We start from the raw sequence: 57,671 nt of genomic DNA, 5'->3' as shown, positions 1-57,671 counted from the left end.
ACGGCGGGCTGGTCAACCCGGCGGAGGCGATCGGCCGTCGCGCCAGGTCGGCGGGCGTGCCCTTCCTGCTCGATGCGTGCCAGTCGGTGGGGCAGATGCCGATCGACGTCGACGCGATCGGCTGCGACTTCCTGTCGGCGACGGGGCGCAAGTACCTGCGCGGCCCGCGCGGCACCGGCTTCCTCTATGTCCGGCGCGCGATGCTCGACCGGCTGGAGCCGCCGTTTCTCGACCTGCACGCGGCCCGCTGGACCGCGCCGGACCGGTACGCGCTGCGGCCCGACGCGCGGCGGTTCGAGTGCTGGGAGAGCTATGTCGCCGGCCGGCTCGGGCTCGGCGCGGCCGCCGACTACGCGCTCCGGCTGGGTCTGCCCGCGATCCGCGACCGGATCTGCGCGCTGGCCGAGCGCCTGCGCGCGCGGCTGGCCGAGCTCCCGGGGGTCGCGGTGCGCGACCTCGGTGAGCAGCGCTGCGGCATCGTGACCTTCACGAAGGCCGGCGAGGACGCCACGGCCGTCAAGACGCGGCTCGGCGCCCAGGCGATCCATGTCAGCGTGTCGACCGCCGCGGGGGCGCTGCTCGACTTCGAGGTCCGCGGGATCCCCGATCTGGTGCGCGCCTCCGTGCATTACTACAACGACGAGGCCGAGATTGACCGCTTCGTCGCCGCGCTCGCCGCGGCCTGATGCAGGCACGTCGGCGCGGCGTCTCCGCGGGCCACACGTCCGTTTCTTGCTGGGCGGCCTCGGCGCATGAGGGCCGGGATAGCCTCGCGCCATGCGAGCGCTCATGAATCGGTCGGGCAAGGCGTTGCTGGTGGGTGCGATGGGCTTCCTCGCCGGGTGCGGATCGGAGGAGGCGGCGCGGTCGACCCGCCGTGCGGGTGCGCGTCCACGTGTCACGGCAAGCGGTACGAGACGCAGTGCGAGACGCCCGCCGGCGGCGGGACGAGGTGCGCGTGCCTCGTCGACGGCGTCGAGGTCGGGACGTGTGAAGGCGAGCGCGCCGGCGAGTGCGGGGTGAAGGAGAGCTGCTGTCAGGCGGCGTAGTTCGACGTTCCCCGATCCCGCTCCCGGCCCTGCGCGGCGCCGGGACAGCCGGCCTGTCGGCGCGTCGAGCAGCGCAGGATCGAGGATCTGGCGGCCGTACTCCACATGTACCGGGCGGCGCAGGTCGGGCGCATACCCGCCGCGGCGGGGGCGAAGCCTGCGCCCCGCGCGCGTTCGCACGAGCGCGCCGCGTCTTCGCCCGACGAGCGGCGTGCCCTCGTACGTTGCGCCGCGGGGGGCCGCATCGCCGGGATGCCAGGCCATCGCGCCGCCGGCGTCCCTGAGGTAGCGTACGACCGGTGTGCCTACGCCGGGGCCATGGGGGGCAGACGCCCGGACGAAGGAGCGGGAAGCCGGAGGAGGAGAGGGGAAGCATGATCAGCGTCGCGATGAAGGTCCACACGGAGTGCGGCACCTGCCGGCTGCCGATGCCGGTGAACACGCTGGCCCGCGAGGTGAGCTGCACGAGCTGCGGCAGGCCCGCGACCGTTGCCGTCGATCTCTGGCAGGCGCTGCTCCGCCACCCGACCTACGACGGGCCGAAGATGTTGCCGAATGAGGGGCGGTCCACGTCCACGGGCAAGCTCTCGGTCACCTACACGCGGCGCGCGGCCACCTGCCACGGCTGTGAGAAAGAGATCCCCGTCGAGAGCATCCGGGAGGTCCGCGATCAAGCGACGCTCACGTGCGACCGATGCGCCAAGCGAACCTGGGTGCGAAAGGTGCCCGTGGAGCTCGCCGAGGCGCTCCCGAACATCACACACCTGGTCGGCGAGGACCCCGACCCGGCCGTTACGGCGTCTGCAGGCGCGGCGGAGGCGGCGACCTTCCCGTGCCCGCAGTGCGGATCGCCGGTGCCGTTCGACGGCGTGAACCGAGCGTGCACCTGCCGGTTCTGCAGCGCGAGCGTGCACGTGCCCGACGAGTTCGTGTACCGGGGGCGGAGGAAGGTGGCGGCGAGCTGGTTCCTCTGCTTCGACCCGTCGATCGCCGGTCGTGCTCCCGCCGCGCAGGCCGTGGCGGCGGGCCTCTTTGACTGGGAAGACGAGCCGCCGGAGGTGGCCGTCGACGCGGATGGCAACCTGTACTGCGCAACCAAGCAGGGGCGCTGGTTCTCGGGCAAGAACTTCGAGCCGAAGTTTCGGTTCGATCACGTGCTCTGGTCCGTCGATCCCTTGTTGCGCGTCCGCTGGATCCAGCGCGGTCGCCCGCGGGCCAAGCGCCTCGTGCTCTCTCCCAAGGGCGCGCTCCTCGTGACAGTCCAGAACAAGTCACCGCAACCCTGGCTGTCTTCCGAGACCGGCATGCCCGAGGATGGTATAGAGTGCGCGCCGCCGGGAATTGTCGAGCAACTTGGTGGTGGCGACGACTTGACCTGTTGCGTCGATGGTTCGCTGCTGATCCTGGAAGGGAATAAGTTGCGGCGGATTGCTTCGAACGGCGTGGAGATACCCGTCTGGCCTCCCAGCGCTTCAGGGGGGCACGCGGACAATGGTCTGAGAGGACCGTGTGAGCTTGCCGACCATCCTGTGCAAATGCGCGGCGGGGGTGCGCGCGTCCATTGTGGTCCGGACGGGTCGGTCTACTTGATAAGCTGGGATGAGATAGCCCGATTCGACGCCAGCGGACGAAAAATGTACGGCGTGGCGATCTCGTCGGACTCGCCGGTGCCAATATATTGCAACCTGGGTGCTGATGTTCACGGTAATGTCTATCTTCTCCGCCACGAGCAACTGGTGCGCATCAGCGCGAGAGGTGAGCAGAGCGTCGTCCTGGAATCGAAGCGCGACGGGTTGCCCCGATACAACATGACCCTTGCCGTATGCCCCGATGGCGCGTTCTGGCTCTTCGGCAAGGACGGGCTCGCATGGAAGTTCGGCCCGGGGGGCACGCTGCTCTTCGACAGTGGTAAGGAGCCCAGGCCCAGGAAGTCGAGCCGAGAGGATCTCGGTTTCCCGTCCGATTCAGAATTCATGGCCTCCTTCAAGAAGGCCTGCGCTCAGCAGGCGGAGCAGCGGCGGCGGGAGGAGGAGGAGAGAATAAAAATAGACCGGCGATACCTGGCCATCTTTGTGCCCTGCATCGTGATCTTGTTGGTGGCCCCGTTCGTGCTTGTCGTCTGGCTAATGATTCGCTGAGCGCTAGCCGAGGTCAATGCGATTTCCGTTCACGGTTACCTTCGACGACGAGCATTGAACGCTGTTGTTTCCCTTCGCCAGCCTGGCAACGCCAGCAGTGACGGTGCACTTGCAGGCTCCCTTCCGGATCTCGGTCATGCTACTGGTGACCTCGACGCCATCGGAGCCGTTGCCCACCGTGACTTTGTTGGACGCTGCGACCATCCCCCAGTTGCCGCCCTTGACTTCCACGGATCCCCCGCCTTTGATCTCTGCGTCGGTGCTTGCGTGGATGCGAATCTTGGACGCCATTTCGTCGAGGTCTGTAGAGGATTTTATCGTCGTGGTTCCGGTGGACTGGATGTCGATCTTGCCGTTGGATTCGAGCTGAATGTTGTTTGCGCTCGCGTTGAGGGCGGAAGATGATTTGAGTCGCATGGTTCCGCCGCTTTGGATTTGGGTCGATTCCTTTGAGACCGATGCGTAATATTTAGAGTGGAGGCTGAGCCTCGAGCCGGCATTGATGAGCGTGACGGCGCCCGATCCGATCGAGACAGTGCGCGGCGACTTCAGCAGCGCCGCTGCGCCCCCGGAGACGATCGCCTGTCCGCCGGAGGACAGCGCGGCGCAGGTGGTTCCGCCGACGAACGCGTCGGCCATGCCGATCAGCACCGCGGAGTTGACCGCGCCGCCCAGGAAATGGGGGGATCCCATGCCGGGGATCACGCCCGCGACGCGGCCCACGCCGGCGAATGCGGTGCCGGCAGCGGCCATGCTCTTCGCGGTGATCACGGATGCGACGTCCGCGGTCTTCCCGGCTCTCTGTGCCAGGTTGTTGATGAGGTCTTTGCTTGATTTGTAGCCATCGACGAGTCCTTTTGCGAGCCCGCTGACGCCCGAGGCCACGTCCACCCCCATGGCGACTTTTCGTAGTGCCTGGCCCTCTTCGTCGATCTTCTTTGCCAGATCGTCTGCGCGTTGCTTCGCGTCGTTGAAGTTCTTGGTGGCTTCGGTCGCCTGCGCGTATGCGGGTCTCTCCGATTCCCATTCCTCTTTCGTCATCGCCCTGGGTACACCGTAACGGTCGAACCTCATGGGCGGATCGAGCTCCGGATAGGGATCCTTCTTCTGGGCCTCTGCGAGCACTCTCTTCATGTGCTCCTCTTTGATGACGACCTCCTCCTTCGCCTTCGCCTGCTGGTAGGCGTCCCATTTCTTTGGGATATCGAGCGCGCTCTTTGCGACTTTCGGGAGTGCGTCGAGGGCTTTCAGGGTTTTCTGGCTGAACAGCGCGTCTTTGAGCGTCGATCCGCCGGTTGCGAATTGCGTGATGCTGGATGAGGCCAGGACGGATGCGATGTCGGTGATCGCGGTGCTCGCCGAGGTCAGCGTGTTGACGCCGGCCGTGGCGACCGCCGTGAACGCCTCCGTCGTGGTGAGCGCGGCCCCTGCCTCGGGCGTGTTCGGCGAGCCGAGCTGGAACGATGCTCCCCCGAACGGCGTCGACAGCTTGATGCGCTCCTCGCCCTCGGTGTCATCGAGGTTGATCTCGTTGTTCCCGCCGGTTCGGATCACGTTGCGCCGGGAGTTCTTGGCGTCGACCGTGCTCGGCGTGTGCGGGTTCGGGACCGCCCCGGTGATGATCGGCCGGTCCGGATCGCCATCGATGCACGTGAGGATGACCTCCACGCCGCTCCGGAGCGGGAAGTGGAACCCGTAACCCGCCCCCGCGTGCGGCTGGGCCATGCGGACGAGCCGCGAGGCCTTGCCGTCCTCGGCGCTGCTCGTGTCGAACAGGAAGCGCACGCGGTAGCGGCCCGCCTCGTCGACCTCCGCGTACTGGCCCTTGGCGGCCGCGTCGATGACCCCCGTGATGGCGCCGTGCACCCGGGGCTTGGGCGTGACGCGCGGCGGCCGGTAGGTCGTCGCGAACGGGATCGCCCGGAACTCGTTGGCATAAGCGTGCTCCTCGCCCCGGCCCGTGTTGAGCGTCGCCTGCTGCAACCGGTGGCGCACCTCGACGAGCAGCAGCTCGACGTCACCGCGCGGGTGGCCCTCCAGCATGAACCGCGCCCCTGCGCCGAGGGCCTGCACGTCGCTCGCCCCCTCGAACACCTTGCGCCCGGCGCGCAGCTCCTCGGCGCGGATGACCGCGATCCGCTCGCCCTCGTCGGGCGTCTTGAAGTGCGCGCCGTACTCGACGATATCGCCGCCGGCCGCGTCCGAGACCGTCGCGGCGGCCATCAAGGGCACGTGCGGTGTCCGGTAGTTGTAGTCCTTGACCACGTAGCGGCTCGGGATCGTGCGGGTCGTGCCCTCCAGCCGGTGGACGCCCACCTGCTCGCCCCGGGGGTAGAACTGCGCGCGCCCGCCGCCTTCGATCGGCTGAAAGCCGCTGTTGGCGTCGGAGAAGACGAGGACGTCGCGGCCGTCCCGGTGCTCGAAGAAGAAGGAGATGCCGAGGTGCTCGGCCAGGCGCGAGGCGAACTGGAGATCCGTCTCCTTGTACTGCACCACGTACTCGCGCGGCGGATACGACGCGAACAGGCGCAGCTCGAAGTCGTCGCCCTCGTGGAGCCCCGCGCGCTCGAGCTTCTTCTTGAGGATCTCCGGGACCGAGAGGTCCATGAAGATCTCCGACGTCTCGGTGAGCGTCATCCGGAAGGCGCGCGGCACGAACGTGAGCGTGTAGGCCATGTGCAGCGTCTCGGTGTGGAGCGCGTCGCGCACGACGGAGACGACCCCGAAGAGCCGCCGCACCTCGCGGTCGCCCCGGTAAAACACGAGCGCGGCGGGCTCGGCGAGGAGCGCCTCCTCGTGGAGGCCTTCAGGGCTCTTGCACACGACGTGGAGCTGGAACTCGAAGAGCTGCGAGATGACCTCGCGCCCTTCGAGCGCGTACAGCGCGACCGCGTCGGCGGGGAAGGCGCGTGACTCCAGGCGAGCAGACAGGATGTCTTTCATGGGCGTCCCTCGGGTGAGAAGCCGCAACTATCGCCCGAGGGCACGGCCTGGTTCCACGGGTTTTCCCAGGGGCCGCTCCCGGTGAGCTGCGTCGCGCGGGGCCACCTCGTCCGACGCGAGGCCATGGCGACGATACGCACCACGCGAGGAGGCGGTCGCCAGAACGGATGCCTGCGGCGACGAGGGGCCCTCGACCGCGGCGCTCGAGAGCGCCCGAGCCCGAGCTCGCGCGAGCGCAGCGGCGAGCGGCCCACGAGGGGTCCCGAGCCCGCGCGAACGCAGTGGAGAGCGGTCGGGGAGGGGTCCCGAGCCCGCGCGAACGCAGTGGATTGCGGTCCGGAGGGGTCCGGACCCCCCCCTCTGGCACAGAATCGAGCGCCTCGAAGGGGTAAATGGCACAGAATTTCGCGAATTCTGGCGCTGTTTGGCGCAAAAATACCCCCAATGAACGCTCCGCAGAGCGTTGGAGGGGGTTCTGGCACGCGGTGTGTCGCAATGCATTGCGGTTGTGCCTGTGCCGGACCCCCCTCCCTTGGCACACCCGACGCTGCCCTGGCACAACGCGACGGCCGAGCGGTGGCCGTGGACCATGACCGTCCACGTCGACATCCATGGCCCCGGCGGGGAAGTGCGGCGGGATCTCCTCGCGCGGGGGCCGCGCACCGTCAGCGACCCCTCCGCAGATCCTCGATCAGCTCCTCCACCACCCCCTCCTCGTGCACCGCGCGCCCCTCCTCGCGCATCGCCGCGCCGAGCTCCTCGTCCCAGCTCGCCGCCACCTCCGCCCCCACGAGCGCCGCCCCCTTCGGCGCCGCGCGGTACTCCGCCGCCCCGTACCGCCACGGCACCGCCCCGAGCCGCCCGATCACCACGTTGCCGATGCGCACGCCGCCCCAGTCGAAATCGCCGTGGTACCGCAGTGTCGCCCCGGCCTCGCGGAGCCGCTCCAGCAGCAGCCGCGCCGCGGTCCGGACCTGCCCCTCCACGCACACGAGTGGCGCCCCGCGCGGCCCCAGGCGATCGGCCGCCGCCGCCAGGATGGCCGGGTTCTCGCAGACGAACACCTCGCCCCCCGAGCCGCCCGAGCCGCCTGAGCCGCCTGAGCCGCCCGAGCCGCCTGAGCCGCCCGAGCCCCCCGCCACCTCGAACCGCGGCGGCGCCCGCCGGAGCTGCCGGACCGAGAGCCGGCACGGCTCCCCCGCCGCCGCGTGCAGCGACAGCACCCGCCCGGCCAGGGTGTCCGGCGCCGCGCCCAGGTTGAGCACCAGCACCGGGGCGCTGAGCTCGTCGAGCAGCACGCCCACCCCGTCCCACGCCTCCCGCCGCCCCGCCGCGCGCTCCCAGTCCGTCACCCCGGAGCTTGCCGCCGCGAACCGCAGCACCAGCGCGCCCAGCGGCGCGCCCGCGTCGAGCGCGTGGCTGTCCCCGGTCACCGCCGCCGCGAGCTCCGCCAGCGGAACCCCCTCCGCCGGCAGGCGGCGCACCACCTCCACCGCCTGCCCGAGCAGCCGCCGCGCCGCCCCGACCTCGCCGCCCGACAGCCGCCGCACGAGCCCCGACGCGCGCAGATCGTCGAGCCACGCGCCGACCTCCGGCCGGCCGTCGCCCGACGCCGCGGCCTCCTCGAAGACCGCCTGGAAGGCCGCCTCGGCCCGGGCCGCCTCGGCGCGGAGATCCCGCACGGGCCCCGTCAGCGCCTCCACCGCCGCCTCCACGCCGTCGCAGAGCTCCGCCCCCCGCAGGAGCTGCCCCAGCTCGTCCAGCGAGACCCGCAGCCCCGCGCCGCGGCTCACCCGGCCGAGCAGGCGCTCGACCGCGGCGCGCTCCGCCGCCGTCGGATCGCGGCGCTGCACCACCGCGCCCTCGAGCGGCTCGCCGCGCTCCAGCCGCCGGCGCGCCTTCTCCATGATCCACCCGAGCTCCCGGGCGCCGAGCACCGCCCGCAGCCGGTCCCCGCTCACGCCGCCCCGTCACCGAACAGCGGCCCCGGCGCGCCCGCGCCCGCCGGCCCCGGCGCGCCCGCGCCCGCCGGCCCCGCCGCCCCGCCCGCGCGCACCCGCTCCCGCCCGTTCCACACCCACCGGGTCACCCCGACCGCGTCGATGCCGGGCCTCACCGTGAGCTGGTGGATCGCGAGCCCCGGCAGCGTCGCGTAACACCCCCACTCGCGCTCGCTCGTCATCACGAAATCCAGATCGAACGCCGCGAGCAGACCCATGCACTTCGCCCGCATGTCGGGATCGATGCCCACGAACGCCTCGTCCAGCAGGATGAGCCGCGGCGCGTGCGGGTGCGCGCTGCGGTAGTGCGCCGCCGCCGCCGCGAACTGCGGGATCGTCAGCGCCAGCGCCTTCTCGCCCCCCGAGCCGGTCCCGTACGTGCGCCGCGTCAGCCGCTTCCACGCGCCGTCCTGGTGGCGCTCCACCGCGAACGCGTGCCACGCCCGGTAGTCGAGCGCCGCCGAGAGCTGCTCCTGCCAGCTCGCCGCCTCGCCGCGCGCGCGCTCCCCCTCGATCCGATCCTTCAGGAACCGCGCGAGCAGCGCGCGATCCGCCGGCGACCACGTGCCGCCCGCCCGCAACAGCCGCTGCCGCGCCTCGAGCAGCCCGGGCGGGCCGTCGGCGAGCGGCGCCCACGAGAAGCGCAGCCGCATCCCCGTGCTCGTCGGCCGCGCCGCGAGCTCCTGGTTCATGTCGCGCACCATCGCCTCGCACCGGTGCAGCAGATCGTGCAGGTGGCTCGCCACCTCCCCGATGAGGTGGTTCTCCAGGACCTCCCGCTCGCGCGCGTCGAGCACCGTCCGGCGGTGCGCCACCTCGTCCGCCAGCATCGCCCGGAGCTCGTGCACCGCCCACGTCCGGTCCTGGAACGGCACCGTCACCGCGATGAGCCCGTCCTCGCTCGTCGTCTGCGGCCCGTAGCCGTGCGGCAAGAGCGCGTCCCGCAGCGCCTCGACGTGCCGGAAAATCCCCCGCTGCAGCCGCTCCCACGCCCGGTCGTCGTGCTCGACGTCGCCGCTCGACGCCTCGATCCGCCGCGCCACCTCCACCGCCCGCGTCGGCGACCACCCCGCCGCCCCCTCCGCCCCGGGCTCCACGTCCGCGAGATCCAGCGCCGCGAGCAGCCGCGCCCGCGCCATCACCGCGAGCGCCTCGATGTGCGCCGCCCGCTCGCGCGCCGCCCGCTCGATCCGCTCGCGGAGCGGCTCGATCCTCCCCTGCGCGCGCGCCTCCGAGACGCGCGCGTCGCCGTGCGCGCGCTGCGCCGCGCGGTGCTCCGCCTCGCGCGCCTCGCGCCGCTCCCGCGCCGCGGCGAGCTGCCGCAGGATCTCGTCGACCAGCGCCCCCGTCGTCCGCTCCAGCGTGTCCCGGTGCACCTCCGCCTCGCGCAGGCGGGCCGCGGCGCGCCGCCGCGCCTCCGCGCGATCGACGACGCGCTCCCCGGCGAGCCGCGCCTCCTCCTCGGCCCTGCGCGCGCGGCGGAGCGCCGCCTCGGCGGCGCGCGCCGTCGGCCACAGCGCCGCCGCCGCGCGGACCAGCGCCTCGAGCGCCGCGTCGTGCCGGTCGAGCGCCCCGACCCACGCCGAGAGCCGGAGATCCGCCGCGGCCCGGTCCCGCTCCGCGAGCGCCTGCGCCTCGCGCTGCCGCCGCGCGAGGGCGCGCTCCTCCTCGGCCGCGAGCGCGGCGCGCGCGTCGGCCACGGCCGCCTCCGCCGCCTGCTCCGCCGCCAGGGCGCGCCGCACCGGCGCGTCGGACGGCGCGCCGGCCGCCTCGTCGCGGGCCACGCGCTCGCGGCGGTCGACCTCGGCCCGCGCGGCCAGCGCGTCCGCGCGCGCCTGCGCCGCCCCGCGGAGCTCCGCCTCGATCGCCGCGAGCCGCCGCCGCCGCGCCGCCTCCCGCGAGGCCGCGCCGAGGTGCTCCGCCTCCGCCTTGGCCGCCGCGCCGCGCAGCGGGCCGAGCGCGAAGCTGCCCGAGACGTCGACCCACACCCGGCCCGCCCCGCGGCCCGCGCCGATGCGCGCGAGCACCTCTCGCACCACGTCCGGCGGCACCGGCGGCGCGGCGTGCGGCGCAGCGGCCGCGCCGTCCGCGCCAGCGCCCGCCGCGCCGACGCCGGCCACGTCCGGCGCCGGCGCGGCGCGCAGCCAGCGGCCGAGCTGCTGCTCGAGCGGGAGCGCCGGCAGCCCGGCGCCCGAGAGCGCCGCGTCGAGCACCCCCTCGGCGAGGAGCTGCCCGTCCGGCGTCACCCAGGCGTCGAGCAGCCCGGCCGCCTCGAGCGCCGCCTCCAGGCCCGCCCGCCCGTCCGCGTCGAGCCCGGGATCGAAGTCGCAGAGCTGCCAGAGCGGCGCCCCCGGCCGCCCCTCGCGCGCGCCCTGCGCGCGCCACGGCGGCGCCTGCGGGGCGCGGTGCGCGCCGCGCTCGAGCTCGGCCCGCTCGTCCTCCAGCGCGCGCCGCGCCGCCTCCGCCTCCGCGACCGCGCGGTCCGCCTCGGCCCGCGCCGCGGCGAGCCACCCCTGGGCGTCGGCGAGCGCGCGCTGCGCCGCCTGCGCCGCGGGGCTCGCGCCGTCGCCGTGCTCGGCCCACGCCGCGAGCGCCTCGGCCACCTCCTCGACGGCCGCGCCCCCGATCGGCAGCTCCACGAGCGCGCGCGCCCACGCGCTCCACGCGGCGACGAGCGCCTCGGCCGCCGCCTCGCGCTGCGCGAGCGCCTCGCCGGCCCGCTCCCGCGCGCGCTCCAGCCGCGCGGCCGCGCCCTCCAGCGCCGCCTCCGCGCGCTCCCGCGCGGCGCGCGCCGCCGCGAGCTCGGCCTCGAGCTTGCGCACGTGCGCCGCGCCCCGGCGGCGCTCGGCCACGCCCGCGTCGAAGCGCGCCCGCGCCCCCGGCAGCGCGCGGGAGAGGTCGGCCTCCCACCCCTCCGGCAGCGCCGGCGGGGGCAGCCCGACGACCGCGGCGGCCTCCGCGGCGGCGGCGGTCGCCTCCGAGAGCGCGTCGCGCTCGGCGCGCGCGCCCGCCTCGGCCTCCTCGCGGTCGAGCGCGCGCCGCGCGGCCTGCTCCTCGGCGCGGCGGTGCTCGAGCGCCGCCTCCTGCGCCTCGGCCGCGGCCGCCGCCGCCGCCCGGCGCGCCTCGTCGAGCGCGCGCGCCTGGTCCATCTCGGGGCGCCGGCTCAGGGTCTCGACCTCGCGCGCCGCGCCGCGCGCCGCGAGCTCGGCCTCCTGCTCGCGCGCTGCCGCCTGCTCCCCGGCGGCCCTCGCCTCGTCGAGCGCGACCTCCGCCGCGCGCAGCTCCCGCAGGACGGCCTCGTACGCGGCGTGCGCGCCCCGCACCCCCGCCGCGCGCCGCCGCGCCGCGACCTTCAGGTAGCGGCGGTACTCGTCGAGGAACGACGACGCCGCCGCGCTCGCCGCGGCGAAGCCCTCGAGCGCCGCGCGATCGGCCTCGAGGCTCCGGAACGACTCGGCCAGATCGGCCACGACCGCGGGCGGCACCGGCGGCAGCGCGCTCGAGAGCGCCCTGGAGAGCTGGGCCTCGTCGAGCTTGCGCGAGAGCTGCGGCTGCCGGAGCTGGATCAGGAGGTCGAGCAGCGCGCCGTACCGCTCGCCGAGCTGGAAGAGCCGGCGGTCGACCGCGGCGCGGTAGGCCGCGGCGCTCGTGAACACCTCGCCGCGATCGCCGAGCTCGGCCTCGAGCCGCTCCCTCCCGATGGCGGCCCCGGCGCTCTCCAGGGAGAGGTCGCGGCCGACGCGCTTCGAGGTGACGAAGAGCCACTTGCCGGTGAGCCCCCGGCCCTCGACCGCGTGCAGGCCGCAGCCGAGCGTCAGGTAGTGCTCGGCCCCGTCGTCGTCGCGCCGGCCGAGCTCGAGCCAGGTGTAGCCGCGCCGCTCCTCGTGGCGGCCGAGGAGCAGGTTCCACTCGATGCGCTTGGCCGGGTCGGCGTCCGGCTCCAGGCGGTGGGGGCTCACCTCGCCGTCGAGCAGGAACGGGAGCTGCAGCGCGAGCACGCGCGACTTGCCGCTGCCGTTGTTGCCGCGGAGCAAGAGCCGGCCGTGCTCGAAGAGGAACTCCTCGCTGTCGTAGCGGTAGAGGTTGAGCAGCCCGCTGCGGAGCGGCTGCCAGCGTCGGGTCACGGGGGATGGGAAGGTCACGGCGTCCTCCTGGGGGTCCTCCTGCGCGGCGCGGCCGCCGGGGCGGCCGGCGTGGCGGGCCGCGGCGCGCCGGCGCGGGGCGCGGCCGCCGGGGCGGGCAGCAGCGCGCCGGCGCGGGGCGTGGGGGCGGCGGGCGCGGCGACCGCGTACCGGGCGATCGCCGGCAGCGGCGCGATCCCCGCGGGCGTCCAGCGCAGCAGGCGGAGCGCGGCGAGCCGCGCGAGCGTCCTGTCGGTGAGCTCGACCTCGGCGCCGGCGCCGACCACGGCCTTCCGCCAGCGCCCGCGGTGCTCGGCGATGAGCTCGGCCACGCGCTGCTCGACCGCGGCCCGGCCGACGAGCTGGCCGTCGCGCGCGCGGCCGGCGAGCCACTCCGCGACGAGCAGCGTCAGGTGCCCCTCGGTGCCCTCCTCCGGCATGGCGAGGTCGCTGAGCTCCCCGTCCGGGTCGACCATCGCCAGCCCCTCGCGCCGCGCCTCGGCGACGAGCCCCGTGGCCCGCTCGATCTCGCCGACGATGAACGGCCGCTGGGTCGTGAGGTACGCGCGCTCGTCCGGGCCGAGATCGTCGTAGTAGACGACCGGATCGTCGAGCAGCCGCCGGAAGAGCCGGGCGCGCAGCGCCTGGTTGCGGGCGTCGTCCGTCTCCGGGGCGAGCTCCTCGACCACGCCCGCGAGGCGGGCGGCGAGGTCCGCCGCGCCGGTCGTCTCCAGCGTCGACGGCCCGCGGCGGACGTTCAGCATCGCGGCGACGGCGGGCCGGCTCACGTTGTAGAGCACGTCGCGCCGCTGATCGGCGAGGAAGCCTTGCTCCTCGCCGGCGACGCGCGCGAGCACGCGCAGCGCGAGGAGGAGGCGGACCACGTGGACGAGATCGCGCCGGTGGTCCTGCGCCGCGAGCTCGAAGGCGCCGGCGCGGGCGAGCGCCGGATCGCCGGCGAAGTGGTCCTCCATGCGGCTGGCGAGCCGGCCGAGCGTGGTCTGGCGATCCTCGCCCTCCAGCGTGAGCAGGGCGAGGCAGAGCAGCACGTACCGGCGCCGGGTGAACGGGGTGCCGTGGTGCGGATCCAGCGCGGGGCGCGTGCCGTCGGCGAGGTCGGCCGGGGTCTTGCGCAGGCGCGCCTGCTCGGGCTCGACGAGCAGCGACCAGCGGGGGTAGCGGCCCAGCCAGGCGCGGAGCGCCGCGGCGTGGCGGCGCACGAGCAGGAACGAGGCGGCGTGCGCGCCCGAGGCCGGCAGGAGGGGGTGGCGCAGGAGGGCCCGCAGCGCCTTCTGCTGCTCGTGCCGCTCCTGGGCCTCGAGGGCGTGCGTCATGCGCGCTCCGCCGGCGCCTGAGGCGACGCCGTCCCCGGGAGCGTGGGCGCGCGAGGCCGCGCCGGGGCCATGCCCTCCGGCGCGGGCGCGGGCGCGGGCGCATCCGGCGCGGGTGTATCCGGCGCGGGCGCGGGTGTATCCGGCGCGGACGCGGGCTCCGGCCCCGGCGCGGGCTCCGGCCCCGGCGCGGGCTCCAGCACCGGCACGAGCGCGCGCAGCGTGAGCAGGTGATCCGGCCCGCGGAAGGTGCCCGCCGGCGTCTCGACGGTCGCGACCCGGCCGTCGTTCGTGGGGACGAGCGAGATGGCGATCGACCCATCCGTCGAGGTCGTCTCGCCGCCGCCCGCGGCGAGCGCCTCGCCCAGCCAGTCGAGGAGCAGGTCGAAGGCGAGCGGCGCGAGCTCGCCGAGCTCCGACAGGCGCGTCGGCCGGCCCGTGGCGAGCCGGGCGCGCGCCGCGGCGAGGGCGCGCTCTTCCTCGCCCTCGTGCGCGAGGAGGAGCGCCTTCTCGCGGGAGCGGTCGATGACGTCGTTCGGCCGCCCGGGCCGCGCGTGCCGGCCGGTGGCGCGGAGTCGCGGCGAGATGCGGAGCGGCGGCGCGTCGAGCCACGAGCGGCCGGCGGGGACCGGCGCCGCCTCGCGCTCGGCGAGCGCCTCCCGGTCGACGAAGAGGTGCCGGGCCGAGGCGAGGCCGAACGCGGCGCGCCAGAGCCGGTGGGCGTCCTCGTCGGTCGGCGACTCGGCGAACCAGCGGGCGAGGATGCGGAGGTCGGCCGCCCGGTCGCTGCGGGTGAAGCGGCGGTCGTGCAGGCTCGCGATCGCGGCGAGCAGGGCGGGGATCGCGGCGCGGGCGCGGGCCCGGAGCTCCTCCGCCTGCGACGGCACGCCCGGGCGCCCGATGAACCAGCCGCGCAGCCCCTCGATCCGCGCCTCCCACCGCGCGGCGGCGGCCTCCAGGTCGGCCGCCTCGCCGTCGATCGCGTCGGCGATCTCGCGCCGGCCGGCGCTCTCGGCGAGCCGCCGGGCCGCCGCCGGGTCGACGCGGCCGAGCAGCTCCGCGATGTCCGCGGTCGCGATGACGAGCTGGCCGACGAAGCGCTCGAGGTAGTCGATGAGGCGCTGCTTGTAGGCGAGGAAGCTCGCCACGCCGGCCCCGTGCAGGTCGATGCTGCGCTGGAGGCTGCCCATGAACGCCTGGGCCTGCGAGGTGAGCTCGTCGAAGCGCGCGCGGAGCGTCGAGAGCGCGAGGTGGACCGCGCTGTCGTCGAGCTCCGGCCGCGAGAGCATCGCCGTGACGCTCTCCAGCAGCGTGCGGATGTCGTCGAGCGCCGCGGCCTGGAGCTCGCCGCGCTGCGCGAGCGCCTCGACATAGGCGCCGACGGCGCGCTCCACGGCCTCTCCCTCGGGCGTGAGCTGGTAGAGGAAGCGCGGCCGGTAGAACTCCTCGACGGTGGCGACATCCGCGGTGTCGAGGTGCGATTGCAGGTTCCCCCACGCGCAGAGCTGCTGGAGCGCGGCGTCGACGGCGGTCGCGTCGACGCCGCCGTCGCGGACCGCGCGGAGGACGTCGGCCGGCCTGAGGTGCAGCACGAAGCGCTCCCGCGCCTCGACGAACGAGCGCATGATGGCGCGATAGAGCGGCGCGTTCTCGACCGTCAGGTAGGTAAAGGCTGGAAGCCTCGCCGGCGACTCCTCCATGACTCCTGTGCGCTGACGCCGCGGTGTGCTGGCCTTCGGGACACGGCGCTGGCGCTACGTACTCCCGGCGATGCCGGACCGTCAATCGAGGGATGCGGGGCGAACACCACAAAGTCGCGGGTGGCACGCATTCCGATCAGCGCGTGGAAATTCTCATTTGTCGTGGCCACGGTGGCGGGGCGAGCTCGTGGCTGCTCGCCCGCATCTCCTCGCCCGGGGCGGGGGCTCCGGAGGCGGGGGACCTGGAGTGCAGGCGAGCCGCAGAAGAGGCCCGCCGGAACGCAAGCCCCAGAGGGGAGCACCTCAGACGCGACCACCACCCGGCGGCGCGCCACCATGCGGTGGCCGCAGGGCCCAGAACACTGTAGGATTTGCCCGTGAGCACCGACGCCGAGCTCCATGCGCTCGCAGCCAGGTACGTCTGGTGGCAACCCCCTGCGGTGACCCTCGCCCGCCCCCATCATTTTCTCTGCCAGGTGATGACGCTCGGCACGGCGGAAGACGTGCGGACCGTCCGGCGTGTGATGGGCGATCAGGCTTTGCTGGACGCACTGGAGCACGCTCCCCCCGGCGTGATGGATCCGAAGTCCTGGAACTACTGGCACCTTTTCTTCGGCCGGCGCCCGCCGCCTCTGCCGGAGCGCCCACGGCCGTGACGCGCCTGCTGCCCAGGCTCGATGTGCTCCCCGCCGCCCAGCGAGCGCTGTGGCCTGAGCTTGCTTGCGTTCCCAGGTGCTTCGTCCTCTATGGCGGCACGGCGCTCGCGTTGCGCCTGGGACATCGTGAATCCATCGACTTCGACTTCTTTGCACACGACCCGTTGAATCATCACGAGATCGAGCGCGAGATCCCGTGGCTTCGAGAGGGCGATGCCTTGCAGGAAGAGGCCAACGCGAGGACGGTGCTCGTTCGGTCTCCGGAAGGGAGCGTGAAGGTCTCATTCTTCGGCAAGATCGCGTTCGGGCGCGTGGGCGAGCCGGCGCTGACCGAGGACGGGATCCTCCGCGTGGCGTCCGTTCTGGACCTGGCGGGCACCAAGGTGAAGGCTCTCCTCCAGCGCGTCGAGTCCAAGGACTATCTCGACATTGCGGCGCTCCTCGATGCAGGTGTTTCCATCGAGCAGATTCTGGGGTCCGCACGCTCGCTCTTCGGTCCCGCGTTCAATCCGCTCATCGCGCAGAAGACCCTGGCGTACTTCGAGGGCGGTGATCTCGCGAGTTTGCCGGATACCGTGAAACGGCTCCTTGTGATGCACGCGACGCGTGATGTCGAGGTTCTACCGCTGCCCAAGCTGTCCGAGCGGCTCGATTGATCCAGAGCTCCGTCGTGCGTTGTGATGAGCCAGCACCGGGATGATCCCCGTCGGTGGTGGTGATACGCTCGCCTCCCTGGCGCTGCGCCGGGCAAGGAGGGGCATCGGAATGTCATCGGTCAAGGGGTTCACGGTCGAGCTGTCGCACCTCGGGCGCGTCGGCCACGACCTCGTCCGGCCGGAGTGCGTGGTCGCCGAGCGCGACGGCACGCTCTGGGCCTCGGACGCGCGCGGCATCGCCACCCGCATCGATCCCGGCGGCGCGCAGGCGCGGCTCGGCCCCGAGGTGGGGGGCGAGCCCAACGGCATGGCGATGGACCGGCAGGGCAACCTCATCGTGGCCACGATGTCGGGCGGCAAGGTCCACAGGCTGTACCGCGACGGGCGGGCCGAGGTCCTGCTCGACTCCATCGAGGGCAAACCCCTCGGGGCCGTGAACTTCTGCTTCATCGATTCGCGGGATCGCCTCTGGATCTCCATCTTGACGCGGCATTGCCCGTCGTGGTGGGACGCCGTCGTCGACGAGCGCTGCCGCGACGGGTACATCGTCCTCGTCGACGAGAAGGGCCCCCGCATCGTGGCCGACGACCTCCGCCTGACGAACGAGGTGCGCCTCGACGCCGCGGAGCGGTTCCTCTACGCCGTCGAGACGGTCCCCGGCCGCCTCCTCCGCTTCCCCGTGCGTCAGGACGGCAGCCTCGGCGAGCGGGAGCCGTTCGGCCCCGAGAGCCTCGGCCCCGGCGGGCTCATGGACGGGTTCGCCTTCGACGCCGAGGGCAACGTGTGGGTGGCCTCTCCCTGCCGCAACGGCCTCGTCGTGATCTTCCCCGACGGCAGCCACCAGGTCGTCTTCGAGGACCCGCGCCCCGACGCCATCGAGGCGCTGCTCCAGAAGCAGGCGAGCGGCATCCTCGAGATGAGCGACCTCGGCACGTGCGCGGGGGGCACCCTGCAGCTCCCCACCAGCATCGCGTTCGGCGGCCCCGATCTCCGCACGTGTTTCATGGGCTCGCTGGGCATGTCGCAGCTCGTCACGTTCCGCGCGCCCGTGGCGGGGCTCCCGCTCGTGCACCAGCGGTAGTCCCCCCCCCCCGCGCTCGCGCCCTGCAGGCTGGCACCCGCGGTCGGCGCGCCGCGCGCGCCTGCTTGACAAAATCCGCCAACAGCCCCAGACAATTCCCTCACTGATGAAGCAAATGAGGACGATCCTGCCCGCCCTGGTGTTGGCGACCGTCGTCGGCGCGGCCTCCGGTTGCGGCAAGGCGGACACCGGTGCGCGGTCGAACGAGCGGTGGGCGACCACCGAGGACACCCGCGTCGATCTCGACTTCGACAAGATCAACGAGGCGTACAAGGCGGCCGAGGGGCCCGAGGACTTCGAGCGGCGCGTCAACGAGATCTACCAGGGGAGCGAGGTCATCAGCGTCGCCGTCCACGACCTCGACGCCAAGACGCAGGTCGTCACCGGGTTCTTCGACAAGAACAGCGACGGCGCCGTCCAGGATCCGGAGAAGGTGTTCACGATCCGCCGCGACGTCACGGGCGAGGGCGCCGGGCAGATCCAGACGTCCGGGCACGGGGCCTACGGGTACTACCACTCGCCGTTCCTGAGCCTGGCGTCCGGCATGATGCTTGGCGCGATGGTGTCGTCGGCGTTCCGGCCGAACTACGTGCCGGTCTACTCCCAGCCGTACACCACGCCGCCCGGCCGCATGGCCGATCTCCGGACGCACCGCGACACCTACCGCGCCGCGAACCCGTCCAGCGTCGACCGGAGCAAGGCGTCGCAGACCGGGCGGCGGTACAACAACGTCGGCAACCGCCGCTTCGGCGGCGGCCGGTCCGGCGGATCGAGCTTCGGCATCCACCGGAGCGACCGCACCAGCAAGCCCGCGCGGCTCGTCGCCTGAGCACCCCCGCCACGCGCCGCCCGCTGCGATGCAGCCCCTGCGAAGCATCTCCGAGCTCCCTTTCCGCTGCCGTCCCGCCCTGGAGCTGCTCAACCTCGAGCAGCACCGGGACGCGCCGGACCTGGAGTCCACGCAGTTCGGTTTTTGCCAGGTGTCCGCGCTCTGGCTCGATGGCCGCGCGGACCGCGCGCCGGTGTGCGTGACGGACGCCCTCGTCCTGGCGGTGCACGCCGCGGACGAGCCGGAGGCGCTGTCGGACGACGTGGAGCTCGAGTTCTTCGTCGAGGAGGTCGCGAAGGACTACTCGGTGACCGTGCTCCTGTCGGCGTTCCTCGAGCGCTGGCTGCCCGCCGCGTTCTCCGGCGAGCGCGCCATCGTGCTCGCCATGTGCAACCCCCACGCCGCGCGCATCCGGCAGCCGAAGGCCGCCGGGCGCACGCCCGTCCACTACGCTCTTGGCGACGTGGACTCGTGGCTCGAAACCGACGAACACGGACGCCGGCACATCTGCCTCGAGGCGGAGGCCTGGCGCATCGCGGAGCACGCATGAACGGTGAACGCAGAGCTCCAGTCGTTTCGCGCGAGCAGAAGCTGGCCTATGCCGGCATCTACGTGCTGAAGAAGATGGACCTGAAGCCCGCCGACGGAGGCATCGAGATGCCCCTCGTGCTGCCGTCCGAGCTCACCCCGCTAGAGGACGTCCTCCAGGAGCTCGTCAACGCGGATCTCGTCGAGGTCAACCGCCGCAAGGCGCGGTTCGAGATCACCAGGAAGGGGCTCGCGTACCTCTCCGAGATCATCGACGAGGCGGAGGCGCTGATCGAGGAGTTCGACGAGGAGTCGCTCGAGGACGCGGTGGCCGAGCTCCGCAGGCGGAACGTGGACGTGCTGCGCGCCCGCTTCCTGTGGGGCTGGTACGACGGCGAGCTCGACGATCTCGTGCTCTTCCAGCAGCGCCGGGGCGCCTCGCCGGTGGAGCCGTGGTGGGCCGACTACCTCCTGAGCGACGCGTTCTACGAGGAGCTGCTCCGCGACGTCGCACAGGCGTGAGGGCGCCCGCGCCCCGCCTCGCGGGGCGACCTCGGGGCCGCCCGAGCAGGCTCGATCCCATCAGGATCCCATCGAGCAGCGCGTTCGGCGCGCCGCGGACATCGGCTCAGTGACGATCCCTGAGCAGCGCGCGCTCCGTGGGAGCGCCCCGCGTGCCCGGCGCGCGGCCTTTGCGGGGGCCGCTGCGCGCGCTCCACGGCGCCGGGCGGGGCGCGACCGGCTGCGCGGCGGGGGGGAGCGGCGCGGCCGCGGCGGGGGCGAGCGGCGCGGCCGCGGCGGGCGAGGCGGTCGAGGAGGCCTCCGCGGCGCCCCCCGGCGCCGCCGCCGGGCGCGGGCCCGCCTGGGCCGCGAGGCGCGCCTGCGCGGCGCGGGCGAGGGCGGCGGCGCGCGCGCCGACGCTCGACGCCAGCGGCGCCGCGGGGACCTGGGCCTGCGCCCTCAGGGCGGACGCCGACAGCAGGAGGCCGAGCGTCACGACGAGGCCGGCCGCCGTGAGGCCCAGCGTGCGCCGGCGCGCGGACCCGGCGTGCTCCGGCGCGTCGGGCTGGCCGACCGCGGCCCGGTAGGCCGCCACCATGGCCTCGATCGACGGGAACCGCTCCTCCGGGTTCAGGGCGAAGGCGCGCTCGAACCAGGCCGACAGCGCCGGCGGCGCCTCCGGGAACGGCGGCGCCGACGGCGGCGGCTGCGCCCGGCTCAGGATCGCCGCGAGCACGTCGCTCATGGTGTGGCCCGGGAAGGGCAGCCGGCCCGTGAGCGCCTCGTACGCGACGACCGCGAGCGCCCACATGTCCGAGTGCGGGCCCGTGTCCCCGTCGCACGCGTGCTCCGGGCTCAGGTACGCCGGCGTGCCCAGCACCACGCCGGCGGCCGTCCGGCGCGGGAAGTCGGCGGGCAGGTCCTTCCGGATCCACTTGGCGATCCCGAAGTCCGCGACCTTCGCGCGGAGCTGTCCGTTGCGCTCCTCCGCGAGCAGGACGTTCGTCGGCTTGATGTCGCGGTGCACGATGCCGAGGGCGTGCGCGACCGAGAGCGCCTCGCCGATCTGGCCGAGCAGCGGCGCGAGCTCCGCCGGGGACAGCGAGCCCCGGTCCTGCAGGAGCTGCCGCAGCGACCGACCTCGAACGTACCCCATGACGAGGTACGGCCCCACCGCAGGATCCTCCCCGACGTCGTGGACGGCGACGACGTGGTCCGTCTTCTGCGCGAGCTGCGCCGCGACCTGGGCCTCGAACCGGAAGCGCTCCAGCGCGGTGCTCGCCTCCCCCTCGCGCTGGACGGCGAGGAGCTTGAGCGCGACGTCGATCCGCAGGGCGCTGTCGTGCGCGAGCCACACCTCGCCCATGGCGCCGCGCCCGATCAGCCGGAGGAGCCTGTACCGGCCTGCGATGAGCCGGCGGTGGCTCCGCGGGGTCTGCGCCACGCCGTCCCGCCCGGCGGCGGAAGAGGCGGGACCGGCATCAACGGATCGTCTGGAACGCGGCGCGACCGTGCGCGCGCTGTCCACCCTCTGGACGTTGGAGTCGGATCGTCCACCAGGAGCCAAGGCTTGCCACACGAGCGGTACCCTCCGTGCCGTCACCGTGTCCAGGCCCATTGCCGCGCGAATGCGACAATGCTCCAGGACATAGAGACCGGGGCATGCAGACCACAATAGCACCGAAGTGGCGAACCTGGAACCGGGGACGATCGGAGTCCCTCGATCGGGAGCCCCCCGAGCAGGAGGCGCGCATGAGGTGAGGTGGTGAAGCGGCGCCAGGACGACGCCGCTCTGCTACATCGCATGCATCGCAGCGTCCCGGTGGCGGGCTCCGCGTCGGGGCGGGACGGCGAGGCGGGGATTCCGTTCGGGAGGGACGCTCCGTTCAGGGGAGCCGCGACGAGCGCCGGAGGGGCTGTCGCTGGAGGGCGTGAGACACCGCCCTTCGCGTCGAGGCGGCGCGCACCCGGGCCGCTCAGCGCGGCATGCAGAACGCCTGACCGCGCGAGTAGCGGTTCGTCAGGACGCCGGACTCGTAGTAGTTGCCCTCGCAATCCATCGACGAGCGGCCGACCACGCGGCCCTCCGCGTCGAAGTAGATGTAGAACTCGCCGATCTCGTCGGCGATGACCGGGCGCGCGAGGGCCGCCGTGGCGACCAGGGTCGTGGCCAGTCCGAGCAACAGGGTGATCTTGCGCATGAGGAAGCTCCTTCGAACGAGTGAACGCACAGGCGGAGAGGCGCCCGCGCAAGCAAGTGACACGGCATGATCCTAGGGCGCCGATCCCATGGAGCAAGCGAGAAATGGACCCCAGGACGCCACGACGCCAAGGTGGTATTCGGATCCCCGGCGCGATCGGCGCCCTAGCCGATCGAATTTCTGCTCTCTTCTGGCGATTGAGCCCGCCTGTCGCTCCGCCGAACGCAGGCGCGCGGCCATCGACGATCAGGCGCCGAGGTGGACCTTGAACGAATCCATCTTGCGGATCGCGGGGTGCGCGCCGAACGTCGGCGGCGACGCGATCGTCATGCCGGGGAACCTGCGGAAGATCGAGCTCACGGCGACCTGCGCCTCGAGGCGCGCCAGGTTCGCCCCGATGCAATAATGGGCGCCGTTGCCGAAGGCGAGGCTCCCGGCCGCGTCCCGCCGCGGGTCGAACCGGTCGGGGGCCGCGTGGGCGGCCTCGTCGCGCAGCGCCGCCGCCAGGAAGAGGATGACGAGCTCGCCCTTCGCGATGCGCGCGCCGCCGATCTCGACGTCCTCCTTCGCGTAGCGGAAGACGCCGAGCTTGCCGAAGTTGTCGAAGCGGAGCACCTCCTCGACGACGCCCTTCATGAGCTCGGGGTCCTCCTTCACCTGGGCCAGGACCTCGGGGCGCTTCAGCAGGTTCAGCACCGTGAACGCGATGAGGTGCACGGTGGTCTCGGAGCCCCCCACGAGCAGCGCCGTGACCAGCGAGGCGAGCTCCGGCTTGCTCAGGCGGTCGCCCTGCTCCTCGGCCTGGATCAGCGCCGTCAGGGTGTCCCCCTCGATCGGCCGCTTGCGCCGCGCCTCGATCACCTCGTGGATCATCGCCATCCCCTCGCGGATGCCGGCGAACACCCGCTCGCGCTCCTCGGCCGACAGCAGCATGAGGAAGAGCTGCTTCACCGCGGAGTCCGCGAAGCGGTGGAACGACGCGTCGAGCTCCGGCGGGATGTTCAGCATGCTGCCGATCACGCGGACCGGGATGTGCTCGGCGAAATCGTGGACCACGTCGATCACGCCCTTTCCCGCCGCGGCGTCGAGCCGCTCGTCGACGATGCGCTGGATCTCGGGGCGCAGGCGCTCGACCGCGCGCGGCGTGAGCGTCGGGCTCACGAGCTTGCGCACCCGGGCGTGGTCCCTGTCCGGCAGCGAGAAGAGCCCGTGTCGGTTGAGCTCCTCGATCTCGGGGCTGCTGCTCGATCCGAGCGAGGACGCGAGCGCCCACGCCCTGCTGTCGGTGGTGAAGCGGCCGTCGCGCAGGATGGCCTGGACGTCGTGATAACGGCTGGCGAGCCAGCTGTGACCCTCCGCCCAGTACCGGATGGGCGCCTCGCGCAGCCGCGCGTACACGGGGTACGGATCCTCGGTGTACCCGGGCGCAGAGGGGTTGAAGTCGACCGTGGGGCGAGAACTGTCCAGCATCATCTGAATCACCTCTCCTTCCATTCCCGATGAATCGGGCTCTCCCTGAGCTCAGGGCTCCTCGAGCGACAGGGCGCCGCGCGGGCAGGCGCGGACGGCCTTCTCCACCTCCGGGCGGAGCTCGGACGGCACGTCGTCGACGAGCAGGTGCAGCCGGTCGTCGTCGTCGACGCGAAACACCTCGGGCGCCGCCCGCACGCAGACGGCGTTGGCCTCGCAACGTTCCCAGTTCACCACGATCTTCATCCGTGCCTCCAGTGGTTTCGGATCAGAACACGATCCTGGCCGACAGGCTCGCGGTGTCGAGCGACGCGGCGGGCCGGATCTCGAGCTTCAGGTCGCCCCGATCCTCGGTGCGGTAGGATTGAGGCATGTTCAGGAAGAGCAGGACCGTCCCCGCGAGCGCCGTCGCTCCGCCGGCGATGAGGGCGCCGAGCGCCACATCGTTCTTGGTGACGCTGGGAGCGTGCTCGTCGCTGGGTTTTGGCGCGCACGACGGATCGCAGTCGCGCTTGAGCTGATCGTACGTTGTGCTGTGCTCGGCGCGGGCATGCCACATCAACCCGCCGCCCGCGAGGCCCAGGGCCGCGCCCGCCCCGAGCGTGGCCCAGGGGAGCCACTCGGGCCACCGTCTATGGACGATGAGGGTATCGACGCTCAGCGCGAGCTGGCCCGAGGCCTCCTTGCCGGCGAGCACGAGGAGGGGCTCGACCACCGTGAAGTAGCCGTCCTTTCTCGCCATGACGACGTGCTCGCCGGGCGTGACCATCCGGCGCGCGGTGCCAGGGCCGAGAAACCAGGGCTTGCCGTCGATCAGCACGGCGGCGCCCGGCTCGTCACACCGGATCTCGATGGCGGCGAGATCCTGCGTCACGAGCGCTCGCAGGGCCGCGCGCGCCTCCTGCTCCCTCTCCGGATCGAGCGAGCCGGGCCCCCATCGCAGGGACAGGCGGAGGTTTTCGTACGCGAGGAGCGGCAGCCCGATGCTCTTCAACACCCGCCCGAGGTAGAGCCGGAGCTCCGGGTGCTCCCAGGCGGCGAGCGCCTCTTCGTATTTCGCCCGCGCCTCGGCGAGCATCATGCTCCGGTGCAGCGCCCGCGCCTCCGTGAAGAGCGCCTGTGCCCTCTGCTTCTGCTCCTCCGAGACGCCGTTATGCCATGGCGGCGGCAGGGGCGGTGACGATGATCCCGCCGTCGCCGGCGACGCGGGGAGCCGCGAGGGCGACGACGGCAAGGACGACTCCTCCAACTCCACCGACGCGGAGGGCAGCGCCGGGGAGGACGACTCCGCCAGCTCCAGCGACGCGGGGGGCGACGCCGACGACGTCGCCCGGGCCCGCCCAGGCGCGGCGCACAGGGCCGCGAGAGCGATGGACAGGAGGCGCTTCGCCATCGGGAGGGCGACCTGGGTGGGTCGCTCGCAAATCGTCGTCATGACAGGCAGTGGCTCTCCAGGAGAGCTCGCCCGGGATGCTCCATCGAGCGTTCACCCCGGATCCCCGGGCCGCCAAGCAAGCTCGCGTCCGAGGGTACCCCCGCGCATGTCCTCCTGGGAAGTGCGGTCGTGGCAAGTCCGGGTATGCAAGGGTGCACTGGACGCTTATGCTCTCGCCCTCGCTCCGGTCGCGCACGCGGCGGCGACCGTGGTTTTGATGGTGATGTCTTTTTGCGTTCAGGAGGGAAGATGTCCACCGAGCTGATCATTCCGGAACCGGCTGGTCGATCGACCGGTGGGGTCGAGCCCGAGCGTGAGCGGTGCTCCTCGATGGGCTCCGGGAGGTTCGAGGACGCGGGCTACACCCTCACGATGCGCACGGGCGCAATGGCCGCGGCGCCCGGAGCGGCCGCGGCGCCCGGAGCGGCCGCTCCGCCCGTCACGATAGCGAACGCGGTCGCCGCGGCCGCGGGGGCTCGCGGGACGAAGCGACTCGCGGCGATCTGCGCGGGCGCTCCTCTGTCGTCATCGCTCTCGCACGTCGCCCCGCCGCCCTCGTCGCGCGCGCGGGGCGCTCCGCCGTCGCTGGCCGGCGCCCGCATCGGCCACTACGAGATCCTGCGCGAGCTCGGCCGGGGCGGCATGGGCGTGGTCTTCCTGGCGCGCGACACCCGGCTCGCCCGCCTCGTCGCGATCAAGCTCCTCACCCGGCTGGACAGCGCCGATGTCCAGCGCTTCCTGATCGAGGCGCGGGCCACCGCGCGCTGCAAGCACGAGCACATCGTGACGATTCACGAGGTGAACGAGCACGACGGACACCCGTACATGGTGCTCGAGTACATCGAGGGGCAGAGCCTCGGCGCCTGGATGAAGCAGCGCAGACCTCCGGACGCCGGCGAGCAGCTATCGACCGCGCCCGTGCCGCCCGGCCTGGCCGTCGACCTCATGATCCCGGTGGTGCGCGCGCTCTCTCTCGCGCACGCCTCCGGCATCATCCACCGCGATCTCAAGCCCGAGAACATCATGCTGGAGGCGTCGGGGGCGATCAAGGTGGTCGACTTCGGCATCGCCAAGCTGCGCGAGGACGAGACGAGCCTCGCGCTCGCGGTCGAGCGCACCGTCGCCGGAGACACCTGCCTGACCGGCGAGGGCGGGATCATCGGCACGCTGCCGTACATGTCCCCGGAGCAGTGGAGGGGGAAGGAGATCGACCAGTCCAGCGACATCTGGGCGGTGGGCGTCATGCTGCACGAGCTCGTGCTCGGCGCGCACCCGCTCGCGCCGGTCAGCATGATGAGCCTGCTCCGGGTCTCGGTCCCCGACGAGCCGATGCCGTCGGTCAGCGCCCGCCACCCGGAGCTCGGCGCGCTCGGCGCGATCATCGATCGCTGCCTGCGCAAGCAGAAGGCCGAGCGCTTCGCCTCGGCGGACGAGCTGTTGACCGAGCTCTTGCCGCTCCTGCCCGGGCGCCGGGCGATCCTGCTCGACAGCGACGCGAGCCCGTTCGCCGGCCTGTCGTCGTTCCAGGAGGCCGACGCCGACCGCTTCTTCGGCCGCGCGCAGGACCTCGCGGGCGCGGTCGCGCGCCTGCGGAACCAGCCGCTGCTCGCGATCGCGGGGGCGTCGGGGGTGGGGAAGTCGTCGCTCGTGAGGGCGGGGGTGATCCCGGCGCTGAAGCGCTCCGGGGAGGGCTGGGAGGCGCTCGTGCTGCGGCCCGGGCGCGAGCCGATGGCCGCGCTCGCGCAGCTCTTCAGCCACCCCGTCGTGACGCTGAGCTCGGTCACCCGCACGCTCGCCCCGCGGGGCGGCGCGACGGCGAGCGCGGCCTGGATCGAGCGGCTGCGCGCCGAGCCCGGCCTCCTTGGCGCCGCGCTGCGCGCGTGGTCGGACGGCGCGGGGCGGCGCCTGCTGGTGTTCGTCGATCAATTCGAGGAGCTGTTCACGCTCGGCGCCCCGGCGAGCGAGCGCGAGGCGTTCCTCGCGTGCCTCGAGGGGGTGGCGGACGACGCTTCATCGCCGCTCCGGGTGGTCCTGTCGGTGCGGTCGGACTTCCTCGAGCGGATGGCCGAGCACGAGCGGTTCATGGGGGCGATGCTCCGCGGCCTCGTGTTCCTGCGGCCGATGGGGCGCGAGGGGTTGCGCGAGGCGCTGATGAGGCCGCTGGAGGCGGCGAGGTACGAGGTCGAGGATCCGGCGATGGTCGAGGGGCTCCTCGACGCGCTCTCGACCACGCACGGCGCGCTGCCGCTCCTGCAGTTCACGGCGGCGAAGCTGTGGGAGATGCGCGATCGGCAGCGCCGGATGCTGACGCGGGCGAGCTACGAGGCGCTCGGCGGCGTGGCGGGCGCGCTGGCGAGCCACGCCGACACGGTGCTGGCCGGGATGAGCGAGCGGCAGGCGAAGCTCGCGCGGGCGGTGCTGGAGCGCCTGGTGACGCCGGAGCGGACGCGGGCGGTGGCCAGCCTGGGCGAGCTCTGCGAGCTGCCCGGGGATCGCGGCGAGATCGAGCGGGTGGTGGGGCTGCTCGCCGACGCGCGGCTGCTGGCGATCGAGACGGCGAGCGACCGGGCGGGCAGCACGGTGGAGATCGTGCACGAGTCGCTCATCGAGCGGTGGCCGACGCTCGAGCGCTGGCTCGACGAGAACCAGGAGGACGCCGAGTTCCTGGACCGGCTGCGCGCGGCGGCGAGGCTGTGGGCGTCGAGCGATCGCGCCGTGGACACGCTCTGGCGCGGCAAGGTGGCGGAGGAGGCGCGGGGCTTTCGCGAGCGTTACCGGGGGGAGCTGCCGGCGCGGGAGCGGCTCTACCTGGAGGAGGTGCTCCGGTTCGCCGATCAGCTCCAGCGCGGGAGGCGCCGCCTCGTCACCGGGATCATCGCGGCGCTGTCGTTCCTGGTCGTGGCGGCGGGGCTCGGGATCGTGAAGGTGACCCGGCAGAACCGGGTCATCACGAAGGCGTTCCAGGAGATCCAGATGACGGAGGACACGCTGAAGGCGGCGCTCGCGCGCGAGGAGGCGGCCCGGAGCGCGGCGGAGCGGGCGCGGCTGGAGAGCGAGGCGGCGCGGCTGGAGAGCGAGGCGCAGAGGAGGCGCGCCGAGCAGATGCAGCGGGAGGCCGAGGAGGCCCGGGGGCACGCGGAAGCCGAGGCCGAGCGGGCCCGCGTGGCGGCCCTGCAGGCGCAGAGGGCGCGGGACGAGGCGCGGCGGTCCGAGGCCGAGGCGCGGAGGGCGGAGCTCCGGGCCACGGAGGAGGAGCACAAGGCCAGGGCGGCGGCCGAGGCGGTGCTGCGGAGCAAGCGCGAGCAGGAGCAGCTCATCGAGCGGGTCGTGGGGAAGATCAGGGAGAGGCTGCCGTAGCGGGGCGGTCGACGGGAGTTGCGCGGCTATCTCGGCGGTGCCGATCGCGTGTGGCGGAAGATGGTGCCGTCCTCGCCGACGACGAAGGAGGTCCTGCCGTCTCCCCACGCAGCGCGGAGGTCACGATCTGTCATGGAGTTGAGCTCGAGCCAGGCGATGTCGTCGGCGCCGCCGTCGCAGGTCTCCCCGCGCGCCGAATCGACGATGCCGTTGCCGCAGTCCTCATCGGACTGGCAGTCGGCGCTGCATCCGTCGCCGCTCTGCACGTTCCCGTCGTCGCAGACCTCACCGTCCTCGATGACCTCGTTACCACACTTGTTGATGTGGCCGGGGGCGAGACACAGGTGTCGGCCTTCGCCGCTCGGGACGCATGCATAGCCGATCGGGCAGAAGCCATCGACGCCATCGCACCTTTTTCCGGCCTGAAGGCACGAACCCATCGTGGCGATCAGCATCACGACAAACACCAGCGCCGCGGCGTGACGAGGCGGCCACCCACCCCGCCGAGAGCCCAAGACACCTCCGAGCCACCGCATGCCCGATCTCCGTATCAACGCTCGCATCCTCTCCTCACTGTCCTCTCGTCCAGCGGCACGGCAGCTCGCTCCGCGAATCGCAGAGACGCTGTCGGCGCACAGCACGCCAGGGTACGCCCGGACCCATGCTCCTGGGAAGCCTGAGCGGACCCGTCCCCAGGACGGCCGCACAGCGAGAGCCCCTCGCACCTGACGAGGGCGAATTCGAGCGAGAGTCCAGCTTCATTGGGAGAGCTCGGCCGCCCGCGCACGGGCGGCGCGCCCTGCCATCGGGGGATGGAGGCGGCCCCGACCCGGCCGCAGCGCGCCAGCGCAGGGTCGGCCGACGGGGGGCAGCCGTCGCTGCCGTGTCGGGGGGGGCAGTCGTGGCTGCGGCGTCGGGCCTCAGTCGCCGCCGTAGCCGCCGCTGCCGTAAGGACGGGTGAGGATCTCCAGGTAGTGCCCGTCCGGATCGGCGAAGTACACGCCGCGCCCGCCGTCGCGGCGGTTGATCTCGCCGGGGCGTCGCGCCATGGGATCCGCCCAGTACTGCATCTGGCGCTGGCGGATCCGGCCGAAGATCTCGTCGAACTCGGCCTCGCTGACCAGAAATGCGAAGTGCCGGGACTCGATGGTTTCGGTCGTGTCCATGAAGTCGAGCGTGACGTCGTTGTCGAGCCGCACGGCCATGAACGGCCCGAACGGCACCGGCGCCGAGAGGCCCAGGATCTCGGCCAGGAACGTGGCAGACACCTGCTTGTCCCGCGCCGCGACGATCGTGTGGTTGAGACGCACCGCCATGGTTACCCTCCCTTCCGGCGAGCCCTGATCTGCCCGCCTGGCCGCCCGGTCCAGCTCATCGCTCCCGCCGCCGGCGCGGTGTCATGATTCATCTCGATATCGCGATTCACCTCGATGCCCTCCCTCCGGATCCATTCCTGCCGAGCGAGCCGTTGCACGAGGTCCGCGGCGCGTGCTCGGCGGACGGGAGAAGGCTGCCATGGAGGACGCGGGCGGGCAACGACGCCCGCGTCGCGGAGCTCGCCGTGCGCCCCCCGCGATCCCGGAGCGCGGGGAGGCCCGGAGCGCGGGGAGGAGCGGGCGTGCTCGCGAGGGCTCGCGACGACGGCGGCGCCGGCGCGACAGGCCAGCGCGGCGGGACGGGGAGGGGGCCAGCTCGTCCGCGTCGCGGCGCGATCAATCGATGACCACGTCCACGACCGCGGTGGGCAGCGCGAAGGGCACCGTGACGGTCCACGGGTCGGACGCGATCCCGGTGCTCTCGTCGAAGCCGAGCGCGAACGTGGTCTCCAGCTCGTGCGTCCCGCCCTCGACGACATGAGAGCGCCCGCAGGTCGTGTAGGAAAACGCGGGATCACTCCAGCACTCCGCGACGATGGGGACGACCTCGGTGGCGCGCTGATCCCACTCGAGCTCCGCCGTCGCGCCCGGGGCCAGCTCGACGTAGACCGGCGCGCAGCCCGGCAAGCCCGGCTCTCCCGCGAGCAGCCCTCCGCACATGGGCAGCACGCCGAACAGGTCCTCGCCGTCGACGCTCCAGCCGTCGCCACCACAGTTGTTCCAGGTCGGATGCTCGCCCCATGCCGGGTAGTAAATGGGGACATCGCGCTCGTTCTTGATCACGATCTTCACCGGCGCACACGGCGCGTCGTCCTCCATCGGCGCGCAGGCATCGACGTCACCTGGCTGCGAGCCCGTGTCGTCGCCCCCACCGCCGGTCTCCCCGTCGCCGTTTTCCCCTGTGTCGACGGTGCACGCCGACAGCAAGAGACCCGTGATCATGGCAATCGTCGCACGATGAATCAAACCAGAATGCCGGTCCATGGTGGCCCTCCTCTCGAAGGAAACGCGCCGCACGCCGGACGCCCCCTGCCCATGACAGGTGCATCCGGGCCGAGGCCGCGCATCGCGCGGCCGCGCTGGAGCGGCTGCGTGCGTGCGGGCACGTCTCGCGCGACGATGGAGCATCACGCGTGCCATGCCCCGGATCGCGAGTCGCAGGCCGTCGCCTCGCCGGGCCTGCGCCGCACCGAGCCGCGGCCGTTGCCGCGGATTCGCCGCGCCGCGCGCGGGTCGTCCGCGTCCTCGCCCCCACGCCCCGGTCCCGCCCACACCCGCGACGCGCACGGAATGCGTGGCCAGTGATGGGGCAAAGTTGCAGTGCCGTTCTGTGACCTGCTGTGCCCGAACGTGCCAATGTCATGTCTCGGGGGCGAGCCAGCCGTGCCAGAGGCGCTGGGCGCGGGGCGGGCTGCCCCTCGGGAGGCGCACGAGGACGTCGAGGACGTCGCCCCGCCCACACCCGCGTGCGGGTCGCGCGTGAGCACGAGATGGACGCCCACGCCCGCGCGCGGGTCGCGCGTGAACACGAGATCGACGCCCGCGCCCGCGCGCGGGTCGCGCGTGGGCACGAGATGGACGCCGCCGACGAATTCCTGCGGATCCCCACGTCACCGACCTTCACCGCCCCGCCTGCGGAGACGGCGGAGGAGACTGCCGGCAAGGGGCGAGACCTGCTCGCTCCCATGACACGAAATCGTCGAATCGCGCTGGCCGGAGGTGCCGTGCACAGCCATGTCATAACGCTGCATCCTGACCGCACGTCATGGCCTGGAGCGTCACTTCGCATGACGCGCTCGGTGTTGGCGCTCGCCTCGTACTTCGGCGGATCCTTGCTTTACACGGTCATTCCGGTGTGCGGATAATCGCGCGGTGCGATCGGCGACCCTCCTCGCAGGACGTTATCTCCTCGAGCGCCGGACCGGCGCGGGGGGGATGGGGGAGGTGTGGAAGGCGCGTGATCAGGCGACGGGCGATGCCGTGGCGGTCAAGGTCCTGCCCGGCGGCGACCCCGAGGGCGCGGCCAGGTTCGTGCGAGAGGGGCAGATCCTCGCGGGCCTCTCGCACCCTGGCGTGGTGCGTTACGTGGCGCACGGCGCGAGCGCCGAGGGCGCCCCGTACCTGGTCATGGAGTGGCTCGACGGCGAGGATCTCGCCGCGCGCCTCGCGCGCGGCCCGCTCACCGTCGACGAGAGCGTGGCCCTCGCCGCCCGCGTCGCGGACGTGCTCGGCCATGCCCACGCGCAGGGGGTGATTCACCGGGATCTGAAGCCGAGCAACCTGTTCTTGCCGGGGGGGCGCCTCGACGCGGTGAAGGTGCTCGACTTCGGCATTGCGCGGCTCGGGCACGCGACGCGAATGACGCGCTCGGGCGTGCTGTTCGGCTCGCCAGGGTACATCGCGCCCGAGCAGGCGCGCAGCGAGGCGGGCGTCGACGCGCGCGCGGACGTGTTCTCCCTGGGCTGCGTGCTCTTCGAGTGCCTGACGGGAGAGCGCGCCTTCGGCGGGCAGCACGCGGTGGCGACCCTGACCAAGGTGCTCTTCGAGGACACGCCGAGCGCGCGGAGCGCGCGGCCCGAGGTGCCGGAGTCGCTCGACGAGCTCGTGCAAAGGATGCTGGCCAAGCAGCGTGAAGAGCGGCCGAGCGACGGCTGGGCGGCCGCCGCGGAGCTGCGCGCGCTCGCGCCGTCGCTCTCGGACGCGCCTTCCGGGTCGAGCCGGTCACCGTCCCTGACAGGCAGCGAGCAGCGCGCGGTGGCGGTGATCCTCGTGAGCGGGGCGGCGCGCCCCGAGCCGGGGTCGCTCGATGGCTCCTCGACCCTGGCGGTGGCCCCCGAGGAGGCGACGATGCTGCGCGAGGCCGAGGCGCTCGGGGGCGCGAGCGAGCGCCTGGCCGACGGGTCGGTGGTGGTGATGCTGGCGGGCGCGGGCCTCCCGACCGATCTCTGCGCGCAGGCGGCGCGGTGCGCGCTCTCGCTGCGCGCGCTCGCCGGAGGGCGCCGCGTCGCGCTGGCCATGGGGCGCGGCGAGCGCCGGGGGCGGTCGTTCGGGCCGGCGATCGACCGCGCGGCGCGGCTCGCGGAGGCCGCGGCGCGCGGCGACGCGCCCCAGGGCGCGGTCGCGATCGACGAGGTGGTCGCGGGGCTCCTGGACGCGCGCTTCGAGGTGCAGGAAAAGGAGGGGTCCTTCTCGCTGCACGGAGAGCGGGCGCTCGCCAGGGGAGCGCGGCTGCTCCTCGGCAAGGCGACGCCCTGCGTGGGCCGCGATCGCGAGCTCGGCACGCTGCGGGCGCTGTTCGCCGAGACCGTCGAGGAGGGCACGGCGCAGGCGGCGCTCATCGTGGCGCCGCCCGGCGTGGGCAAGTCGCGGCTGGCGCAGGAGTTCGTGCAGGAGCTCAGGGGGTGCGGCGAGGACGTGGCGATCTGGACCGCGCGCGGCGAGGCGCCGCGGGCGGGGTCGCCGCTCGGGATGCTCGGGCAAGCCTTGAGGAGCGCGTGCGGGATCCGCGAGGGCGAGCCGCTCTCGGTCCGGCAGGAGCGGCTCGTGGCGCAGGTGGCCACGTGGCTCGCGCCGGGCGAGCGGCAGCGCGTCACGGCGTTCCTGGGCGAGGTCGTGGGCGCGCCGTTCCCGTACGAGGACAACCCGCTGATCGAGGCCGCGCGGCGCGACGCGCGGCTCATGGCGGACCAGGTGCGCGCGGCGTTCCTCGACTTCGTGGCGGCGGTCTGCGCGAGGAAGCCGGTGCTCGTGGTGCTGGAGGACCTGCACTGGGGAGACAAGGGCACGGTGCAGCTCCTCGACGCGGCGCTGCGCCACCTGAGAGAGCGCCCGTTCTTCGTGCTGGCCGTGGCGCGGCCCGAGGTGCGCGACGTCTTCCCGAAGCTGTGGGACGAGCGCCGGCTGTACGCGATGCGGCTCAACGAGCTGAGCCGGCGCGCGGGCGAGCGGCTCGCGCGGCACGTGCTGGGCGAGCGCGCGGACGCCGAGGTCATCGCGCGGATCGTGCGCCTGTCCGAGGGGAACGCGTTCTATCTGGAGGAGCTGATCCGCTGGACGGCCGAGGGCCACGGCTCGGACATGCCGGAGACGGTCGTCGCCATGGTTGCGTCGCGGCTCGCGGCGCTCGACGAGGCGTCGCGGCGGCTGCTGCGCGCGGCGAGCGTGTTCGGCGAGGTGTGCTGGGCCGGGGGCGTCGCGGCGCTGCTGGGCGGCGGGGCGCGCCGGGGCGGGGTGATGGCCGGGCTCGCGGCGCTGGTGGAGCGCGAGATCCTGGTCCGGCGCTGCGAGAGCCGCTTTCCGGGCGAAGAGGAGCTCGCGTTCCGGCACGCGCTCCTGCGCGAGGGCGCCTATGCGATGCTGACCGAGGGCGACCGGACGCTCGGCCATCGGCTCGCGGGCGAGTGGCTCGAGGCGCGGGGCGAGCAGGACGCGCGGGCGCTCGCGGAGCACTTCGAGAAGGGCGGGAGCGAGCCGGCCGCGGCGAGGCATTCCCTGCGGGCGGCGCAGCAGGCGAGCTGGGGCGGCAACGCGGTGGAGGCGGTGCTGCTGGCGCGCCGGGGGCTTTCGCTCAAGGCGCCGGACGAGCTGCGCATCCGGCTGCTCGGCGCGCTCTGCGAGATGGCCATCTGGCAGCTCGACATCGCGCCCTCCCTGCGGCGCGAGGCCGGGGAGCTGATGCGGGCCGCCCCGCGCGGGAGCGCGCCCTGGTCCCAGGGGGTGGCCGCCTGGATCGCGGGGGCGGCCGTGGCGGGGAACGCCGAGGAGATCCTCGCCGTCGCGGGCGAGCTCGAGGACGTGCACGTGGCGCCGGACGCGGCGTACCCGATGACGGTCGCGCTGACCCTGGCCACCATCACCCTCGACATGATGGGGCGCTCTCCGGACTGGGAGGCGCTGCACGCGAAGCTCACGGCGATCGCGCGGGCCGCCGGGAGCCGGAGCGAGATCGTGAGGTGCTTCGACTGCATGGCCCAGGTGGCGCGGGAGCAGCAGCGGGGGGACGCCGCCGGGATGCTGGAGCACGCAAAGAAGGGCCTCGCGCTCGCCCGGCAGTGCGGCCACCGCGGCATGGAGAGCGTCGGGAGCATGATCGTGGCCCTGTGCCTCTGGTGCCTCGGCGCCACGGACGAGGCCGAGCGGATGCTCCAGGCGTTGCCGATGGCGGACGCCGAGCTCACGCTCGTCTCGACGCACCGGCCGTTCATCCTGGCCTGGCTGCGCGCGGATCGCGGCGAGATCGACGAGGCGCGCGTCCTTGCGGCGCACCTCGCCACCTCGGGGCGTGACCGCGGCGTGCCGCTCGACGAGGGCCGGGGCCGCTGGGTCCTCGCGGAGGTGCTCCGGCGCGCGGGCGCGCTGGAGGAAGCGGAGCGGGAGGTCGAGGGCGCCCTCGACCTGCTGAGCCGGTCGTGCATCACCGACGTGCCCGGCGTGCTCGCCACGAAGGCGGCGCTGAAGCTCGCGCAGGGCAAGCCGGTCGAGGCGCTCGCCGCGGCGGAGGACGGCCTCGCGCGTCAGGCCGTGAACGGGCACGACCATTTCTTCCGGGGCGGCGCCTTCCTCCGGCTCGTCCACGTCGAGAGCCTCGTGGCCACGGGGCGCCACGACCGGGCCCGCGCGGCCCTCGCCGACGCCCGGGCCCGCCTGGTCGCGATCGCCGCGAGGATCAGCGAGCCCACTTATCGAACGCGCTTCTTCGAGGGCGTCCCGGAGAACCGCAGGATACTCCGTCTCGCCCGCGAGTGGCTCGGCGAGGAAGGGCCTGTCCGCGCGGCGCGGAGCCGGGGATGAGCCTCCATCACCTCTGCGGTCCTCGCGCTGTCGACCACGCCGATCATCGGCAAGGTCAGCACGCCGTCCCAGACCTGGATGATGGGGGTCGACAGGTCGCGGATGACCTGCTGCTGTCGCTCGATCAGATCCAGCCGGGCTCGGAGCTCCTGCTCCGTGCGCTTCACCTCGGTGATGTCGAGCGTGAAGCCGATGACCCCGCACGCCGCGCCGCGCTCGTCACGGACCGGGCACTGCCCGTCGGATCTCGATCGCGTCTTTCCTCGGGCCGGCGCGAAGTGGAGAGTTGTCTTCGGGCCGCTCCCCAGGGGGAGAGGAGATCCCGGGTCGAGCGCGCCGCACGGTGGAGGTGCCCTCCGATCACGGCGTCTTGATCTCCGGTCGGCACCGGCCCGCCGAGCAGACCGCCGTCATCCCCGGCGGGTACTGGGGCGCGCAGGGAGGGCACGCGCCGAAGTCCTCGGGGCAGACCATGCCTGTGAGATCCGCGCTCTGGTCGAGGGCGACGATGCCTGTTCCATCGCACCCCTCGCAGCAGCCGAGGCCGTCGCGCAGCGCGCAGTCCGCGTCCTCGGCGCACTCCGTGAGCGGCGACTCGCGCACGTCGAGGACGACGCAGCGGCCGCGCTCGCACGTCGCGGTGAAGTACTGGGACGTGCGCTCGGCCTCGGGGACGTCCGGGCAAGGTTCGCAGGCGACGTCGTGGGACTGGTTCGCGATGTCGTAGGCGTCCTTCATGGAGCGGTTGACCGCCACGAACGAGACGGCATGAACAGGGTCGCAATCCATGCAACGGTCCACCGCCGCAAGGACGCAATCGCCCGGGGCCTCGCAGGCATCCATGTCGGGAGTCCCGCCGTGACACGCTTCCTGGCACGCCTCGCGGGTATCGAAGCGGTTCGCGTTGCCCTCGCAGCCACCATAGATGAACGGTTCGCACACGCCGGTCTCCGGGTCGTGCCAGTACGCCCGGATCGCGGCCTTGCAGGGACCGACCTCCTGCGGCAGCGTGCACGCGACGGGCAGTCCGCCGCCGGAGCCGCCGGCGCCGTCAGCGCCGCCGGGGCCGCTGGCGCCGCCGTCAGCGCCGCCGGGGCCGCTGGCGCCGCCGTCAGCGCCGCCAGGGCCGCTGGAGCCGCCGGTGCCGCCCGCGCCGCCAGGGCCGCTGGAGCCGCCCGCGCCGCCAGGGCCGCTGGAGCCGCCCGCGCCGCCAGGGCCGCTGGAGCCGCCCGCGCCGCCGGTGCCGCCGTTGTTCACCGTGATGGTACAGCTCGCGACGAGCAGAAGACTGCCAAGGATCGCTGGACTGAGGGAGATTCGCTGGAGCATGCCGGAATCATAGCAACAGCCGTGCCGTTGTCGTCTGGCCGGCGGGTCGCGAACGGCGCGCAGCGCCGAGCGCGATGGAGCGCGGTGTGCCACGCCGCGCGGCACACCGTGACGACGTCGTCGAGCGCCGTGCCCGGCGCATGGGCTCACTCCTTGATGCTGACGTGCCGCGGCTGCGCCTTCACGCGCGCCATCCACGCCCCGATGCCGGGGTAGCGGGCGAGATCGAACCCGCCCTCGTCGGCGACGTGGGTATAGGCGTAGAGCGCGATGTCGGCGATGCCGTAGCGCTCGCCCACGAAGAAGGAGCGCGCGACGAGGTGCCGCTCCATCACGTCGAGCGCGGCATAGCCTCTCTCCCGCCGCTCGACCAGCTCCTGCTCCTTGCCTTGCGGCACCCCGAAGTAGGCGACCCACGCGCGGACGACGGCGACGTAGGGCTCGTGGCTGTACTGCTCGAAGAACATCCACTGCAGGGCCTCGGCGCGGCCGAGGCGGTCTTCGGGCAGGTACCCGGTGCCCTCGGCGAAGTACCACAGGATCGCGTTCGACTCCGCCAGGTAGCGGCCCGGCTCGAGCTCCACCACGGGGACGCGGCCGTTGGGGTTCTTCGCGAGGAACTCGGGCGTGCGGCTCGCCCTGGCGTGCAGATCGACGGCGACGCGCTCGAGCGGGATGCCGAGGTGCGAGAGCAGGAGGCGCACCTTGTAGCAATTGCCGGAGGGGGCGTACTCGTAGAGCTTGATCATGGCCCCATCGCTCTACCAGGGCGCCCGGTGGGGCGCGAGCGGGGGCGCGCGGCGGAGCGCGAGCCCGCACCTCGCCCTGCGCTTGACGGCGCGCCGGCGCGTCGTACTGCTTGCGGCATGAGCGAGACGCCGGTCGTGCTCGTGCACGGGATCTGGGACTCGGCGGCACGGCTCGACCGCCTGCGGGCGGGGCTCGAGGCGCGGGGCGTCCGGCGGGCGCGGGCGTTCGATCTGGCGCCGAACGACGGGCGCGAGCGCATCGAGCGCCTCGCCGAGCAGCTCGACGGGATCGTGGAGGCGGTGCTCGCGGAGACCTCGGCGCGAGCGCTGGACGTGGTGGGCTTCAGCATGGGGGCGCTGGTGTCGCGCTATTACATCCAGCGGGGCCGGGGGCGCGCGCGGGTGCAGCGGTTCGTGTCGATCTCCGGGCCGCACCAGGGCACGCTGAGCGCGCTGTGGTTGCCGTACGAGGGCGTGCGGCAGATGCGGCCCGGCAGCCCGCTCCTCCGCGACCTCGCCTCGGACACGGACCCGTGGGGGCCGGTCGAGGTCCACGCGCTCTACACGCCCTACGACGTCATGATCGTGCCGGCGCGATCGAGTATCCTGCCGGGGGCGCGGACGACGCGCGCGGTGCCCGTGGCGCTGCACCGGTGGATGCTGTCGGACCGCCGGGTGCTCGATGCCGTCGCGGAGATCCTCGCGCGCTGAGCCGCGGCCTCGGAGGTCGCCATGTGCCGGAACATCAAGACGCTGTTCAACTTCGAGCCGCCAGCCACCGAGGAGGAGATCCGCGCGGCGTCGCTGCAGTTCGTGCGCAAGCTGAGCGGCTTCAACGCGCCGTCGCGGGCGAACGAGGCGGCGTTCACGCGCGCGGTGGAGGACGTCGCGGCCGCCGCCCGCGTGCTGATCACGTCGCTGTCCACGACCGCCCCGCCGCGCGATCGCGCGATCGAGGCCGACAAGGCGCGCGAGCGCTCACGCCTCCGCTTCGGCCGCGGCTGATCGCCGTCGCGAGCTAGCCCTTGCCCGCGGCAGCGGACGCCGAGGGCTGCGCCGGCGGCATGATGATGCGGAACTTCCCGCTCAAGTGCAGCAGCGACATCGTGTACAGCATGCCGTCATAGTAGCGCCACTTGCCGGTGGGCGGCTCACGTCGATACAGCTCTTCGATGAAGCGCCAGGCCCGCGGATGGGTGGCCGAAAGGGCAGCGACGGCGTTCATCGACACGAGCCCGAGCGACTCGTGATCGACGAGGGGCTTGCCGTCGAGGCTGAAGTTGGCCCGGTACCCGGGGCCCTGCGCCTCGAAGAACGCGAGGAGTCGATCGCTCAGCTCGATCTCCCGCGGATCCTTCGCCCACCACGCCGCGTCCACCGCCCAGTTCATCGCGGTGCGGAACGCGTCGTAGCGGAAGTTGGCGGTCCCTGCGTCCCAGGAAGCGGCCTTGGGGGTGCCGTCGAAGTTGGCGTAGTCCGGGGCGAGCCCGGTCTTCGGATGGGTCGTCTTGACGAAGAAGTCGCGGCTCACCTTGGCCGCCTCGGCCCAGAACGCGCGATCCGCCTCGGGGCCCCAGGCCGCCCAGAGCTCGTAGAACGCAGGCAGGTGATACGAGGGGTTGGTGTGATCGCCGTTCTTCGAGAAGTTGTCCGAGTCGGGCGTGAACCGCACCATCTTGTGCTCGGTGTTGAAGAGCGAGTGCAAGGTGGTCTTGCGCTTGTCCGCGTTGACCGGCCCGGTGATGGGCTTGCGGTTCTTCATCGCGTCGAGCAGGCTCAGGGCCTCCTTCCGGTAGTCGTAAATCCCCTTGCCGTCTCCCCAGCGATGGGACGCGAACAGTAGCGCCGTGGCGAAATACTCCTCCGCGTCGGGGGCGGGGTTCTCGTCCATGGCCGTGCCGTCCGGGCGCATCTGCCAGGAGAAATAGCCGAAGCCGGGGCGACGCGGATCCGCGTGGTACATGTGGGACTTGGCCCAGTTCCACAGCGCGTCGAAGTCGTCCTTTCGATCGACCTGCACGGCGATCATCATGCCGTACGACATCCCCTCGGAGCGGACGTCGCCATTGCCGATGTCCATGATGTACGCCTTGGGGCCGTTCGCGTTCTTCCCCGCCGCGAACATGACGGCCTCTTCCTTGGGATCGCCATGGAAGAGCTGCGCGTAGGCCTTCGCGATCTTGGCGTCGATCTCGGCGGGCTTGTGCCCCAGCTCGGCGAACAGGTTGCGGTACTCGCCCGTGAAGTACGCTCCCTTGGCAGCGGGCCGGAGCGCTCGATCCTGGGGCGCGGGCTCCGGCGTCGGGGACCCCTGCGCCGCGCTGGTCTGCGTCGCGGTGCCGGCCTGAGGGGCGCCGCTGGCTTGCGCGGCGGCGCTCGCCGGATCGGGGGAGCCGACCTGGGTGCCCTGGTTGCTGGGCGCGCAGGCGAATGCCGCGAGCGCGAGCCATGATGATATGACCGTTACCATTCGTGAGTTCATCGCTGTCCTCGTTGGCGTGATCAAGGGTCTTCTCGATTCGTGCAAGACTGAACCAGGGACGAGCTCGGGTGACGACGCACTAGACCGCCCCCTCGCGGAGCCACTCGCCGAACCGCTCGCCGATCATCAGCGCCGTCAGGTTCGTGTTCACGCTCGGGATGGTCGGCATGATGCTCGCGTCCGCGACGAGGAGGCCCTCGACGCCGCGGACGCGCCCGCGCCCGTCGACCGCCGCCGACGCGGCCCCCTCGGGCCCCATCGGGGCGGTGCCGCACGGGTGATAGCCGGAGCCGCAGCTCCGGTAGATCCACCTCTCCAGCGCCTCGCGCCGCATCAGCGTGCGCTCCGTGGGCCACACGAACCAGCCGAGCTCGCGCATCGGCGCGGTTCGGGCGACCTGGTACGCGAGCTCGAGCGCCTCGACCGCGCGCGCGAGGTCCTCGCGGTCGACGAGCATGTTCGAGGCGATGCGGGGCCGCGCGTGGGGGTCCGCGCTCGGGTACTCGATGCGGCCGGCGCCGCGCGGCTTGCCGATGCAGCACGCGATCGCGAACGCCGGGATCGTGAGGCGCGGGTGCAGCGGGAAGAAGGAGCCCGGCTGGAGCTGCATGTCGTTCGGGTACGGGCTGCCGCGCGACGTGTAGCGGAGCACCGTCTGGACGAGCGGGTCGCGCGCGACGTCGAGGAGCCCGCGGCGGCGCGGCCACAGGGCGATGGCCGCCCCCGGGTGGTCGAGCAGCCGCGCCCCCACGGCGGGCACGTCGGACACGAGCGCGACCCCGAGCCGCGCGAGCTCTGCGCGCGGCCCGATCCCGCTGCGCAGGAGGATCCCGGGCGTCGCGATCGCGCCCGCGCAGAGCACCACCTTCCGCGTCGCGACGACCTCGACGCGGCCGTCGGCCTCGATCTCGACCCCCTCGACCCGGCGGTTTCGCACGAGCACGCGCCGCACCGTGGTGCGCGGCCGGAGCCGCAGGTTCTCCCGCCGGCGCACCTCGGCGGTCAGGTAGCAGCGCGCCGCGCTCATGCGCTGTCCGTCGATCTTGTTCATCGCGTGCGGCCCGACGCCCGCGGGCGCGCGCGGATCGTTCGTGTCCGCGCACGCGGGGTGGCCGAGCCCCCTGCACCCGTCGACGAACGCCGCCTGCCACGGCACGAGCTCCTCGCGCCGGGCGCGGCGGATGGGCACCGGGCCGCCCTTGCCGTGCCAGGGCTCGCCGAAGTCGCGGTCGTCCTCGAGGCGCTTGAAATACGGCAGGCACGCGTCGAAGCCCCAGTCGGGCAGGCCGAGCGCGGCCCACTCGTCGTAATCGTACGGCTGGCCGCGGATCGCGATGCACGTGTTCACGGCCGACGAGCCGCCGACCACCTTGCCGCGCGGGAACAGGAACATGATCTGCCCGGGCGTGGGCCGGTGGCGGTAACCCCAGTCGTGCGCGAGCCACGAGTTGCGGGAGCCGTCCCGGAGGTCTTCGGGCAGGCGCGCCGGGTCGGGGTAGTCGGGGCCCGCCTCGAGCAGCAGGACCTCGCGATCCGCGCGCTCCGTGACGCGCGCGGCGATCACGGCGCCGGCCGAGCCGGCCCCGACCACGACGAGCTCCGCGGCGCTGCCCGGGCGGGACGACGACGGAGAGGGCGGAGAGGAGCGAAACACGTTGGACACACGACCTACACGGGATCGCGTTGCCCGGCAACGGGCCGCGAGAGCCGGCCGCGCGAAGAATCGCTCGATGTCAGGACGACCCCTCGGGTCCGGGTGGATGAGCCAGTGATAGCGGTACGGGGCCTCGCGGTGGACTCATCACCTCGCGTGCTCCTCGAAGAAATCGAGCATCCGCTCGCTCGCATGGAACGTCTCGCTCTTCGGTCCGAACACCGGCGGCAGATCCCCTCCGCCAGGCCACGTGTGCCCGCCCCCCTCGACGGCGCAGTGCTCGACCGCCGCGCCGTCGGCGCACCTCGACCACGCGGTGCACGTGGTGTCGCCGCGCGCATGGGTGCGGTGCGAGGTGTCGGCGCAGCGGTCGCGATCTCGCCATGTCGCGAGGCTCTGGGCAACGGAGATGAACTCGAGGCTCCCCGGCATCGGCACCGGCACCCATCCCGTGCCTCCATCATAGGGAATGCTGGGGTCCTCGGTCCCGTGCACGTGCAGCACGGAGACAGGGCGCGTCGGAGCGCACGTGTCCTCCGGTGCCAGATGCAGGACGCCGGCGACCGGGGCGATCGCCGCGATGGTGTCCGCGAGCTCGCAGCCGAGGCGGTGCGCCATGAGCGCGCCGTTGGACATGCCGGTCACGAAGATGCGCCCCGGATCGACGCAGTGCTCGTCGGAGATCGCGTCGATCAGGTCCCGCGTGAAGCCCACGTCGTCGACGCCGTCCACCCACGCCTGGCCGCAGCACGCGCCGGCGTTCCAGCTCCCGCCCACGCCCGCGGGATAAGCGACCAGGAGCCCTCGTTCGTCCGCGAGCGCGCTGAGGCCGGAGAGCGCGGCCTCCATCTCGGGCGTGCCGTTGGCATGATGAAAGTCGAGCACCAGCGGCGCGCCCTTGCCGCGCTGGCGCAGCCAGCTCGGGACGTGCAGGAGCGCAACGCGCTCGAGGCCGCCGCTCGTCACGTGAACCCAGTGATCGCCGGCCGGGCGCGACGCGCGCGCGCAGCCCGGCCTGCCTGCCACGGCGCCCTCCGCCACCGCCAGCGCTCCAGGTGGCTCCGGCGAGCCGCAGCCAGCAACGACGGCGAGAATGACCAGGAAGCTCTCTCTCCTGCGCCCCATGAAATCCATGCGAACCTCCCCCGGAAAGGGCACGGCGCGCGGCGCGCTGTGCCCGCCACGATCCGGTATAGCCTCATCTCTCCCGAGCTCGCGCGCGGAGCGCCGCGCTCCGGCGTGTGCGTTATGGCCCGAACGTTTCAGCTGAGCTGCGGAGCCAACGGCGCGGGCGTGTTGCCGCAGCGCTGCGCGGGCGGGCAGTGGCAGGACCACGGCGCGTGCATCGACCCCGACGTCTGGGCGAACGGCGCGACCGGGACCTCGCGTGCGGGCTCAACGGGCGCGGGAGCCGGACGCAGCTCTGATCGCGGGGGGCGCGGGTGGACGCGCGCGTCGGACCTGTCGGACGCCGTCGCGATCAGCGCGGGCGGCCAGCACACGTCATGAGAGAATCGGGCGATACGTGCCGTCCGATCGACTCGATGGATAGGGACAGCCCCCCGGGAATCCACCTGTCTCGTCAACGCGGCGCGGAAGGCGCGGCGGAGGCGGCGGCCGGGATGGACGCCCCGGCCGGCGCCGGCCCCTCCTGCTGGTCCATGAGCCGCGGCAGCTCATCGACGCTCGGCAAGAGGACGATCTCGATGCGCCGGTTCTCCTGCCGGCCTGAAGGCGTGTTGTTCGGAGACACCGGGTCGAACTCGCCGTAGCCCGCCGCGACGAGGTTGTCCGGGCGCATGCCGGCCGCGATGACGAACTCGGTGACCGTCAGCGCGCGCGCCGTGGAGAGCTCCCAGTCGTTGCGGTACTTGGCCTCGGCCAGGGGCACGTTGTCGGTGTGCCCGGCGACCATGAACTGCCGGTCCTCGTACTCCTTCAGGACGCTCGCGACCTCCTTCAGCGCGGCCTGTCCGTCGGGCGACAGCTCGGCGCTCCCGGAGCGCTCGGCCGACCGGGGGATCTTCGCAGCGTCGAGCGGCGCGGGCGCCGGGGTGAATGCAGGGCATGGGATACGTCTGCGCTTCAACGCGCGCGGAAGGAGCCAGTTCGCGCTTGACACCGCGGAACGACCTCGCGTCTCCTTATTTCGGACTCGATCAGGACCTCTGGAGGGCTCGCCGCGTGCTCGTATCCATCTCTCATGCCGCGGGCCCCGACGCGAGGCCCGACCCCGGCCCCGCGCAGCAGGAGGGCGGACGGCGCCGGTCGACGCCGCGGAGCCAGGCGACCCCGCGGAGCCCAGGCAGGGCCGCCCTGCGCGCTGCCTGCAGGGCGCTGTCGCTCCTCGCCGCCTCGGCGCTCTGCGCGTTCGGGGCGGGGTGCAACGGGACGTACGGCGCTCACGCCGGGCAGGCCATGACGCCGAGCCCGGCCACCTGGCAATCGGTCACGATCCCGGACCACGGCTTCTCGGTCCGCATGCCGATGCAGCCCGAGGTCGAGCGTGAGACCGAGATCGCGGACGACGGCGGCGTGATGGGGGTGTTCTTCGGCGCCAACGTCCTGCGCGACGTCGTCCTCGGGTTCCGCATCGTCCACGACCCCGTGGGCTTCACGGGCCACCCGATCAAGGGCGGCGCGCTCGTGGATCTGATCGCCGAGGACCCGCCGGGTCGCGCTCCGGCGGACACCTCGGAGGTCGTGTCCCGGCGCGAGTTCATGTCCGGGGGGCTCCAGGGCAGGGACGTCGCGCTGGTCGATCGGCAGCGCGGCACGATGATGCACGTCCGGCTCCTCCTCGGCCGGCAGCGCCTCTTCGGCGCCTTCGCGATCCACGCGATCGAGGAGCAGGCCCGGCTCGCCCCCATCGTCGCGGCCTACCTGGGCTCCGTGGCGGTCACGCCGGCCGAGGCCACGTCGCCGGTCGGGAGCGGCAAGCTGGACCTGGCCCGCTGGGAGCACGTCTGCCCTCCTGAAGCGGATTTCGTCGCCGTCATGCCCGGTTCGGTGCGTCACGAGGAGGTGACGCTGCCGCTCGCGGAGGAGACCTATCAGGTCAACGTCTACTCCGTGACCACCGATGTCGAGAGCTACAGGGTCTACGAGGTGCGGGTCGGGGAGGCTCCGAAGATGAAGCTCGTCGAGCACCTCCGCGCGTCGCTCCTCGCCGGCGGGGCGCGCGTGCGAGAGGAGCGCGACGTCCAGTCCCGGGGCTACGCCGGGCGTTCGATCGTCGTCGAGCACGGCGACTACCTCATCCATACACGCCTCTTCCTGACGGCGGGCCGCGTCTACGACGTCCGCGCCACCGTGCCTCTCCGCCGCGAGGCGGCGTCGAAGCCCCATATCGACAGGTTCTTCGAACACTTCAAGATCCTCTGAGGCACGTCGATGCGAACCGCGCTCCTCACCCTCGTGCTCCTCCTCGCGCTCCCCCGCGGCGTGGCGGCGCAGGCCCCGAACGGAAAGGCTGCGACGCGGGCCCCGAGCGGAAAGGCGGCCTCGCAGGCCGGGAGCGGGCCGAGCCCGATCCAGCTGCGCCCGCTCGATCGGGCCACGGTGCGCGTCGTGACGTTGAGCGGCATCCGGCCGGCGCGGGTCCAGAGCAGCCGCACCGGCCTGGTGCGCCTCCCGGCGATCGGCGAGATCAGCCATGGCACCGGGTTCGTCACCGACCGGAGCGGGCTCATCGTCACGGCGGCGCACGTGACCAGCGGGGCGGATCTCATCGCGGTGCTGCTGCCGGGTCACACCGACGCGCTGGCGGCGCGGGTGGTCTTCGTCCACCCGGAGCGGGACGTCGCGGTGCTGCACGCGGCCGGGTCGTTCGCCGACGTGCTCTCCCTCCCCGCGCACGATCCGCCGCTCCAGATGGCGGAGCAGGTGAGCGCGAGCGGCTATCCCGTCGATCTCCGGGAGCGGTATCCCGCCGCCACGGCGGGCGTCGTGAGCCGCCAGCTCAACAGCGGGAGCTTGCAGCTCGCGATGGGGGTCAATCCCGGCAACTCCGGCGGGCCGGTGACCAACGGCGCGGGGCAGCTCCTCGGCATCGTCTCGCAGCGCGGCGCGCCGGAGGCAGGCCTGGAGAACATCGCCGTCATCGAGCCGCTCCGCCACGTGCGCGAGTCGGTCGAGCGGGCCAGGGCGGTGCTCCGCCACGAGGGCGCGCCGGCGCACGGGGAGGGCGGGCGCGTCCTTGCAGGGCTCCTCGCGGATTTCGTTCGCACCAGCGACGAGCGCCCGGTCTACGAGAAGACGAGCCTCACGGTCCTGCAGCGGGCCAGCGCGGCGCCGCGGACGCCCGAGGAGGAGGCGCTCGTCGCGGCGCACGCGTGGAACATGGGGCTCGCGCTCCTGGAGAGCCGCAGCAAGGCGGAGCCGACGCAGCTCGCCCCGGCCGACAGGGGCGCCGCGGAGCGGCTCCTGTCGCTCTCGCTGAAGCTCGCGCGGGACGTGAACCTGAGGGCGCCTCACGTGCGCATCCACTATCCGATCGTCCGCACCATCGTGGTGAGCGCGGGACGGCCCTTCGTGCCGCCAGCGCCGCGGCGGTGAGCGGCGCGCGCGGGCGCTACCGCATCCCCAGCGCTTGCCTGAGCGCTGGCAGGAAGCGGCGGCTCACCGAGACGGTCTGTCCATCGGAGAGGTGGAGCAGCGCTCCGCCCGCCTCGGGCGTGAGCGCCCGTATCGCGCTCGCGCGGACGAGCTCGGCCCGGTGCACGCGGAGGAAGCCGAGCTGCGCGAGGCGCTCCTCCAGCGCGCTCAGGCTCTCGCGCAGGAGGTGCTCCTCCCCGTCGAGCGAGAAGGCGGTGTACTTGTCCTCGGCGCGGAACCGCGTGACGCGGAGCGGATCGAAGAAGCGAACCTTGCCGCCGTCGTGGACCGTCAGGAGCGCGGCGGTGCTCCCCGCAGAGGCCGCCTCGGAGGCGCGCGGGGAGGGCGCCTCCGCCGGCTCCGGTGGGCGCGTCGCGGCGGCGGTGATCGAGCGCGCGAGCAGGCGCTGGCGGACCTTCTCCAGGGCCCGCTCGAGGCGCTCCTGCGCCACGGGCTTGAGCAGGTAATCGACGGCATCCGCCTCGAAGGCGAGCGCCGCGTATTGCGCGTGCGCCGTGGTGAAGACCACGAGCGGCGCGTCGGCCGCCTCGGCCACGCCGAACCCGTCCAGCCCCGGCATGTCCACGTCGAGCAGGAGCAGATCGGGGCGGAGCGCGCGCGAGCGCGAGAGCGCGTCCGCGCCCGTCGCCGCCTCGCCGACCACCTCGGTGTCCTGGACGCGGGCGAGCATGCGGACGAGCCGCGCCCGCGCGAGCGCCTCGTCGTCGACCACGAGCACGCGCAGCCTCATCGGCTCCACCGCACGGGCAAGCGCAGCCGCGCCTCGTATCCCCCCGCAGGGCCCGCCCCCGCGGACAGGCGCCCGTCCTCGCCATAGAGGATCCGCAGCCGCTCTCGCAGGTCGGTCAGGCTGGTGCCGGTCCCGCGGTGCCTCGAGCCGTCTGGGCCGGGGCCATCGTCGTGCACGGACAGCAGCAGATCGTCGCCCTCGACCTCGGCGCGGACGGTCACTGAGCCGCCCTCCACGCGTCGGCTGGTGCCGTGCTTGACGGCGTTCTCCACGAGCGGCTGGAGCAGCATCGGCGGCACCTCGATGGAGTGGAGCGACGGGTCCACGAGGATCACATACCGCAGCCGCTCCTGGAACCGGATCGTCTCCACCTCGAGGTAGTCGATCGCGTTGGCGATCTCGTCGCCCAGCGGGACGACGTGCCGCTCCGAGCCCTCGAGCGAATAACGAAAGAGCTTGGCCAGCCGCCCCAGCACCTCCTCGGCGAGCTCGGGGTCGGTGGCGGTGAGGCTCATGGCGCTGTTCAGGCTGTTGTAGAGGAAATGGGGGTTCGTTCGCACCTGGAGCAGCCGCACGCGGGCGTCGAGCGCGGCGAGCTGCTCCCGGTGCGCGAGGCGCTTCTCCTCGCGGATGCGGGCCATGAACCGCGTGTACATGTAGATCCCGCCGAGCCACAGGAAGCTGATGAGGACCCCCTGCACGATGAGCAGGGCCGGGTGCATCGTCATGCCCGGCACCAGCGAGCCCACCACCGGCGCCGACAGCAGCGTGCCCGCGGTCACCACGGCGACGGTGGTCAGGCCATAGAGGGCGAACCGCGCGGGGCGCGGGATCTCGTGGAGAGGCAATCGGGCCAGGCCAGCGTTGTAGGCGGCCGCCTGCGCGAGGACGAGCACGTTGCTGTAGAGCGTGATGGCGCCCAGGATGCGCGGCACATGGGTCCAGTGCCAGTGGGCGTCGTCCCACCGGAGCACGTGCGGGTTGACCAGCAGCGTGATGAACGGCGGCGCGATGACGCCGAACCACATCGCTCCCCGCGGGATGAGGACGGGGCGTGGCGACCTGGGCTCACCGCGGGCAGCGATCACGGCCCCGCAGGATAGCAGGGGGCCGCCGGGCCGGGGGGCGGCGGCGATGAACGGCCGTCGCCGCGCGACGAGCGGCGGCGCCGCGCGACGAGCGGCGGCGCCGCGCGACGAGCGGCGCCGCCCGTCGCTCGTCCGCGCGCTGGCGCCGCTCGTCGCGCGCACCCGCTCCTTCGTCGGCGGGCGCGGGCCGCGGGGGCCAGCGGACCCCAGGATGGGCTCACGCGGCGCCGACGGCGCGCGAGCGAGGGAGAGAGATGAGCGCGACGAGGAGACCGGGGCGCCGGTGGGCGTGGTTCGCAGGGGTGACGGTGGTCTCCGCCGCGCTGCTCGGCGCCGGCGCGTCCTGGCGCCGTGGTCCGGACGCCCCGGGGGCACGCCCGCTCGGACCGCTCACGGCCTTCGCGCTGCCGGCCGGAGAGCGGATGCGCTTCGAGGGGCGCGTCGTGCAGCGGCTCGCCGCCGGCTCGTACACGTACCTGGAGGTCGAGAGAGAAGAAGGGGAGCGGAGCTGGGTCGTCACCCTGTCGTCGTCGCGAGGCGCGCGCGCCGGCGCCGGCGGCGTGCGGGTCGTCGCCATGGGCTTCGCGGATCAATTCGTGTCGAAGAGGCTCGGGCGCTCGTTCGACGGCCTGTATTTCGCCGTCGTGCGGCCCTTGTGACGTCACCGCGGAGACAGCGAAGGATGAAGAAAGGATCATTGTATATGATGAATCGAGCGTCGCTGCAGCGCTTCATGGCTGGCCTGGGGATCGTCGCCGCGATGGCGGGCGCCGGCTGCGCGGACGACGGAGAGCGCTCCGCGAGCGGAGCGGCCGGCGGCGGAGCGGGCGGCGGCGGAGGCGCGCCGCAGGGCTCGCCGTTCGACGGGTGCTCCAAGGGGGAGCTCGAGCCGGACCGCCAGGGCGACACGATCCTCAGGGGCCCCGGCGTCGACCCCGAGACCGGCGCGCTGCCGCCTGGCAATTACCTGATCTCGACGACCTACCTGGCCCTCAAGCCCGAGATGACGCAGCGGGCGATGGAGCTCGGCGGTCCGATCATGCAGAGCCTGTTCACGATGAAGGGCCTCGTCGGGGCGGCGACCCTCCAGTCGACCTCGTGCGTGTCGCTCCGCACGCTCAGCGTATGGGAGAGCGAAGAGGACATGTTCGCGTTCGTCGGCAGCCCGGCCCACGCCAACGCCATGGGCCACATCACCTCGATCAGCCGCGGCTCCAGCAACGTGATCTCGTGGGAAGCGAGCGAGGCGCAAGCGACCTGGGAGGAGGCGGCGAGGCGCCTCGCGAGCGAGGCCGGCGGCGACATCTGAGCTCCACGCCGCGCGCAGCGGCGAGCGGTTCGCCAACCTCGTGGTCGATCACGCACGTGGCGCGATGCCGTTGTGGGCGTGTGGTGTCTGCCGGTCGCGCCGGCGGCGCTCCCGGTGAGGCGCGCCGGCCACCCGGATCGCGTCAGGGACGTGCCTTGTCCTCAGCGTCGATGTCCGCGCGCCGCCGGGCGAGCCTGCGGCGCATGGCATTCGGGATCTGGGCCGCGAGCTCGATCGCGCGCTCGAGCTGGCGCCGCGCCTCGTCCAGGTCGCCGCGGCGCGCGGCCGAGACGCCGCGCGCCTCGATGACCTCGAGGCGCTCCTGCCCCAGGGAGAAGCGGGCCGCGCGCGCCTCGAGCGCCTCCCACGCGGCGGCGCCCGCGCCCTCGGTGGCGAGCTCCACGGCGGCGTAGAGCACGTCCTCGGACGGCGCCATGAGCGCGCCCGGCTCCCCGCGGGCGCGCGCCTCGGCCTGGCAGGCGCGGATGCGCGCGACCAGGGCGCGCGCCGCCGCCTCCTCGCCCCGATGAAAGCGCAGCCGCGCCTCGAGGAGCGCCACCACCGCGCGCCCGGGCGCGCCCGAGATCGCGCGGTCGAGCGCGACCGCCCGCAGGACGTGCGGCTCCGCGGCGGGCGCGTCGTCGAGCAGGAGCAGGCTCTCGCCCAGGTTGAACTCGCCCATCAGCTCGAGCGAGCGCTGCCCGAGCTCGCGCGCCACGGCGAGCGAGCGCTGCATGTCGGCCACCAGGCGCTCCGCGTCGCCGCGGCCCGCCGCGGCGAGCGCCCGGACGTTGAGCGCCGCGCCGAGCTGGAGGCGGTCGCCGTGCGCGCCGGCCAGGTCGATCGCCCGGTCGAGCGCGGCCCCCGCCTCGCCGGGCCGGCCGAGCCCCGCCAGGATGAAGCCGAGGAGCGTCAGGGCGATGACCAGCGTCTCGTAGCCGTCGTCGCCGAGCCGCTCCGCCACGGCCGCGGCGCGCCCGAGGAGCGCCGCGGCCTCCTCGTTGCGGCTGAAGCGAAAGGCCGAGCGGCCGCACGCGAGCAGGAGCCGCGCCTCGAGGAGCGGCGGGCGCGCGCCGCCGGCGAGCGCGTGCGCCTCCTCGACCCGCGCCTCCTCGACCCGCGCGCGCGACGCCTCATGCTCGTCCATCCAGTCGAGCGCGGTGGCCTCGTCGAGCAGGAGCTCGATCCGCAGGGCGGCGTCGCCGTCCTGCGCCGAGAGCTCCCGGGCGCAGGAGAAGTCGGCGAGCGCGTCGTGGTAGCGGCCGATGCGGTAGCGCATCAGCCCGCGCCCGCGGTACGCGGCGCGGCGGTCGATCGCCCCGTCGGCCGCGGGCTGCTCCTGCTCCAGGGCGCGGCTGTAGAGGCGCTCCGCGTCGGTGTAGGCGTGGCGCGCGCGCGCCCGCTCGGCGAGATCGAAGAACGAGCGCGCCGCGACCTCGGCGAGGCCGGCCGCGCCCGCGTGGTGGGCGAGCTGCGCGACGCGCCGCTCCTCGCCGAGCCGCGGCGGGCCCTCGGCGTAGAACGCGGCGGCCGCCCGGTGGATGCGCAGCCGCTGCGCCGCCGGCGCGGCCCGCGCCACGGCCTCGCGCACGAGCGCGTGGCGGAAGCCGACCCGCCCGGCGCCGTGGTCCACGATCACGCGCGCGGACAGGAGCCGCTGGGTGCCGACCCGGGCGTCCAGCGGGAACTCGGCGTCGCCGCCCTCCTGCGCGAGGTGGCGCAAGAGCCCCTCGATCTCGTCGAGGGTCACCTGCGCGCCCAGCAGCGCGACGAGCCGGGCGTGGCCGCGCAGCGCGGGCGCGAGGGCGTCGAGCTCGCGGCGCGCGAGCCACTCGATGATCGGCAGGTCCGGGAGGCCGTCGAGCTCGTCGGTGGCGAGGTACCACGAATCGCCCCGGGGGCTCTTGCGCACGATGCCCGCGCGCCGGAGGCCGCGCAGGAGCTCGACGAGCAGGAGCGGGATCGCCTCGGCGCGCCCCACGAGCCGCTCCACGGCGGACCGTGGCGCGCTCTCGACGGGCAGGAGCAGGCGGCGGCAGAGCGCGGCCGCGCTGTCGGGGTCGAGCGGGCCGAGGGCGTGCCGCTCGCGGCGGGCGGCGCAGTCGCCCCACGCGGGGTGCGCCTGCGCGAGCTCGGGCCGGCCGAGCGCGCAGACCCAGAGCGGCAGGCGGGCCTCGGCGCGCGCGGCGTACTCGAGCGCGGAGAGCAGCGCGTCGCCCGCGAAGTGGGCGTCGTCGACGACCACGAGCAGCGGGCGGCTCGCGGCGGCGCCGCGCAGGACCTCGCCGGCGACCACGGTCAGCGCGGAGCGCAGGGCGCCCGGGGCCGCGTCGAGCTTGCGCAGCGCCGCGCGCAGGGCGGCGCCCTCCGCGCCGGGCGGGATCCACCCGAGCGCGAGGGCCACGACGGGCACCCGGTCGGCGGCGGCGCCCGGGCCGAGCCGCTCGCGGAGCAGCGCGGCGCCGCCGTCGGGCGGCGGGGTGGCGGGCAGCTCGAGGAGGCGCTCGAGCAGGTCGGCGAGCGCGTGGTCGGCGTCGCCGAGCGCCGGCTCGCGGGCGCGCAGCGAGAGCACGCGGACGTCGGGCCCGAGCGCGGCGAGCTGCTCGAGGAGGGCGCGGGCGAGGTGGCTCTTGCCCAGGCCGGCCTCGGCGATGACGCTGACCACGGCGGGCGCGCCCTGGACCGCCGCGGTGCGCGCGCTGTCGACCAGGGCGGCGAGCACGGCGTCGCGGCCGAAGAGCGGGCAGGGCCCCAGGCCGAGCGCGTTCTGGAGGCTGCTGGCGTCGCCCTCGGCGACCAGGGCGCTGTCGGGGGCCGCGACGGCGCTGTCGGGGGCCGCGGCGGCGCTGGCGGGGGCCGCGACGGCGCTGGCGGGGGCCGCGACGGCGCTGGCCGGGGCCGCGGCGGCGCTGGCGGGGGCCGCGGCGATGCTGTCGGGGGCCGCGTCGGCCTCGGCGCGGGCCGGGGGGGTGCTCTCGAGGTCGTGGAGCACGGCGGCCGCGGCGGGCGCGATCGTGACGCCGGCCGGGTCGTCGGGCGCCGGGAAGCGATGGGGACGCGAGAAGATCGGGCTGAGGAAGCGCCGCGCGCCGTCGCGCCGGGTCTGCGCCGTGACGGGCGCGAGATCGACGCGCGCGCGCTCGCACACGCCGAGCCGCACGAGCTCCTCGGCGGCGTGGCGGGCGCGGCGCGCGGGGTTGTCGGCCGCGTCCGCCGTGAAGACGGCGACGCAGCGGCCCGCGGCGGCGCGGCCGAGCTGCCCGCCCAGCGCGTGCAGCCGCGCCTGGATGGCCGCCACGTCGAGCGCGGTCTCGAAGAAGAGCAGCCCCACGGTGAGGCGCTCGCCCTGCGCGGGGCCGGGCGGCGGCGGCGACGGCCGGGCCGGGCGCGCCGCCGGCGCGGGCGCCGCGCGGGCCTCGCGCAGCGCGGCCGCGAGCGCGGCGCCGAGCTCGTCGGCGCTGTCGAAGCGATCGCGCCGGTCCTTCGCCAGGCAGCGGGCCACCACGTCCGCGACCTTCGCGGGGACGGCCGGCCCGCCGGTCATCACGCCGAGGCGCGGCGGGCGGCGGCTCAGGTGGCTCTCCCTGACCACGGCGCGCGAGCCCCAGAAGGGCGGGTGGCCGGCGAGCAGCTCGAAGAGGATGACGCCCACGGCGTAGAGGTCGGCGCGGCGATCGATGTCCAGCAGGCCCTCGCACTGCTCGGGCGCCATGTACTCGGCGGTCCCCACGCCCCCGTCCTCGGTCGTGACCTCGGGCGCGGCGCCCTCGGACCCGAGGGGGACCGCGAGGCCGAGGTCGATGAGGATCACCCTCCGCGCGCGGCCGACGAGGAGGTTCTCCGGCTTGATGTCGCGGTGCACGTACCCGCGCGCATGGACCGCCGAGAGCGCGCGCAGGATCCCCGACGCGAGCGCGGCGGCCTCCGCGAACGGTAGCGGCTCCTCCCGGTCGACGAGGAGGTCGGCCAGGGTCGGCGCGTCGAGGTACTCCATCACGACGTACGGCGCGCCGTGGGCGGCGCGGCCGTGCTCGTGGACGGCGGGCACGTGGGGCGGACCGACGCGCGTGAGCGCCGTGATCTCGTGCTCGAGGTAGGCGGGCGCGCCGGCCCGATCGTCACGCGCGACCTTGATCGCGACGGTGGCCCGGTCGCGCTCGCGCTCGGCCTCGAACACGACGCCGAAGCCGCCGCGCGCCACGACGCGCCGCACGCGGTGGCCCGGGATCCGGGGGGCCGCGACGCCGTCGGCCAGCAACGTCTCGGCGTCGCCCCCGTCGAGGCTGGGGGCGCCGTGAAGCCGGCAGCGCACCCGGATGCGACGGCCGCAGGCCGGACAGCGCAGGACCGCGGGCGCGGCGGCCCACGCCGGGGCCTCGCCGAGCGGAGACGATGGCTCGTCGAGGGCGGGGGGGCGAGCCTGCGCGCGCGGCGAGGGGAGTCTCACGACATGCTAGGAGAACACGAGTTGACGAGCGCGGGAATGCGGGGCGTTCCTGACGGTCGGGGGCCGAGGGCAGGGGAGGCGCGGTCCTCGATGGCGCCGCCGCAGATCGTCTCGGACGCGCGGGCATGACGGTATGGACGTCCGCGCCGGGGGGTCCTCTCCGCGGCGTCCCGCCTCAATCGATCGGGAATCGGTTTCTTCGCTCACAAGAATGGTCGCGATGATCTCAACGTGGTCGTGGTCGTGGTCGTGGTCGTTCACGGCCGATCGTTTACGTTTACGTGAACGTATTGCCGGATTCACAGTCGATGAATTCCGCGGCCCTCCGGCCTGGATCCGTGCAATCGGATTTGAATATTATGGATATCCCATCATGTTCGGAGCCTGACGATTTTACGCTATCGCTGGCCACCACCCCTCAATCCCAGCGATCCGCGGGCGTCGATTTCCGAATGACGTTCACGTTCACGATTGGCCGTAAACGACCACGTCCACGTCCACGTCCACGTCCACGTCTACGTCTACGTCTACGTCTACGTTCAGGTTTGGGAGGGCGGGGGGCGGATCGAGAGGAGGAATGGAGAGCGAGAGCAATATTCGGACGGATGCCGCTGAAATCGAGCCGGATGGTAGGGAAGGAAACCAGCACGCGGGCAGCGGACTGCCGGCTTTGCATCGCGGCTCACCAGGGCAAGGCGCCGGCCCTGTGACCTCGATGTCATGAAAACGCCAATCCCGTGACCGACGCACGATATCCGCCAATCCGGGCTGGCGTCGCCGTGCCCATGCGGCATAATGCTCCGATCCCGAGTCGCGCTCCACTGCGAGACAGCCGACCCCCGCAGCGTCGCGCGCCCTCGCTCAACTCGACGACTGCGCCTCTCGCCCTGGTGCCCAGGCTGCCCTGAACCCCGGCGAGCGTACGATCAGCTCAGCAAGCACGGTGTGCGTGCAGGTGTGCTCGCGTCGAGCGGCTCGACGCGGCGTGCGGCCGGCCACGCGCCTCGATACAACCGACCCCTGCCAGCAACAAGGAGGTCATCCGTGATGAAGAGAGTCTCCTGTCCTCCCTCCCTGATCCCCGCCCTCCAAAGAGATCCCGGACCTGCGGCGTCCATGCTGCGTCCTGCCCCGTCTCCGGGACACGGCCTCGCGCGAGGGCGCGGGCCGCGCGCTGTCGCCGCGGCTGCGCCGCGGCGAGCGGCCTCGAAGAACGCTCGTTGATTCCAGAGGCTCGCGGCGCGCTGACGCCCGGTGAGAGGCCGATGGCCTCGCAACCTCGATGTGCGTTATGGGGGTGCGCGTCGAGCGCCTCGGCTCGTCCACGCGCGCGAAGTCCTGCGCGCATCGATGCGGGTGACCGCTAGCAGCAACACGGAGGTCCTTCCTATGAACAAACTGTCCCATGCCCCGCTCTCCTTGGAGCAGGAACGTGCCTGGTTGTTTGCCCGGCGATACGGCGCCGTGCCCGGCTTCCATGAGCGGGGAGCGGCGTGGCTGGAGGGCGAGCTCGACGTGCCCAGGCTGGCTCAGGCCATCGAGGGGCTCGCGGCGCGCCACGACATCCTGCGAACCTCCTTCTCCGAGCGCGACGGCCAGCCCGTGCAGATCATCTCGAGCGAGGTCGAGATCGCGTTCCGCACGCGGGATCTCGGCGCAGAGGGGCTCCCCGCCCTGGAGGAACAGGCGCTCGCGACCGCGCGCGACGAGGTCGCGCTGCCCCTCGATCCGGAGCGCGGCCCGCTCTGGCGAGTCAGCCTCGTCCGGCTGCACCCGGCGCGCCACCTCCTCGTCCTCGCCATGCACCCCCTCGTCTCCGACGGCGACCGGAGCGTCGACCTGCTCCTGTCCGAGCTGTTCTGCGGCTATCACGAGCTCCCGCGGCCAGCGCCGCCGGTGCGTTACCAGGATCACGCCCGGTGGCAGCGCGAGGCCATGGCCGGTGAGCTCGGCGAGCAGCAGCTCGCGCGCCTTCGCCGCGAGCTCTCCGACGCCCCGCGCGCGCTGGAGATCCGGACGGACCGGCCGCGGCCCGCGGCGCCGTCGTTCGCCGGAGGCTCGGCCGGGCGCGCGCTCGACCCGGACCTCCTGCGCGCCCTCCGCGCGCTCGCCCAGGACGAGGGCGTGACCCTGCCCGCCGTGCTGCTCACGGCGATGCTCGCCGTGCTCCACCGCCATACAGGCCAGGACGAGATCCTCGTCGGCGCCTCGCTCCCCGGGCGCGACCACCGCGCGGTCCAGGACACCCTCGGGCCCCTCGGGGACCTCGTGCCGGTACGGGGCCGGCTGGGAGCGGATCCGAGCTTTCGCGCGCTTCTCCAGGAGGTGCACCGCGCGGCGCAGGAGGGCCGCGAGACCGCCGCGCTGCCCGTCGAGGCGCTGGCCGAGCGGCTCTCGCTGCCGCGCGCCCCGGGCCGTCCGGCGCTCTTCCAGGTGCTCTTCTCCATGAAGACCCGCAACGCCGCGCCCCGGCGAGGACCCCAGCTCACCTGGAACCCGGCCGATCTCGAGCCGCCCGCGGTGGCTCAGGATCTCGTCCTCCGGATCGAGGCGCGGGATGACCGCCTGATCGCCAGGATCGATTACCAGCGCGATCTCTTCGAGCACGCGACGATCGCCCGGCTGCTCGGGCACCACGAGGTCCTGCTCCGCGGCGCCGCGAGCGACCCGTCACAACCCATCTCGGGGCTGCCGCTCCTGACCGAGGAGGAGCGCCGCGCGCTCCTCTCCGCGTGGAACCGCGGCGAGGCGCTCGACCCGCCGCGCGACCGGATCCACGAGCGGGTCGAGGCGCACGCCCGCCGCGCCCCCTCCGCCGTGGCCGTCGTGCTCGAGGGGCAGCGGCTCACCTACGCCGAGCTCGATCGGCGGAGCAACCAGGTGGCCCACCTCCTCCGGGAGCTGGGCGCGGGGCCCGAGGTCCCCATCGGCGTCTGCCTCGATCGGTCGATCGAGATGATCGTCGCCCTGCTCGGCGTCCTCAAGTCCGGCAGCGCTTATGTCCCGCTCGACCCGGCGTATCCCCCGGACCGGCTCGCGTTCCTGCTGGAGGACACCCGCGTCCCGGTGCTCCTCACCGAGGCGCGCTTCGCCGCCCGCCTGCGGACCCGGAGCGAACGGGTGGTGTGCCTCGACGCGGATCAGGGCCTCCTCGATCGACAGCCCGAGGGCAGGGTGGCGCCCGCGCCGGGGGAAGGCCCGGACAACCTCGCGTACATCATCCACACCTCGGGATCGACCGGGAAGCCCAAGGGGGTGATGGTCACCCACGCCAACGTGGTCCGCCTCTTCGACCACACCGCCCGGGATCATCGCTACGGCGACCGCGACGTCTGGACGCTGTTCCACTCGTATTCGTTCGACTTCTCCGTCCTGGAGATCTGGGGCGCGCTCTGCCACGGCGGGCGGCTCGTGGTGGTGCCCTTCCGCACGAGCCGCACGCCGGACGCGCTCTACCGGCTCCTCGGCGACGAGGAGGTGACCGTCCTCTGCCAGACCCCCTCGGCGTTCCGCCAGCTCATCCACGCCGAGGCCGAGGCCGCGCCGGCGCTGCGTGACCGCCTGAGGCTCCGCCTCGTGATCTGCGGCGGCGAGGCGCTCGACGTGGCCCTGCTCCGGCCGTGGTGGGAGCGCCACGGGGACACGAATCCCACGGTCGTCAACATCTACGGTCCCACCGAGACCACCGTGTTCGCCACCCACCGCGCGATGGGGATCCCCGATCTCGAGCGGCCCTGGTCGAGCCCGATCGGCGCCGCGTGCCCCGATGTCCAGGTGCTGCTGCTCGATCGCCGCCGCGCGCTCGTCCCCGTGGGCGTCGTCGGCGAGATCTACATCGGGGGCGCCGGCGTGGCGCGCGGCTACCTGAACCGCCCCGAGCTCACCGAGGAGCGGTTCGTGGAGAGCCCGTTCGGCGCGGGGCCGGGCTCGCGCCTGTACAGGACAGGCGATCTCGCGCGGTATCTCGCCTCGGGAGACATCGAGTTCCTCGGCCGGATCGATGATCAGGTGAAGATCCACGGCCACCGCGTCGAGCCCGGCGAGATCGCGGCGGCGCTGGGCCAGCACCCGGACGTGCGCGAGGTCGTCGTGGTGGTGCGCGAG

The 57,671-nt window shown here is 73.4% G+C and carries 41 protein-coding genes and 1 pseudogene (2 of these 42 only partly in view); 19 read left to right on the top strand and 23 right to left on the bottom strand.

Annotation, left to right across the window (positions count from 1 at the left end; translation table 11 throughout):
- From WMF31_RS22030 to WMF31_RS22020, 3 genes are all read left to right on the top strand, one after another.
- Window positions 1-686: the 3' portion of an aminotransferase class V-fold PLP-dependent enzyme gene (locus tag WMF31_RS22030; RefSeq protein ID WP_436603840.1), read on the top strand. It extends 487 nt beyond the left edge of the window; 686 of the gene's 1,173 nt are visible here — the last part of the coding sequence; the start codon falls outside the window, past its left edge; its stop codon occupies window positions 684-686.
- Between the two features lie 156 nt (window positions 687-842).
- On the top strand, window positions 843-1,049 hold the full coding sequence (locus tag WMF31_RS22025; RefSeq protein ID WP_436603839.1) for a hypothetical protein: 207 nt from the start codon (window positions 843-845) through the stop codon (window positions 1,047-1,049).
- 374 nt (window positions 1,050-1,423) lie between these two features.
- Window positions 1,424-3,187: a hypothetical protein gene (locus WMF31_RS22020; protein ID WP_436603838.1), complete on the top strand. Its 1,764-nt coding sequence runs from the start codon at window positions 1,424-1,426 to the stop codon at window positions 3,185-3,187.
- Between the two features lie 3 nt (window positions 3,188-3,190).
- Here the strand turns inward: WMF31_RS22020 and WMF31_RS22015 are convergent, their stop codons facing one another.
- The 5 genes from WMF31_RS22015 to WMF31_RS21995 all read right to left on the bottom strand — a co-directional run bounded on the left by WMF31_RS22015 (window position 3,191) and on the right by WMF31_RS21995 (window position 15,282).
- Entirely contained in the window at window positions 3,191-6,130 is a 2,940-nt protein-coding gene (locus WMF31_RS22015) for a type VI secretion system Vgr family protein (protein ID WP_436603837.1), read from the bottom strand.
- Window positions 6,131-6,795: 665 nt separating this feature from the next.
- Window positions 6,796-8,091, bottom strand: a complete 1,296-nt coding sequence (locus WMF31_RS22010; protein ID WP_436603836.1) for a TIGR02679 family protein — start codon at window positions 8,089-8,091, stop codon at window positions 6,796-6,798.
- Window positions 8,088-12,272 carry a TIGR02680 family protein gene (locus WMF31_RS22005; RefSeq protein WP_436603835.1) on the bottom strand — a complete coding sequence of 1,395 codons (4,185 nt, stop codon included), beginning with the start codon at window positions 12,270-12,272 and terminating at the stop codon, window positions 8,088-8,090. Before WMF31_RS22005 ends, WMF31_RS22010 begins: the two co-directional genes overlap by 4 nt.
- Complete coding sequence (locus tag WMF31_RS22000) at window positions 12,269-13,585, bottom strand: TIGR02678 family protein (RefSeq protein WP_436603834.1); 1,317 nt, start codon at window positions 13,583-13,585, stop codon at window positions 12,269-12,271. The genes WMF31_RS22005 and WMF31_RS22000 overlap by 4 nt, the downstream gene beginning before the upstream one ends.
- Window positions 13,582-15,282, bottom strand: coding sequence for a TIGR02677 family protein (locus tag WMF31_RS21995; RefSeq protein ID WP_436603833.1), 1,701 nt, complete (start codon window positions 15,280-15,282; stop codon window positions 13,582-13,584). The genes WMF31_RS22000 and WMF31_RS21995 overlap by 4 nt, the downstream gene beginning before the upstream one ends.
- A 377-nt stretch (window positions 15,283-15,659) precedes the next feature.
- Between WMF31_RS21995 and WMF31_RS21990 the strand changes: the two genes are divergently transcribed.
- The 6 genes from WMF31_RS21990 to WMF31_RS21965 all read left to right on the top strand — a co-directional run bounded on the left by WMF31_RS21990 (window position 15,660) and on the right by WMF31_RS21965 (window position 19,554).
- Window positions 15,660-15,938 carry a hypothetical protein gene (locus WMF31_RS21990; RefSeq protein ID WP_436603832.1) on the top strand — a complete coding sequence of 93 codons (279 nt, stop codon included), beginning with the start codon at window positions 15,660-15,662 and terminating at the stop codon, window positions 15,936-15,938.
- A complete protein-coding gene (locus WMF31_RS21985) occupies window positions 15,935-16,594 on the top strand; it encodes a nucleotidyl transferase AbiEii/AbiGii toxin family protein (RefSeq protein ID WP_436603831.1) in 660 nt (219 codons plus the stop codon). Before WMF31_RS21990 ends, WMF31_RS21985 begins: the two co-directional genes overlap by 4 nt.
- 109 nt (window positions 16,595-16,703) lie before the next feature.
- The gene (locus WMF31_RS21980; RefSeq protein ID WP_436603830.1) at window positions 16,704-17,675 is read left to right on the top strand and encodes an SMP-30/gluconolactonase/LRE family protein; all 972 of its coding nucleotides are present in this window, start codon (window positions 16,704-16,706) and stop codon (window positions 17,673-17,675) included.
- Between the two features lie 106 nt (window positions 17,676-17,781).
- Window positions 17,782-18,504, top strand: a complete 723-nt coding sequence (locus WMF31_RS21975; RefSeq protein ID WP_436603829.1) for a hypothetical protein — start codon at window positions 17,782-17,784, stop codon at window positions 18,502-18,504.
- A gap of 28 nt (window positions 18,505-18,532) precedes the next feature.
- Window positions 18,533-19,054 (top strand): hypothetical protein, encoded by a 522-nt coding sequence (locus tag WMF31_RS21970; RefSeq protein ID WP_436603828.1) that lies wholly within the window; start codon window positions 18,533-18,535, stop codon window positions 19,052-19,054.
- A complete protein-coding gene (locus tag WMF31_RS21965) occupies window positions 19,051-19,554 on the top strand; it encodes a hypothetical protein (protein ID WP_436603827.1) in 504 nt (167 codons plus the stop codon). Before WMF31_RS21970 ends, WMF31_RS21965 begins: the two co-directional genes overlap by 4 nt.
- Window positions 19,555-19,660: 106 nt before the next feature.
- Here WMF31_RS21965 and WMF31_RS21960 read toward each other — a convergent pair whose 3' ends face one another.
- The 5 genes from WMF31_RS21960 to WMF31_RS21940 all read right to left on the bottom strand — a co-directional run bounded on the left by WMF31_RS21960 (window position 19,661) and on the right by WMF31_RS21940 (window position 24,639).
- A complete protein-coding gene (locus WMF31_RS21960; protein WP_436603826.1) occupies window positions 19,661-20,977 on the bottom strand; it encodes a serine/threonine-protein kinase in 1,317 nt (438 codons plus the stop codon).
- A gap of 532 nt (window positions 20,978-21,509) precedes the next feature.
- Window positions 21,510-21,734: a DUF6289 family protein gene (locus WMF31_RS21955; protein WP_436603825.1), complete on the bottom strand. Its 225-nt coding sequence runs from the start codon at window positions 21,732-21,734 to the stop codon at window positions 21,510-21,512.
- Between the two features lie 246 nt (window positions 21,735-21,980).
- Window positions 21,981-23,207 (bottom strand): cytochrome P450, encoded by a 1,227-nt coding sequence (locus tag WMF31_RS21950; RefSeq protein ID WP_436603824.1) that lies wholly within the window; start codon window positions 23,205-23,207, stop codon window positions 21,981-21,983.
- A 48-nt stretch (window positions 23,208-23,255) separates the two neighbouring features.
- Window positions 23,256-23,450 (bottom strand): ferredoxin, encoded by a 195-nt coding sequence (locus WMF31_RS21945; RefSeq protein ID WP_436603823.1) that lies wholly within the window; start codon window positions 23,448-23,450, stop codon window positions 23,256-23,258.
- A gap of 22 nt (window positions 23,451-23,472) precedes the next feature.
- Complete coding sequence (locus tag WMF31_RS21940; RefSeq protein ID WP_436603822.1) at window positions 23,473-24,639, bottom strand: hypothetical protein; 1,167 nt, start codon at window positions 24,637-24,639, stop codon at window positions 23,473-23,475.
- 372 nt (window positions 24,640-25,011) lie between these two features.
- On the opposite strand from WMF31_RS21940, the gene WMF31_RS21935 reads away from it, so the two are divergent.
- The gene (locus WMF31_RS21935) at window positions 25,012-27,996 is read left to right on the top strand and encodes an nSTAND1 domain-containing NTPase (RefSeq protein WP_436606584.1); all 2,985 of its coding nucleotides are present in this window, start codon (window positions 25,012-25,014) and stop codon (window positions 27,994-27,996) included.
- A gap of 26 nt (window positions 27,997-28,022) precedes the next feature.
- On the opposite strand, the gene WMF31_RS21930 is transcribed toward WMF31_RS21935, so the two are convergent.
- The 3 genes from WMF31_RS21930 to WMF31_RS21920 all read right to left on the bottom strand — a co-directional run bounded on the left by WMF31_RS21930 (window position 28,023) and on the right by WMF31_RS21920 (window position 30,314).
- Entirely contained in the window at window positions 28,023-28,451 is a 429-nt protein-coding gene (locus WMF31_RS21930; RefSeq protein WP_436603821.1) for a hypothetical protein, read from the bottom strand.
- 465 nt (window positions 28,452-28,916) lie between these two features.
- Window positions 28,917-29,312 carry a VOC family protein gene (locus WMF31_RS21925; protein WP_436603820.1) on the bottom strand — a complete coding sequence of 132 codons (396 nt, stop codon included), beginning with the start codon at window positions 29,310-29,312 and terminating at the stop codon, window positions 28,917-28,919.
- A gap of 396 nt (window positions 29,313-29,708) precedes the next feature.
- Complete coding sequence (locus WMF31_RS21920; RefSeq protein ID WP_436603819.1) at window positions 29,709-30,314, bottom strand: hypothetical protein; 606 nt, start codon at window positions 30,312-30,314, stop codon at window positions 29,709-29,711.
- Window positions 30,315-30,862: 548 nt separating this feature from the next.
- Here WMF31_RS21920 and WMF31_RS21915 point away from each other — a divergent pair.
- Complete coding sequence (locus WMF31_RS21915; RefSeq protein WP_436603818.1) at window positions 30,863-31,237, top strand: hypothetical protein; 375 nt, start codon at window positions 30,863-30,865, stop codon at window positions 31,235-31,237.
- Window positions 31,238-31,244: 7 nt separating this feature from the next.
- Entirely contained in the window at window positions 31,245-35,162 is a 3,918-nt protein-coding gene (locus tag WMF31_RS21910; protein ID WP_436603817.1) for a protein kinase domain-containing protein, read from the top strand.
- Between the two features lie 2 nt (window positions 35,163-35,164).
- Here WMF31_RS21910 and WMF31_RS21905 read toward each other — a convergent pair.
- From WMF31_RS21905 to WMF31_RS21895, 3 genes and pseudogenes are all read right to left on the bottom strand, one after another.
- A pseudogene (locus WMF31_RS21905) lies at window positions 35,165-35,392 on the bottom strand (anti-anti-sigma factor); the annotation flags it as partial.
- 130 nt (window positions 35,393-35,522) lie between these two features.
- Window positions 35,523-36,491, bottom strand: coding sequence for a BPTI/Kunitz domain-containing protein (locus WMF31_RS21900; protein WP_436603816.1), 969 nt, complete (start codon window positions 36,489-36,491; stop codon window positions 35,523-35,525).
- Between the two features lie 146 nt (window positions 36,492-36,637).
- On the bottom strand, window positions 36,638-37,240 hold the full coding sequence (locus WMF31_RS21895; RefSeq protein ID WP_436603815.1) for a glutathione S-transferase family protein: 603 nt from the start codon (window positions 37,238-37,240) through the stop codon (window positions 36,638-36,640).
- A gap of 117 nt (window positions 37,241-37,357) precedes the next feature.
- Here WMF31_RS21895 and WMF31_RS21890 point away from each other — a divergent pair, with 117 nt between their 5' ends.
- Window positions 37,358-37,951, top strand: coding sequence for an esterase/lipase family protein (locus tag WMF31_RS21890; RefSeq protein ID WP_436603814.1), 594 nt, complete (start codon window positions 37,358-37,360; stop codon window positions 37,949-37,951).
- Between the two features lie 21 nt (window positions 37,952-37,972).
- Window positions 37,973-38,245 carry a DUF2277 domain-containing protein gene (locus WMF31_RS21885; protein ID WP_129347636.1) on the top strand — a complete coding sequence of 91 codons (273 nt, stop codon included), beginning with the start codon at window positions 37,973-37,975 and terminating at the stop codon, window positions 38,243-38,245.
- A gap of 13 nt (window positions 38,246-38,258) precedes the next feature.
- On the opposite strand, the gene WMF31_RS21880 is transcribed toward WMF31_RS21885, so the two are convergent.
- The 4 genes from WMF31_RS21880 to WMF31_RS21865 form a co-directional block, all read right to left on the bottom strand.
- Window positions 38,259-39,722, bottom strand: a complete 1,464-nt coding sequence (locus tag WMF31_RS21880; protein WP_436603813.1) for a glycosyl hydrolase family 8 — start codon at window positions 39,720-39,722, stop codon at window positions 38,259-38,261.
- A 79-nt stretch (window positions 39,723-39,801) separates the two neighbouring features.
- Window positions 39,802-41,376, bottom strand: a complete 1,575-nt coding sequence (locus tag WMF31_RS21875; RefSeq protein WP_436603812.1) for a GMC family oxidoreductase — start codon at window positions 41,374-41,376, stop codon at window positions 39,802-39,804.
- 147 nt (window positions 41,377-41,523) lie between these two features.
- Window positions 41,524-42,402: an extracellular catalytic domain type 1 short-chain-length polyhydroxyalkanoate depolymerase gene (locus WMF31_RS21870; RefSeq protein WP_436603811.1), complete on the bottom strand. Its 879-nt coding sequence runs from the start codon at window positions 42,400-42,402 to the stop codon at window positions 41,524-41,526.
- A 556-nt stretch (window positions 42,403-42,958) separates the two neighbouring features.
- Entirely contained in the window at window positions 42,959-43,465 is a 507-nt protein-coding gene (locus WMF31_RS21865; RefSeq protein ID WP_436603810.1) for an OmpA/MotB family protein, read from the bottom strand.
- Between the two features lie 95 nt (window positions 43,466-43,560).
- Here WMF31_RS21865 and WMF31_RS21860 point away from each other — a divergent pair, with 95 nt between their 5' ends.
- Together WMF31_RS21860 and WMF31_RS21855 are read left to right on the top strand one after the other, a co-directional pair.
- Window positions 43,561-44,760, top strand: coding sequence for a hypothetical protein (locus WMF31_RS21860; protein ID WP_436603809.1), 1,200 nt, complete (start codon window positions 43,561-43,563; stop codon window positions 44,758-44,760).
- 9 nt (window positions 44,761-44,769) lie between these two features.
- Window positions 44,770-45,933: a S1C family serine protease gene (locus WMF31_RS21855; RefSeq protein ID WP_436603808.1), complete on the top strand. Its 1,164-nt coding sequence runs from the start codon at window positions 44,770-44,772 to the stop codon at window positions 45,931-45,933.
- Window positions 45,934-45,949: 16 nt separating this feature from the next.
- On the opposite strand, the gene WMF31_RS21850 is transcribed toward WMF31_RS21855, so the two are convergent.
- Window positions 45,950-46,723 carry a LytR/AlgR family response regulator transcription factor gene (locus WMF31_RS21850; RefSeq protein WP_436603807.1) on the bottom strand — a complete coding sequence of 258 codons (774 nt, stop codon included), beginning with the start codon at window positions 46,721-46,723 and terminating at the stop codon, window positions 45,950-45,952.
- Window positions 46,720-47,751 (bottom strand): sensor histidine kinase, encoded by a 1,032-nt coding sequence (locus WMF31_RS21845; RefSeq protein WP_436603806.1) that lies wholly within the window; start codon window positions 47,749-47,751, stop codon window positions 46,720-46,722. The genes WMF31_RS21850 and WMF31_RS21845 overlap by 4 nt, the downstream gene beginning before the upstream one ends.
- A 314-nt stretch (window positions 47,752-48,065) precedes the next feature.
- Between WMF31_RS21845 and WMF31_RS21840 the strand changes: the two genes are divergently transcribed.
- Together WMF31_RS21840 and WMF31_RS21835 are read left to right on the top strand one after the other, a co-directional pair.
- Complete coding sequence (locus WMF31_RS21840; protein WP_436603805.1) at window positions 48,066-48,470, top strand: hypothetical protein; 405 nt, start codon at window positions 48,066-48,068, stop codon at window positions 48,468-48,470.
- Between the two features lie 44 nt (window positions 48,471-48,514).
- Entirely contained in the window at window positions 48,515-49,120 is a 606-nt protein-coding gene (locus WMF31_RS21835) for an antibiotic biosynthesis monooxygenase family protein (protein WP_436603804.1), read from the top strand.
- A 142-nt stretch (window positions 49,121-49,262) separates the two neighbouring features.
- On the opposite strand, the gene WMF31_RS21830 is transcribed toward WMF31_RS21835, so the two are convergent.
- Complete coding sequence (locus WMF31_RS21830; RefSeq protein ID WP_436603803.1) at window positions 49,263-53,567, bottom strand: serine/threonine-protein kinase; 4,305 nt, start codon at window positions 53,565-53,567, stop codon at window positions 49,263-49,265.
- A gap of 1,389 nt (window positions 53,568-54,956) precedes the next feature.
- Here WMF31_RS21830 and WMF31_RS21825 point away from each other — a divergent pair.
- On the top strand, window positions 54,957-57,671 hold the 5' end (the start) of the coding sequence (locus tag WMF31_RS21825; RefSeq protein ID WP_436603802.1) for an amino acid adenylation domain-containing protein. 7,608 nt of this gene lie beyond the right edge of the window; the window shows 2,715 of its 10,323 coding nt (coding positions 1-2,715); it begins with the start codon at window positions 54,957-54,959; its stop codon lies beyond the right edge, outside the window.

This window comes from Sorangium sp. So ce1036, assembly GCF_051369805.1.
GTDB classification, from domain to species: Bacteria; Myxococcota_A; Polyangia; order Polyangiales; family Polyangiaceae; genus Sorangium; species Sorangium cellulosum_F.
The sequence above is the reverse complement of the archived record's forward strand: the minus strand, read 5'-3'. Positions and strand labels throughout refer to the sequence as shown.

Coding starts and splice junctions, on each gene's coding strand:
- WMF31_RS21975 (WP_436603829.1), top strand. CDS start 17,782: ATGAAGCAAATGAGGACGATCCTGCCCGCCCTGGTGTTGGCGACCGTC.
- WMF31_RS21980 (WP_436603830.1), top strand. CDS start 16,704: ATGTCATCGGTCAAGGGGTTCACGGTCGAGCTGTCGCACCTCGGGCGC.
- WMF31_RS21840 (WP_436603805.1), top strand. CDS start 48,066: ATGAGCGCGACGAGGAGACCGGGGCGCCGGTGGGCGTGGTTCGCAGGG.
- WMF31_RS21915 (WP_436603818.1), top strand. CDS start 30,863: ATGGACGCCCACGCCCGCGCGCGGGTCGCGCGTGAACACGAGATCGAC.
- WMF31_RS21885 (WP_129347636.1), top strand. CDS start 37,973: ATGTGCCGGAACATCAAGACGCTGTTCAACTTCGAGCCGCCAGCCACC.
- WMF31_RS21900 (WP_436603816.1), bottom strand. CDS start 36,491: ATGCTCCAGCGAATCTCCCTCAGTCCAGCGATCCTTGGCAGTCTTCTG.
- WMF31_RS21880 (WP_436603813.1), bottom strand. CDS start 39,722: ATGAACTCACGAATGGTAACGGTCATATCATCATGGCTCGCGCTCGCG.
- WMF31_RS21845 (WP_436603806.1), bottom strand. CDS start 47,751: ATGTGGTTCGGCGTCATCGCGCCGCCGTTCATCACGCTGCTGGTCAAC.
- WMF31_RS22000 (WP_436603834.1), bottom strand. CDS start 13,585: ATGACGCACGCCCTCGAGGCCCAGGAGCGGCACGAGCAGCAGAAGGCG.
- WMF31_RS22015 (WP_436603837.1), bottom strand. CDS start 6,130: ATGAAAGACATCCTGTCTGCTCGCCTGGAGTCACGCGCCTTCCCCGCC.
- WMF31_RS21935 (WP_436606584.1), top strand. CDS start 25,012: ATGCGCACGGGCGCAATGGCCGCGGCGCCCGGAGCGGCCGCGGCGCCC.
- WMF31_RS21895 (WP_436603815.1), bottom strand. CDS start 37,240: ATGATCAAGCTCTACGAGTACGCCCCCTCCGGCAATTGCTACAAGGTG.
- WMF31_RS21920 (WP_436603819.1), bottom strand. CDS start 30,314: ATGATCACGGGTCTCTTGCTGTCGGCGTGCACCGTCGACACAGGGGAA.
- WMF31_RS21850 (WP_436603807.1), bottom strand. CDS start 46,723: ATGAGGCTGCGCGTGCTCGTGGTCGACGACGAGGCGCTCGCGCGGGCG.
- WMF31_RS21945 (WP_436603823.1), bottom strand. CDS start 23,450: ATGAAGATCGTGGTGAACTGGGAACGTTGCGAGGCCAACGCCGTCTGC.
- WMF31_RS21970 (WP_436603828.1), top strand. CDS start 18,533: ATGCAGCCCCTGCGAAGCATCTCCGAGCTCCCTTTCCGCTGCCGTCCC.
- WMF31_RS21995 (WP_436603833.1), bottom strand. CDS start 15,282: ATGGAGGAGTCGCCGGCGAGGCTTCCAGCCTTTACCTACCTGACGGTC.
- WMF31_RS21855 (WP_436603808.1), top strand. CDS start 44,770: ATGCGAACCGCGCTCCTCACCCTCGTGCTCCTCCTCGCGCTCCCCCGC.
- WMF31_RS21955 (WP_436603825.1), bottom strand. CDS start 21,734: ATGCGCAAGATCACCCTGTTGCTCGGACTGGCCACGACCCTGGTCGCC.
- WMF31_RS21930 (WP_436603821.1), bottom strand. CDS start 28,451: ATGCTGATCGCCACGATGGGTTCGTGCCTTCAGGCCGGAAAAAGGTGC.
- WMF31_RS21950 (WP_436603824.1), bottom strand. CDS start 23,207: ATGATGCTGGACAGTTCTCGCCCCACGGTCGACTTCAACCCCTCTGCG.
- WMF31_RS21890 (WP_436603814.1), top strand. CDS start 37,358: ATGAGCGAGACGCCGGTCGTGCTCGTGCACGGGATCTGGGACTCGGCG.
- WMF31_RS21965 (WP_436603827.1), top strand. CDS start 19,051: ATGAACGGTGAACGCAGAGCTCCAGTCGTTTCGCGCGAGCAGAAGCTG.
- WMF31_RS21835 (WP_436603804.1), top strand. CDS start 48,515: ATGATGAATCGAGCGTCGCTGCAGCGCTTCATGGCTGGCCTGGGGATC.
- WMF31_RS21940 (WP_436603822.1), bottom strand. CDS start 24,639: ATGACGACGATTTGCGAGCGACCCACCCAGGTCGCCCTCCCGATGGCG.
- WMF31_RS22020 (WP_436603838.1), top strand. CDS start 1,424: ATGATCAGCGTCGCGATGAAGGTCCACACGGAGTGCGGCACCTGCCGG.
- WMF31_RS21925 (WP_436603820.1), bottom strand. CDS start 29,312: ATGGCGGTGCGTCTCAACCACACGATCGTCGCGGCGCGGGACAAGCAG.